This window comes from Haloferax sp. KTX1 (assembly GCF_902410085.1).
GTDB lineage: Archaea > Halobacteriota > Halobacteria > Halobacteriales > Haloferacaceae > Haloferax > Haloferax massiliensis.
Genome location: NZ_CABPRH010000011.1, coordinates 1 through 56,864, shown reverse-complemented (window position 1 = coordinate 56,864; position 56,864 = coordinate 1). Strand labels below are relative to the sequence as shown.

The 56,864-nt window shown below is 64.6% G+C and carries 49 protein-coding genes and 2 pseudogenes (1 of these 51 running past the window's edge); 23 read left to right on the top strand and 28 right to left on the bottom strand.

Features of this window, described 5'->3' with window-relative positions:
• Both FY251_RS16150 and FY251_RS16145 read right to left on the bottom strand, forming a co-directional pair.
• Nucleotides 1-913, bottom strand: the 5' portion of a protein-coding gene (locus tag FY251_RS16150) for a hypothetical protein (RefSeq protein ID WP_148416103.1). It extends 428 nt beyond the left edge of the window; only the first 913 of its 1,341 coding nucleotides appear in the window; it begins with the start codon at nucleotides 911-913; its stop codon lies beyond the left edge, outside the window.
• Between the two features lie 102 nt (nucleotides 914-1,015).
• Complete coding sequence (locus FY251_RS16145; protein WP_004967158.1) at nucleotides 1,016-1,249, bottom strand: DUF2249 domain-containing protein; 234 nt, start codon at nucleotides 1,247-1,249, stop codon at nucleotides 1,016-1,018.
• Nucleotides 1,250-1,493: 244 nt separating this feature from the next.
• Between FY251_RS16145 and FY251_RS16140 the strand changes: the two genes are divergently transcribed.
• From FY251_RS16140 to FY251_RS16130, 3 genes are all read left to right on the top strand, one after another.
• Nucleotides 1,494-2,660: a Cdc6/Cdc18 family protein gene (locus FY251_RS16140; RefSeq protein ID WP_148416102.1), complete on the top strand. Its 1,167-nt coding sequence runs from the start codon at nucleotides 1,494-1,496 to the stop codon at nucleotides 2,658-2,660.
• Nucleotides 2,661-2,714: 54 nt separating this feature from the next.
• Nucleotides 2,715-2,993, top strand: coding sequence for a hypothetical protein (locus FY251_RS16135; protein WP_148416101.1), 279 nt, complete (start codon nucleotides 2,715-2,717; stop codon nucleotides 2,991-2,993).
• Between the two features lie 388 nt (nucleotides 2,994-3,381).
• Nucleotides 3,382-4,251: a class 1 fructose-bisphosphatase gene (locus tag FY251_RS16130; RefSeq protein ID WP_148416100.1), complete on the top strand. Its 870-nt coding sequence runs from the start codon at nucleotides 3,382-3,384 to the stop codon at nucleotides 4,249-4,251.
• An 861-nt stretch (nucleotides 4,252-5,112) separates the two neighbouring features.
• On the opposite strand, the gene FY251_RS16125 is transcribed toward FY251_RS16130, so the two are convergent.
• From FY251_RS16125 to FY251_RS16100, 6 genes are all read right to left on the bottom strand, one after another.
• Nucleotides 5,113-5,346, bottom strand: coding sequence for a hypothetical protein (locus tag FY251_RS16125; protein WP_148416099.1), 234 nt, complete (start codon nucleotides 5,344-5,346; stop codon nucleotides 5,113-5,115).
• 132 nt (nucleotides 5,347-5,478) lie between these two features.
• Entirely contained in the window at nucleotides 5,479-6,585 is a 1,107-nt protein-coding gene (locus tag FY251_RS16120) for an oligopeptide/dipeptide ABC transporter ATP-binding protein (RefSeq protein ID WP_148416098.1), read from the bottom strand.
• Nucleotides 6,582-7,628: an ABC transporter ATP-binding protein gene (locus FY251_RS16115; protein ID WP_148416097.1), complete on the bottom strand. Its 1,047-nt coding sequence runs from the start codon at nucleotides 7,626-7,628 to the stop codon at nucleotides 6,582-6,584. Before FY251_RS16115 ends, FY251_RS16120 begins: the two co-directional genes overlap by 4 nt.
• A 42-nt stretch (nucleotides 7,629-7,670) precedes the next feature.
• A complete protein-coding gene (locus FY251_RS16110; protein WP_148416096.1) occupies nucleotides 7,671-8,732 on the bottom strand; it encodes an ABC transporter permease in 1,062 nt (353 codons plus the stop codon).
• A complete protein-coding gene (locus FY251_RS16105; protein ID WP_148416095.1) occupies nucleotides 8,719-9,723 on the bottom strand; it encodes an ABC transporter permease in 1,005 nt (334 codons plus the stop codon). The genes FY251_RS16110 and FY251_RS16105 overlap by 14 nt, the downstream gene beginning before the upstream one ends.
• Before the next feature lie 21 nt (nucleotides 9,724-9,744).
• A complete protein-coding gene (locus tag FY251_RS16100) occupies nucleotides 9,745-11,343 on the bottom strand; it encodes an ABC transporter substrate-binding protein (protein ID WP_148416094.1) in 1,599 nt (532 codons plus the stop codon).
• A gap of 520 nt (nucleotides 11,344-11,863) precedes the next feature.
• Between FY251_RS16100 and FY251_RS16095 the strand changes: the two genes are divergently transcribed.
• Together FY251_RS16095 and FY251_RS16090 are read left to right on the top strand one after the other, a co-directional pair.
• Nucleotides 11,864-14,014: a glycoside hydrolase family 3 N-terminal domain-containing protein gene (locus tag FY251_RS16095; protein WP_148416183.1), complete on the top strand. Its 2,151-nt coding sequence runs from the start codon at nucleotides 11,864-11,866 to the stop codon at nucleotides 14,012-14,014.
• A 993-nt stretch (nucleotides 14,015-15,007) separates the two neighbouring features.
• Entirely contained in the window at nucleotides 15,008-16,105 is a 1,098-nt protein-coding gene (locus tag FY251_RS16090) for a TrmB family transcriptional regulator (protein WP_148416093.1), read from the top strand.
• 240 nt (nucleotides 16,106-16,345) lie between these two features.
• Here the strand turns inward: FY251_RS16090 and FY251_RS16085 are convergent, their stop codons facing one another.
• The 3 genes from FY251_RS16085 to FY251_RS16075 all read right to left on the bottom strand — a co-directional run bounded on the left by FY251_RS16085 (nucleotide 16,346) and on the right by FY251_RS16075 (nucleotide 20,422).
• On the bottom strand, nucleotides 16,346-17,164 hold the full coding sequence (locus FY251_RS16085; protein WP_148416092.1) for an IclR family transcriptional regulator: 819 nt from the start codon (nucleotides 17,162-17,164) through the stop codon (nucleotides 16,346-16,348).
• Nucleotides 17,165-17,774: 610 nt separating this feature from the next.
• Nucleotides 17,775-19,031, bottom strand: coding sequence for a hydantoinase/carbamoylase family amidase (locus FY251_RS16080; protein WP_148416091.1), 1,257 nt, complete (start codon nucleotides 19,029-19,031; stop codon nucleotides 17,775-17,777).
• A gap of 128 nt (nucleotides 19,032-19,159) precedes the next feature.
• Nucleotides 19,160-20,422 carry an amidohydrolase gene (locus FY251_RS16075; protein WP_148416090.1) on the bottom strand — a complete coding sequence of 421 codons (1,263 nt, stop codon included), beginning with the start codon at nucleotides 20,420-20,422 and terminating at the stop codon, nucleotides 19,160-19,162.
• 185 nt (nucleotides 20,423-20,607) lie between these two features.
• Here FY251_RS16075 and FY251_RS16070 point away from each other — a divergent pair, with 185 nt between their 5' ends.
• The 6 genes from FY251_RS16070 to FY251_RS16045 all read left to right on the top strand — a co-directional run bounded on the left by FY251_RS16070 (nucleotide 20,608) and on the right by FY251_RS16045 (nucleotide 26,782).
• Nucleotides 20,608-22,359, top strand: coding sequence for an ABC transporter substrate-binding protein (locus tag FY251_RS16070; RefSeq protein WP_148416089.1), 1,752 nt, complete (start codon nucleotides 20,608-20,610; stop codon nucleotides 22,357-22,359).
• 75 nt (nucleotides 22,360-22,434) lie between these two features.
• Complete coding sequence (locus FY251_RS16065; RefSeq protein ID WP_148416182.1) at nucleotides 22,435-23,394, top strand: ABC transporter permease; 960 nt, start codon at nucleotides 22,435-22,437, stop codon at nucleotides 23,392-23,394.
• Nucleotide 23,395: 1 nt separating this feature from the next.
• Entirely contained in the window at nucleotides 23,396-24,400 is a 1,005-nt protein-coding gene (locus FY251_RS16060; RefSeq protein WP_148416088.1) for an ABC transporter permease, read from the top strand.
• Entirely contained in the window at nucleotides 24,397-25,473 is a 1,077-nt protein-coding gene (locus FY251_RS16055; protein ID WP_148416087.1) for an ABC transporter ATP-binding protein, read from the top strand. The genes FY251_RS16060 and FY251_RS16055 overlap by 4 nt, the downstream gene beginning before the upstream one ends.
• A complete protein-coding gene (locus FY251_RS16050) occupies nucleotides 25,470-26,576 on the top strand; it encodes an ABC transporter ATP-binding protein (protein WP_148416086.1) in 1,107 nt (368 codons plus the stop codon). The genes FY251_RS16055 and FY251_RS16050 overlap by 4 nt, the downstream gene beginning before the upstream one ends.
• On the top strand, nucleotides 26,573-26,782 hold the full coding sequence (locus tag FY251_RS16045; protein WP_148416085.1) for a hypothetical protein: 210 nt from the start codon (nucleotides 26,573-26,575) through the stop codon (nucleotides 26,780-26,782). Before FY251_RS16050 ends, FY251_RS16045 begins: the two co-directional genes overlap by 4 nt.
• 498 nt (nucleotides 26,783-27,280) lie before the next feature.
• Here FY251_RS16045 and FY251_RS16040 read toward each other — a convergent pair whose 3' ends face one another.
• The 5 genes from FY251_RS16040 to FY251_RS16020 form a co-directional block, all read right to left on the bottom strand.
• Nucleotides 27,281-28,438 (bottom strand): sialidase family protein, encoded by a 1,158-nt coding sequence (locus FY251_RS16040; protein ID WP_148416084.1) that lies wholly within the window; start codon nucleotides 28,436-28,438, stop codon nucleotides 27,281-27,283.
• Nucleotides 28,439-28,500: 62 nt separating this feature from the next.
• The gene (locus FY251_RS16035) at nucleotides 28,501-29,334 is read right to left on the bottom strand and encodes a hypothetical protein (protein WP_255516724.1); all 834 of its coding nucleotides are present in this window, start codon (nucleotides 29,332-29,334) and stop codon (nucleotides 28,501-28,503) included.
• 11 nt (nucleotides 29,335-29,345) lie between these two features.
• Nucleotides 29,346-30,449 (bottom strand): ABC transporter ATP-binding protein, encoded by a 1,104-nt coding sequence (locus FY251_RS16030; protein WP_148416083.1) that lies wholly within the window; start codon nucleotides 30,447-30,449, stop codon nucleotides 29,346-29,348.
• Nucleotides 30,450-30,573: 124 nt separating this feature from the next.
• Complete coding sequence (locus tag FY251_RS16025; RefSeq protein WP_148416082.1) at nucleotides 30,574-31,494, bottom strand: carbohydrate ABC transporter permease; 921 nt, start codon at nucleotides 31,492-31,494, stop codon at nucleotides 30,574-30,576.
• Nucleotides 31,491-32,435: a carbohydrate ABC transporter permease gene (locus FY251_RS16020; protein ID WP_148416081.1), complete on the bottom strand. Its 945-nt coding sequence runs from the start codon at nucleotides 32,433-32,435 to the stop codon at nucleotides 31,491-31,493. Before FY251_RS16020 ends, FY251_RS16025 begins: the two co-directional genes overlap by 4 nt.
• Before the next feature lie 157 nt (nucleotides 32,436-32,592).
• Here FY251_RS16020 and FY251_RS16015 point away from each other — a divergent pair, with 157 nt between their 5' ends.
• Nucleotides 32,593-33,390 (top strand): aldo/keto reductase, encoded by a 798-nt coding sequence (locus FY251_RS16015; protein ID WP_148416080.1) that lies wholly within the window; start codon nucleotides 32,593-32,595, stop codon nucleotides 33,388-33,390.
• Between the two features lie 237 nt (nucleotides 33,391-33,627).
• Here FY251_RS16015 and FY251_RS16010 read toward each other — a convergent pair whose 3' ends face one another.
• Both FY251_RS16010 and FY251_RS16005 read right to left on the bottom strand, forming a co-directional pair.
• The gene (locus FY251_RS16010) at nucleotides 33,628-34,563 is read right to left on the bottom strand and encodes a dihydrodipicolinate synthase family protein (protein WP_148416079.1); all 936 of its coding nucleotides are present in this window, start codon (nucleotides 34,561-34,563) and stop codon (nucleotides 33,628-33,630) included.
• Between the two features lie 133 nt (nucleotides 34,564-34,696).
• Entirely contained in the window at nucleotides 34,697-36,109 is a 1,413-nt protein-coding gene (locus FY251_RS16005; RefSeq protein ID WP_255516723.1) for an ABC transporter substrate-binding protein, read from the bottom strand.
• A 102-nt stretch (nucleotides 36,110-36,211) separates the two neighbouring features.
• On the opposite strand from FY251_RS16005, the gene FY251_RS16000 reads away from it, so the two are divergent.
• A complete protein-coding gene (locus tag FY251_RS16000) occupies nucleotides 36,212-37,450 on the top strand; it encodes a four-carbon acid sugar kinase family protein (protein ID WP_148416078.1) in 1,239 nt (412 codons plus the stop codon).
• Nucleotides 37,450-38,457 carry a 4-hydroxythreonine-4-phosphate dehydrogenase PdxA gene (pdxA, locus tag FY251_RS15995; protein ID WP_148416077.1) on the top strand — a complete coding sequence of 336 codons (1,008 nt, stop codon included), beginning with the start codon at nucleotides 37,450-37,452 and terminating at the stop codon, nucleotides 38,455-38,457. Before FY251_RS16000 ends, pdxA begins: the two co-directional genes overlap by 1 nt.
• Nucleotides 38,458-38,526: 69 nt before the next feature.
• Here the strand turns inward: pdxA and FY251_RS15990 are convergent, their stop codons facing one another.
• The 3 genes from FY251_RS15990 to FY251_RS15980 all read right to left on the bottom strand — a co-directional run bounded on the left by FY251_RS15990 (nucleotide 38,527) and on the right by FY251_RS15980 (nucleotide 42,568).
• Nucleotides 38,527-39,291, bottom strand: coding sequence for an IclR family transcriptional regulator (locus tag FY251_RS15990; protein WP_042666443.1), 765 nt, complete (start codon nucleotides 39,289-39,291; stop codon nucleotides 38,527-38,529).
• A gap of 710 nt (nucleotides 39,292-40,001) precedes the next feature.
• Entirely contained in the window at nucleotides 40,002-41,462 is a 1,461-nt protein-coding gene (locus FY251_RS15985; RefSeq protein ID WP_148416076.1) for an FGGY family carbohydrate kinase, read from the bottom strand.
• A 344-nt stretch (nucleotides 41,463-41,806) separates the two neighbouring features.
• The gene (locus FY251_RS15980; RefSeq protein ID WP_148416075.1) at nucleotides 41,807-42,568 is read right to left on the bottom strand and encodes an IclR family transcriptional regulator; all 762 of its coding nucleotides are present in this window, start codon (nucleotides 42,566-42,568) and stop codon (nucleotides 41,807-41,809) included.
• A gap of 212 nt (nucleotides 42,569-42,780) precedes the next feature.
• On the opposite strand from FY251_RS15980, the gene FY251_RS15975 reads away from it, so the two are divergent.
• The 6 genes from FY251_RS15975 (at nucleotide 42,781) to FY251_RS15950 (ending at nucleotide 47,284) form a co-directional block, all read left to right on the top strand.
• Nucleotides 42,781-43,206 (top strand): secondary thiamine-phosphate synthase enzyme YjbQ, encoded by a 426-nt coding sequence (locus FY251_RS15975; protein ID WP_004967184.1) that lies wholly within the window; start codon nucleotides 42,781-42,783, stop codon nucleotides 43,204-43,206.
• Nucleotides 43,207-43,208: 2 nt separating this feature from the next.
• The gene (locus FY251_RS15970; protein ID WP_148416074.1) at nucleotides 43,209-43,985 is read left to right on the top strand and encodes a class I fructose-bisphosphate aldolase; all 777 of its coding nucleotides are present in this window, start codon (nucleotides 43,209-43,211) and stop codon (nucleotides 43,983-43,985) included.
• Between the two features lie 28 nt (nucleotides 43,986-44,013).
• The gene (locus tag FY251_RS15965; protein WP_148416073.1) at nucleotides 44,014-44,691 is read left to right on the top strand and encodes a triose-phosphate isomerase; all 678 of its coding nucleotides are present in this window, start codon (nucleotides 44,014-44,016) and stop codon (nucleotides 44,689-44,691) included.
• Nucleotides 44,692-44,788: 97 nt separating this feature from the next.
• A complete protein-coding gene (locus tag FY251_RS15960; RefSeq protein WP_089776734.1) occupies nucleotides 44,789-45,085 on the top strand; it encodes a PTS sugar transporter subunit IIB in 297 nt (98 codons plus the stop codon).
• Between the two features lie 179 nt (nucleotides 45,086-45,264).
• Nucleotides 45,265-46,707 (top strand): PTS galactitol transporter subunit IIC, encoded by a 1,443-nt coding sequence (locus FY251_RS15955; RefSeq protein WP_089776735.1) that lies wholly within the window; start codon nucleotides 45,265-45,267, stop codon nucleotides 46,705-46,707.
• Nucleotides 46,708-46,822: 115 nt separating this feature from the next.
• Nucleotides 46,823-47,284: a PTS sugar transporter subunit IIA gene (locus tag FY251_RS15950; protein ID WP_148416072.1), complete on the top strand. Its 462-nt coding sequence runs from the start codon at nucleotides 46,823-46,825 to the stop codon at nucleotides 47,282-47,284.
• Nucleotides 47,285-47,341: 57 nt separating this feature from the next.
• Here FY251_RS15950 and ptsP read toward each other — a convergent pair whose 3' ends face one another.
• Nucleotides 47,342-49,024 carry a phosphoenolpyruvate--protein phosphotransferase gene (gene ptsP, locus FY251_RS15945; RefSeq protein ID WP_148416071.1) on the bottom strand — a complete coding sequence of 561 codons (1,683 nt, stop codon included), beginning with the start codon at nucleotides 49,022-49,024 and terminating at the stop codon, nucleotides 47,342-47,344.
• Nucleotides 49,025-49,152: 128 nt separating this feature from the next.
• Between ptsP and FY251_RS15940 the strand changes: the two genes are divergently transcribed.
• Nucleotides 49,153-49,434 carry an HPr family phosphocarrier protein gene (locus tag FY251_RS15940; protein ID WP_148416070.1) on the top strand — a complete coding sequence of 94 codons (282 nt, stop codon included), beginning with the start codon at nucleotides 49,153-49,155 and terminating at the stop codon, nucleotides 49,432-49,434.
• Between the two features lie 430 nt (nucleotides 49,435-49,864).
• Here the strand turns inward: FY251_RS15940 and FY251_RS15935 are convergent, their stop codons facing one another.
• The 4 genes from FY251_RS15935 to FY251_RS15925 form a co-directional block, all read right to left on the bottom strand.
• Complete coding sequence (locus FY251_RS15935; RefSeq protein WP_148416069.1) at nucleotides 49,865-50,257, bottom strand: hypothetical protein; 393 nt, start codon at nucleotides 50,255-50,257, stop codon at nucleotides 49,865-49,867.
• 71 nt (nucleotides 50,258-50,328) lie between these two features.
• A complete protein-coding gene (locus FY251_RS22640) occupies nucleotides 50,329-50,478 on the bottom strand; it encodes a hypothetical protein (protein ID WP_008575170.1) in 150 nt (49 codons plus the stop codon).
• A gap of 108 nt (nucleotides 50,479-50,586) precedes the next feature.
• Complete coding sequence (locus tag FY251_RS15930; RefSeq protein WP_148416068.1) at nucleotides 50,587-51,795, bottom strand: nitrate/nitrite transporter; 1,209 nt, start codon at nucleotides 51,793-51,795, stop codon at nucleotides 50,587-50,589.
• 84 nt (nucleotides 51,796-51,879) lie between these two features.
• Nucleotides 51,880-52,524, bottom strand: a complete 645-nt coding sequence (locus tag FY251_RS15925) for an SDR family oxidoreductase (RefSeq protein WP_148416067.1) — start codon at nucleotides 52,522-52,524, stop codon at nucleotides 51,880-51,882.
• 194 nt (nucleotides 52,525-52,718) lie between these two features.
• Here FY251_RS15925 and FY251_RS15920 point away from each other — a divergent pair, with 194 nt between their 5' ends.
• On the top strand, nucleotides 52,719-53,732 hold the full coding sequence (locus tag FY251_RS15920; RefSeq protein WP_148416066.1) for an NADP-dependent oxidoreductase: 1,014 nt from the start codon (nucleotides 52,719-52,721) through the stop codon (nucleotides 53,730-53,732).
• Nucleotides 53,733-54,256: 524 nt separating this feature from the next.
• Nucleotides 54,257-54,496 (top strand): annotated as a pseudogene (locus FY251_RS24245) (hypothetical protein); the annotation flags it as partial.
• A 1,034-nt stretch (nucleotides 54,497-55,530) separates the two neighbouring features.
• Here the strand turns inward: FY251_RS24245 and FY251_RS15910 are convergent.
• Both FY251_RS15910 and FY251_RS15905 read right to left on the bottom strand, forming a co-directional pair.
• A complete protein-coding gene (locus FY251_RS15910) occupies nucleotides 55,531-56,529 on the bottom strand; it encodes a formylglycine-generating enzyme family protein (protein WP_148416064.1) in 999 nt (332 codons plus the stop codon).
• A gap of 220 nt (nucleotides 56,530-56,749) precedes the next feature.
• Nucleotides 56,750-56,864: pseudogene (locus FY251_RS15905) on the bottom strand (IS630 family transposase); the annotation flags it as partial.

Sequence of the window (56,864 nt, the reverse complement as noted above, 5' to 3'; positions counted from 1 at the left end):
CGGGGAGCGTCAGGACGGCCCAGCCGGCGAGCGCGACGGCCGCGACGGCGTACCGGGTGAGCATGGGCGTCCAGTCGACCGACGACTCGACGAGGCGGCGCGCGAGAATCGCGGCGACGCCGAGGAGCGAGAGCGCGACGAGCGCGCCGCCGACCCGCGCGAGCGTCGGGTTCGAGACGAGCCGACCGCCGGCGAGCGCGACGACGCCCAGCGGGTAGCCGACCTCCTCGACGCGGCGCAGCCACACGTCGACGCCGCGGAGCTTCGTCTGGGTGAACATCGTCGCGAGTTGGTAGAGCGCGCCGACGACGGTCGTCACGACGACGCCGAAGACGGCGAGCGTGACGTGGGCCGCGCGGACGCTCGCGTGAGTCGCGCCGACGCCGGCGAAAAGCGGGCGCGTGAAGTCGACCGCGAGCAGGAAGCCGAGCGCGGTGGCGACCGCGAGAAAGCCGAGTGCGAGGCCGAAGTGGCGCTCGGTCACGTCGTAGTCGTCGAGTCGGGAGAGCGTGCGCGCGACGTTGTAGGCGAACGTCCAGAAGCCGAGGAGCGCGGCGGCACCAAAAAGCGGGAGCCACGCGAACGCGCCGAGGAGGAAGCACGCCGCGAGACCGCCGACGCCGACGCCGACGGCCCACAGTTGGACGGCCGCGAGCCGACGCGAGTGGAGGTCGACGCCGGACCAGACCGGGACGAACTGCGTCATCGCGCCCATGATGGTGACGCAGACCCACCCCGCGAGCAGGAGGTGGACGTGCGCGAGACGGGCGGTTCCGGCGACGACGCCGGCGGCGAGGCCGACTCGGAGGCCCACCGCGGCAGCGAGGAAGCCGAGCGCGACGACGAAGTGCCGGAGCGGAATCGTCATCGGTGGCTGTCGGGCCGTGTCGATGTCGGCGGGAATGGCGCTCATACGCGGACTAGCGCGGCGCGGAGCCCTACCGGTGACGCCGAACATATTCGCCGAGGATGGAGAACGGAAGGTGTGAACCGAGGTTGGCTGCCGTCCGCGCCGCTACCGCTTCGGGAAGGTGGCCGCGAACTCGTTCGGACCCTGTTTTTCGACCGCGTAGTTGTCGGCGTCGAACGCGTCGACTTCCGCCTGCATCTCGTAGAACAGCGGCTTCGGGTCGTGGTCGTTGAGAATCGTCAGCGACTCGCCGGCGTCGAGGTCGTCGAAGGCGGCGTGAATCTTCGGATGGCGCTCCGCCGGGGGGAGGTCGCGCACGTCGAGGATGGTGTCTGCCATACACGTCGTACCTCGCGGGGGACCACCGAGTCGGTTACCCCGAACACGTTCGCCTCCGGGGCGGCCGCGGCGGGACCGCCCGCAGTCGAGCGCCCGGGAGAGCGATTCGTGAGTGGCGGCCGCGGAGGCGACCGTGTCGCCGCCGAGATGGCCATCGCCGGCGCGTTTCCCGCGGTCGACACGGCGGCGCGCCCGTAAGCAGTCAGAACTCATATATCGCTCATTTCGGAACTACCACTAGGATATGGACATCGAAGCGAGGATTAAACGTCGGCAACGTCGAGACGGGACGCCTCGCCTCCTCGTCGATTACGACTCGCTCTCGCCGGTCGCACACGCCGACGACCCGGTGAACTGCGGGCCGGTGTTGGAGCGACTGCTCGACTACCTCGACCCCGTGTTCGACGGACATCTGCCGCCGAACGCCTACGCCTACGGCCCGAAGGGGTCGGGAAAGTCGGCGGTCGTGACGGCGCTATTCGACCACCTCGTCCGCGCGTCGAGCGTCAGCAACGCCGCCATCCACACGACGACCCGCGTGCAGGCGACGTTCGCGCCGCGGTTCGTCTACGTCGACGCGCGCGAGACGACGAGCGCGTTCGCGTTCTATCACGCCGTACTCGACGCGCTCGTCGACGAGCCGGTGCCGAAGCAGGGCATCAAAACCGAGGCGCTCCGGTCGCGGCTCAAAGCGACGCTCGACGCCCCCCAGACGGGTGCCGTCGTCGCCGTCGACCACCTCGGAGAGCCGGGGACGCTCGACGGCGAGGCGTTCGTCGACCTCTGTGCCGGGCTTCCGAGCAAGGTCAGTTGGCTGGCTATCGGGCGCGCGCCGCCCGACGAGACGGTGCTGACCGACTACACGGCCGACGAGATTCAGTTCGAGTCCTACCAGAGCCAAGTGCTCATCGACGTGCTGATGACGCGGGCGTCGGCGGCCGGGTCGCGGCGGACGCTCGACCACCGCCTCGCCCGCGACATCGCCGAGTGGGCCGACGGCGACGCCCACGACGCGCTCGCGGCGCTGTTCGGCGCGGCCGACGAGGCGGTCCGCAACAGACACCGGAGCATCACGGCCGCCGACGTCGCCGCGGGCATCGCCGCGGTCCCCCACCCCTGCGTCTCGCTCGGCCGCGTGCTCGCCCTCCCGGAGAACCGCCAGCAGGTGCTCCACGAACTCCTCGCGTTGCGCCCCGACCAACAGGAGTCGGTGCGGGCGGCGAGCCAGCACATCGCTAAATCGGTCGACCTCTCGCCGACCACGGTCAAGCGCATCCTGTACGAACTCGCCGAAGACGGCATCACCCGCCGAGTCACGGCGGAGCGCGTCGACCGGAAGGGGCGGCCGCCGAGCCGACTCGAACCGCAGTTCCCGACGGTCGTGTTCGAACGGCTGTTCGCCGTTCAGTAATCCGTTTCCACTTATCGACAAAGAATTTAGTACAACTGGTTGTCACAACTCGGTATGGAGTTGACTAGTAACCGACGGTCCACCGCTGGCCTCCTCGCTCTCTGCTGTGGACTCCTGTCTACGATGGTTGCTGTGGAGGTCGTTGGCGGCTACCTCTCGTTGGAGGGAATGCCGGTCGTGTATGGCCTTCTGGGACTGTCAGCAGTCGGAACTCTCGCGTCGAAGTGGTTCAGCCGAACCGCCTCGTGGAAGTCTGTGCTTCTGTACGGCGCACTAACGTTCGGTAGTTCGATTCTCCTGTTTCTCTATCTGTTCTCTCTGACAGATGCGTGAGTGACCTTGCGCCGGCGCGGTGCATCACTAGACGCCGTCAGTTTCAACCGATGACTGGAAACTCTGTCAGAACGAGTGTGAAACAGACAGACGGTGTATCTCTCACGAGGCCCTCGTTATTCCATCGTACCGACGCTGAACTAACCGCTCAGGAGCGCGTGCGTAGTGAACGTCCACCAACGAAGGCATCAACAGAGTCGGAGTCGAAAACCCGCCGCCAACTCCGTCGTGGGCGCGGTGCAACGCTTACGCGCGGGGACAGAACTATACTTCGCCCACGGGACCAGTAGGTGATGACGACCACCCCGACGCCCGTCCGTGCATCGCCCGTCGGCGCTCCGTCGAACCGCTTCGGCGCGCCCGCGCCTTCGCGGGGTGTATCGACCGCATGACAGACGTATCGAGTCGGGAGGACGACGTGGTCGACGCCGTCGTCGAGACGCTCTGTGCGGCCGCGCCGTCGATTCGGGCGGGCCTGCCCGGCCGGCGCGTCTACGAGGAGGGGACGAACCCGAGCGGCGAGCGCCAGATGGAGGCCGACACGTACGCCGACGAACTGCTGTTGAAGCGGCTTCGTCCCCTCGACGGCGTCGGTGAGTACGCCAGCGAGGAGCGCCCCGACGTCATCGACGTCGGCGAGGGCGTGTCGGTCGCGCTCGACCCGCTCGACGGATCGACGAACCTGAAGCCGAACAACGTGATGGGGACGCTCTACAGCGTCTACGACGAGCCGCTCCCCACGGGCGGCGAGAACCTGCTCGCCGCGGGCTACATCCTCTACGGTCCGGTGACGACGCTCGTGGCCGCCCGCGACGGCGTCGTCAGCGAGTACATCCTCGAATCGGGCGTCAAGCGCCCGCTCCGCGAGGAACTGACGCTGCCCGACGACCCGGCCATCTTCAGCTTCGGCGGCCGCGTCAACCGCTGGTTCGACGAGTTCGAGGCGTTCGCCAGCGAGACCGAACGGACCGAGGGGATGAAGCTCCGCTACGGCGGGTCGATGATCGGCGACGTGAACCAGATTCTCCACTACGGCGGCGTCTTCGCGTACCCCGCACAGACCGACGCCCCGAAGGGGAAACTCCGCCAGCAGTTCGAAGGCTTCCCCATCGGCTACATCATCGAGTGCGCGGGCGGGCGGTCGTCGGACGGCGAGACGTCGCTCCTCTCCGGGACGCCCGAGGGCATCCACGACCGCGTCCCGGTCTACATCGGCAACGACTCGCTCGTCGAGTCGCTGGAAGCGCGACTGGACTGACGGTCCGACTCACGCGGTGACGGAGCGACGGTCCGATACGAGCGTGTCTCACCGACATCCACCGAGCCGAGCAACGCGCTCGATACCGCGTGGGTGACACCCCGTTCCGACTGCGGATAATTTATCACTCTTCCTAATATTCGATTTAAAATTTCATTTAGCAGTCTCAGTCTCAATATCACAACGCCTGCAACTTGACTCGTCAGTCAACTGTCGATGCGATTCGAGGCATACAGTATTGTTTAGTTTAGTAACTTATGTCGCAGCTCGGGTGACTTCCACTCGCGGGAGGACGGACTTGGTCAAAACGGCTCCCACGCGTGTGAAACCGATTCTTCACGAGGTTTTGTTCAACGTGATCGAATCGAGTTGACCGGGGAATTCGGGATAGGGTCCGACACCCACGGTCAACCACGAGGGAATCGTGCGAGAGATCTTGTCTCCGGTGGGAGCGGGGCAGCGTACTCAGAGCGGTCTCACGATGTCCGACTGGTTTGGGGCCAATAATCGACGGGCATATAATTGTAGTATTAAAACACGATTATCACATCAAATCCGAGCATAGTTGGTGAGTCGATCGCCGACCTCGCTGTTATCTCAGGTGAGTCGTCCGCGGTTATCTGACTGATCATTTAATATACTATAGTTATCATAATAGGGTTCTATCCATTTTGTTTACACGTTTAACCGCTTCCGTGGGGCCGAACGGAGACCACCTGGCTGGTGTCTCTAGGGAGCGGTTGGGTGCTTTGCCGGCTCGACTTACTCAGCGGCGGCCGGGTGTCGCGCAGGTAGCGCGCTTCTCGTGAGACCGGCCGTCCGCTCCCCCGCTGAGCGCTCAGCCCCGTCGTCAGTACCGTGTCACTCCTCTACCGAGCGCTTCGTACAGAGCCAAAAGCCGCCGCCAAACCCGACCACCGTGACCGCAACGAGGCCAACGTCGACGAGCGCGATCGCGTACGCGGCGGTTCCCGGTTCGAGATACAACAACGAAAACCCGAGCAGGAGCCCCATCACGATGCCGATTGCGACGAACAGCGGGAACCGGTCGCGCTGGTCGCAGATAACGCCGACAACCGTCTCTATCTGTGCCATACGGTATCGTTTTTCGCACTGATTATCAAGTTCCCGATTCGACCGATACCGGTCAAGTTTCGGTCGAGATGGAACGGCGGGTTCGAACCGGTGACAGGCGGGTGACGCGGCGGCGACGACCAACCACTCACATCAGTCACCCTCCTCCGTCAGCGGGTCGCTATCCCAATAGGAGTGGTTGGGGTCGTCTCTGAAGCAGGCGACGCGATGGCCAGCAGCCTCGCCGGACTGTTGGAGTCGCGGGGCCACCTCCCGGCACGCCTCACGGGCTTCGGGACAGCGCGTGTGGAAACGGCACCCGCTCGGTGGGTTGACCGGGTCTGGGATGTCTATCCTCCGCATCGGCGGCTCACCGGCCTCGCCCGACTGTCGGGACAGGTTCGGCGTCGCCCAGCGGAGGACGTTCGTGTACGGGTGACTGGGGTCGCCGATGAGTTGGTCTGCCGGACCGACTTCGACCAGATTTCCGAGATACATCACACCGATTCGACCGTCTCCGTGTTCCGCGAAGTACCGCGCGTTCGAGAGGTCGTGCGAGACGAACACGAACGAGGTGTCGAACTCCGACTGCAAATCGAGCATCAGGTCCATCATTTCGACCCGTAAGGAGACGTCGAGTGCGCTTATCGCCTCGTCTGCGAGGATCACGTCGGGATTCATCAAGAGGGCGCGACAGAGCGCCACGCGCTGTTTCTCCCCCCCGCTGAGCTGGTGTGGGTACCGGTCCGCGAAGTCCGCTGGAGGGTTCATCCCGACGCGTTCGAGAAGCGCGTGAATCCGCTCGCGGCGTTCGCCGGTCCCGGCCTCCGGGTGAGTGAGCTTGATCGGCTCCGCGAGGATGTTCAGAATCCGCCGGTTTGGGTTGAGCGAGCTCCCAGGGTTCTGATGGATGATCTGGAGCGACGACCGAATCTCGTCGAACGGTATCTCTCCGTCGCCGTCTTTCGCGGCCCAGATGTCCTGTCCTTTGTACGTCACCGTCCCGCCCGTCGGTCGCTGGAGTCCGATGGTCGTCTTCCCGAGTGTGGTCTTTCCACATCCGCTCTCCCCGACGAGTGCGAGGACGTCGTTCTCCTCGATGTCGAGCGAGACGCCGTCGACCGCTTTGACCACGTCTGGCTCCTCGAAGAGGTCGAACAGTCCCTGCTCTGTTTCGAAGTGAACTTCGACGTTTTCGAGTGAGATGAGCGGGTCGTCGCGTTGGTCGAGCTCAGCCGACGGTTCGTCGGCGCGGCTCACGACCCACCACCTCCCGAGACCGGAACGAACTCCTCGGAACGGTCGAAGTGCAGCGCAATCTCGTCTCGCGCGTCTTCCGCGTGGTGACAAGCCACGGCGTGGCCGGCTTCGAGTTGCGTGGACGCCGGGTCTTCAGCTCGGCACTCATCGGTCGCAAGCGGACATCGCGGTGCGAACGAACACCCCTGTGGAACGTTGACGGGTGCTGGACTCTGGCCTTCGATCGGTCGCATCTCTTCGAGCGGTGCTTCGATGTCCGGCGTCGCATTGAGCAACGCTCGCGTGTATGGGTGCCCACTGTTCCCGATGAGTTGCTCGCGGTCGCCGACCTCGATGAGTTGGAAGGCGTACATGACGGCCATCCGGTCGGCGAGTTCGGCGACCAGCGGCAGGTCGTGGGTGATAAACACCATCGTCAGATCGTACTTCTCCTGTAGGTCTTCGAGGAGCGTCAGAATCGAACGCTGCATCAGGAGGTCGAGTGCGGCGGTCGGTTCGTCCATCACCAGCACCTCGGGTTCGAGAACGAGCGACAGGGCGATGAGTGCCCGCTGCTGCATCCCGCCGGAGAGCTCGTGCGGGTACGACGTCAGCACGCGCTCCGGGTCGAGGTACAGGTCAGAGAGGAGTTCGCGGGCGAACTCCATTCCCGACGTGACGTCGGCGTCGTGGGCCTTCAGCGTCTCTCTGAAGTGCCCGCCGATCTTCATCGTCGGGTTGAACGAACTCATCGCGCCCTGAAAGACCATCGACACCTCCTCCCACCGGAACTCTCGAAGTTCGTCGTCGGAGAGTTCGAGCACGTCGACCGTGGTCCCATCGTCGCGGTGGTAGCGTATCTCACCGGACAGTCGTCCGGGGTCGGGAATGGCGTCCAGCATCGAGTCGGCGAACATCGACTTGCCGCTTCCGCTCTCGCCCACGATGCCGAGAATCTCGCCACGTTCGATAGACGTGGTCACGTGGTCCAACACGAACGTCTCGCCGCCGTCGTACGTGACGGCCGCGTCGTTGATCTCGATGATTGGGTCGTCTGTCGTCATAGCTGTCGTAGGGGTCGTCGTTTCGCGCCGTTTGGCAGTCATCTACAGTACCTCCGTCATGCCGGTGTCTTTCTCGTCGGTCGAAGCGGTCGACGCTGACTCCCCCGTCAGACGAGTCCGAACGCGCGGGTTGAACACGCGGTCCATCCCCTGTCCGAGGAGGATGAGTCCGACCGAGAGGCCGATAATCGCGGCCATCGGGACGAGAAGCCAGTGTGCGGCGCCCCACGAGAACAGGGCACCACCATTGTACGCGAAGTTCAGGGTGACGCCCCAGTTCTGGTCGGAGTACGGCAACACGCCGAGGAAGAACAGCCCGATCGACGCGAACACGACGTACCGCGCGGCGAACACGAAGTTGACCGTCACGTACGGCATGATGTTCGGAATCACGTCCTTCAGGATGATTCGCGGCGTGCTCACGCCCATCGTCCGGGAGGCTTCGACGTAGTTGTTCTCCCGAATCGTCAGCACCTGCGAGTGGATCGACCGGCCGAGGCCAGCCCAGTAGTTGATGTTGATGACGATTCCGAGCAGGATCGGATTCTTGGGATTGAACGTAATCGCGAGAATCATCACCAACGGGAGTCCGGGGATGGCCATGACGAAGTCCGATACCGACATCAACGCGCGTCCGACCGAGCCACCCTTGTACCCAGCGACGGTCCCGACGAGGACGGCGATACCGGTCGCCCAGAGCCCACCCGAGGTGACCATCAACAAGATGTCCGGGGTCGAGTGGATGATGAGTGCGGCGAGGTCAGTCCCCGACGCAGTCGTCCCGAGCGGGTACTGCACGTTCTCGAACAGCGTCAGGTACCGAGGGGCCTGACTCGTCGAGGGCTCTCGCCAGAGACCGAAGACGGCCACGAGCGCCAACGCCACGTAGAAACCGATGATGAGCAGTCCGAGTCGGGTTCTGCCGTCCGACCACGCGACGAGCATCGGTTTCAAGACGGTTTCCTCGCAGAACTCTCGAAGTCGCTCCTCACGAGTCACCGTCACCGACGACGAGGCCGACCCCCGCCAGTCGACGCCGGCACCGTCCGTAACCGCTGCGCTGGACACCGATTCGCTGGACTCCGCTCTCTCAGTACGCTTCATCAGAACCTCCGGAACTGATTCGCGGGTCGATCTTGCTGTAGGTCAGGTCGGCGATGTAGACGCCGACGACGAGCGCGACGGTGATGACGAGGAACGTCGCCATCATGAGCGGGTAGTCGTTCGCCTTCAGCGCGGCGAACATGTAGTAGCCGAGTCCGGTGTACGAGAATATCTGCTCCAGAATGACGGTCCCCGACAGGCGGAATCCGAGGAGCAGCAGGAACCCGGTGTACATCGGAAGGATGGCGTTCCTCGCGACGTACCGAGTTGCGATACGACGGTCGGCGAGTCCCCGGAGCCTCGCGACACGGACGTAGTCGTTACCGAGCACCTGGATACTGTTCCCGCGCATGGCCAACGCCTGCCCGCCGATCCCGCCCAGCGTGTACGAGAAGATGGGCAAGAGACTGTGTTCGAGTGCGCTGAGCAAGAACGGGACGCTCAGTTCCTTCTCGACGTTGGTCCCGACCGTTCCCGCCGTCGGCAGCCATCCCCACTGGTACGCGAAGACGTACAGCGAGATGACGGCGACGACGTAGAAGGGGACGGACATGAGGCCGATCGAAAGGCCACTGAACCCCTTGTCGAACCGTGAACCCTCCCAGTAGGCCTGTAACGACCCGAGGAAGATACCGACGGTGAACATGAGAATCGTGGACACCAGGACGACGAACACCGTCCACGGCACCGCTTCGGCGATGACCTGTGCCACCGGTTCGCCCAGCGAAATCGACTCGCCGAAGTTCCCCCGTGCGACGGAACCCATGTAGTCCAGGTACTGCCGCCAAAGCGGCGCGTTGGGGTTGATGTTCTGGAGATTCGAAATCCGAGCGTCGACCTCCGATGCCGGAACGCCCTGCCGAAGCAGTTGCGCGCGCAACTGCGTGAAGGGGCCGCCTGGAAGGAGCCGAATCAGTCCGAACGTGAGCGTCGCGACCGCGAAGACGGTCGCGAACACCCTGGCCGTCCGACGGACGTAGTAGTTACTCATGGTTGCGTTGCTCCACTCCGATTATTTCTCGGCCGTGAGCTGCCCCTGGCGTGGGAGCCACTCGCTTGGCCACTTGATTGCTCGGTCGTCGCTCCCCTCCGCCGGGACGTCCCATTCGTCGGTGGTGAGCCACGACTGTTCGAACTTCGAAACCAGTCCCAGTACTGGGAGGTTCTGGTTGTGGTGCCACGCGACACGTTTGATGAGTCCCTCCGTCGTGGCCCGGTCCTGCGTGGTCGAAATCTCCTGCACCACCGAGAGTGGGTCGATAGTCGTCTCGCCGCCGTCCATCCCGGGGACAGTCTGTTCGCCCTCCGGGAAGTTGTGACCGCCGTCGATGTCCGGGTTAGTGAGCTGCCAGCGGAGCGGGAAGTACGGGAACGACGACCGGGCCCCACCGGGCATCCAGTAGAACGCGCCGATCTTGAAGTCGGATTCGATGTAGCCGCCGAAGAAATCCCCCGTCGGCTTCTGGCTGATTTCGAAGTCGAAGCCGAACGCGTTCAACTGGTCGACGACAGTGTTCGTCGCCGTGGTCCAATCCGTCCAGCCAGCGGGGGTGTAGTACGCCCCACCGAGGGTTCGGCCGCTGCTGTGCGTCCACGTGCCGTCTTCCTTCGAGTAGCCGGCCTCGCGGAGGAGCGCGGCGGCTTTGTCCGTCTGAGACGCCGCCATGCCGTACCCCTCGAACGAGTCGTACGCGTCACCGAGCCACGGTTTCTGGTCGTCCGGGGCGATGCCAGTAACCTTCGGTGCGGGCGCTTTCGTTCGCGGCCCCGCGTTATCAACGACCTGCTGGCGGTTGACGACGTGAGCGACCGCCTGCCGGACGCTTCGCTTACCGAAGTCGGGGTCGTCGTGATTGAACAGGACGCCGTACCCCCACTTCGCAGAGATGGTGACCTCTTCGACGGAGTCGGGGAAGTTGTTGACGATTTTCGGCGGCGCGAAGAGGCTCGTGACGAAGTCGAGTTCGCGGCCCATCAGACCCTGTTGGAGTGCGGTGTTGTCCGCCCGCGAGAGAAGCGAGATGCCCGCGAAGTTGACGTTATCAGCGCCGTAGTATTCGGGGTTCCTCGTGAGTTCCCACGACTGCTTCGACTTCGACGCGACCGAGAAGGGACCGCTCGCGACCACGTCGCCTTCGTATTTGAACTGCTGGAGCGCCTCGGCGTCTTTGTCGAGAAACCGTTCGAAGGTCGGGTGGTACGCGAACAGTCGGAGCGACCCGTTGGCGAGCGTGTGTTTGATGACCTCCGGGTTGGACGGTCGCTTGAGGTTGAGGACGACGGTCTTGTCGTCTTCGCCCCGTTCGACGCTCTCGGTGAAGTCCCAAAGCGACGTGTTCATCTTCTTCATCAGGCGGAACTGGGTCAGGACGTCGCGCGCGGTCACGTCCTCGCCGGTATCCCACAGCAGGTCGTCCCGGAGCGTGAGCGTCACCGTCTGCCCGTCGATGGACCACGAGTCGAGCGCGGCTAACTCGAACTCACCGGTCGAAAAGTTGTAGGCGGCGAACCGTTCGAAGACGAAGTTCCCTGCCCGTGGGTCGTAGTTCTGCGTCGCCTCCGGGTTCAGGTGGAGGTTCGTCGGGACGCCGTTGTTCGTGGCACCGACCATCTTCTTGTCGAGGACAGTCGCCCCACGCGTCTCGGAATCGTCACCGCCGGTCTCGCCTCCGTTGGACCCGGTCGTGTCCCCGTTCGAGCCACCGTCGTCGGTCGTTTCCCCTCCGGTGGAAGCACCACTACACCCCGCGAGGGCTGCGATTCCGGTTGCACCGGTTAGTTCGACGAAACTGCGCCGGCTAATCAAGTCGCTAAAGCGGCCAGTACTGTCTGACATGACGTACTGATAACAAACCACACCCATTGTTAATAAATATTTGGTTGAGTGTAGCAGTTAGCTGCGGTAACGCTTCTCCCAAGCGGGCCACACCGAACACGTCGGAGTCGGAGAACGCGGCACGGTCACGCTCTCGTCGCGAAACACGGCCGCCTGAGCGGCGCTACTCATGCGTTGGCAAATGTATAAGTAGTAGCGGCTTTCTCTTCGCCGTATGCAGTCAGAAAGCAAGCACCCCCCTTACAGAGATGAGACTCTCCCGACCGACAAGCGCATCGAGGACCTTCTCGACCGAATGACGGTCGAAGAGAAAGTCGGGCAACTCGTTGGCACGTGGGCGGGAGAGCTCGACGAGTTCAAATCGGTCGAAACGGTCGAAGACGAGATCGTCGAATCCGGAGTCGGCGCTGTCGCGTCGTTCGGATGGGCCGGGGCGCTCGACTCTCGAATCGACGACGTGGTCGAGACGGTCAACCACCTGCAAGAAGTCGCGCTGTCGAAGACCCGACTCGGCATCCCGCTGTTGTTCAACGTGGATGCTGTCCACGGTCACGCGTACGTCGCCGAAGGGACGGCGTTCCCGAACGGACTCGGGATGGCGGCAACGTGGGACGAAGACTGCGTCGAGAGCGCAGCAGCGGTCACTGCAACCGAAGTCCGAAAATCGGGGGCACAGCAGAACTACTCGCCCACGTGTGACGTTGCCCGGGAGCCGCGGTGGGGTCGCACCTTCGAGACGTTCGGCGAGAGTCCATTCTTGTGCGGGCGGATGGCAGGTGCGATGGTACGTGGATACCAGGGCGACGGTCTCGACGACCCCGACTCCGTGGCGGCAACCGCGAAGCACTTCCCGGCCTATAGCGACCCCGCACGGGGGGAAGATACTGCCCCCGTCGAAGTGTCCTCGTACCTCCTTCGAAACGTCTTCTTACCGTCGTTCGTCGACGCGATCGACGAGGGCGTCGCGTCCGTTATGCCCTGCTACAGCGCGATCGACGGGAAACCCGCACACGGCTCACGCGACTATCTCACGGAGCTCCTCCGAGGGAAGCTCGGATTCGATGGAACCGTCGTCTCCGATTGGAACGGGGTCCGGATGCTCCACGAAGACCACCACGTCGCGAGCGACCACCGCGAGTCGGTCCGGATGACTCGCAACGCTGGACTCGATGTCGCGTCAGTCGATGCGGTCGCGCACGCGGACCATCTCGTGTCGCTCGTCGAAGCGGGGGCGGTCGCAGAGCACGCCCTCGACGAGAGCGTCAGGCGCGTCCTCGACCTCAAATTCCGGCTCGGGCTCTTCGAAGACGCGTTCGTCGATGCGAACGAGGCGCGGGACGTCGTCGGTGCCGATGCCCATCGGGCCGACGCGTTAGCGACCGCGCGGAAGTCGATGACGCTCCTGCAGAACGACGATACGCTCCCCTTGGACCCCGCCGTCGACGTCCTCGTCGCTGGACCGAACGCGGACAACCCCATCCACCAACTCGGTGGTTGGAGTGTCCCCGACGAAGCGGGCACCGACGTCATCTCAATCAAAGACGGAATCGAATCCGTGTGTGATGGAACGGTGACCTACGAGCGGGGGACGACGATAACCGAAGCAGACGGTATCGACGCCGCGGTCGAAGCCGCGAAGGATGCGGACGTCGCGGTGGTCGCCGTCGGAGAAAACTGGTATATCCACGAGTTCGGGCCGACCGCGGAGAGCGGTACCGCTCCCGACGAGTTTCCCAACCGAACCACGCTCGAACTCCCCGATGCGCAGCGCGAACTCATGGCAGCGTTGCACGAGACGGGGACGCCCGTCGTTGGCGTCCTCGTCACCGGTCGACCGCTGGCCGTGGAGTGGATGGCGGAGAATCTTCCCTCGCTGCTGCTGGCGTACTACCCGGGGACGATGGGTGGGCAAGCCGTCGCGGAGACGCTCTTCGGGGCGTGCGACCCCGGCGGGCGGTTACCGATTTCGTTCCCTCGGTCCGCGAGTCACCTTCCGACTCGGTTCAATCACTTCCCGCATCCGACACCGATCGGTCCCGACGAGCATCTCCCGTCGTACGACCCGCTCTTCGAATTCGGTCACGGGCTGAGTTATACTGCGTTCGAGTTCGGCTCGATGACCGTGACGAACGAACGGATTTCGCCCCACGGGACCACGACAGTCGAACTCCCCGTGGAGAACGTCGGGGACCGACGCGGTTCGACCGTCGTGCAGGTGTACGTCACCGACCAGGCCGGAACGCGCGTAACCCCCGTCAGGGAACTCTGTGGATTCGAGCGCGTCTCGCTCGACCCCGGCGTCACGGAGACGGTGTCGGTCCCCATCGATGCGGCATCGCTCGGGCGCGTCGACGAAACTGGGAGGGTGTCGGCGATTCCGGGTGAGTACACCCTTCGCGTCGGCGAGCAAGACGTCACGGTTACCGTCGAACCGAAATCCAACTGACCGACCCCGCCGCGGACTGAGGTCCCCGTTTCGAGCGGGGGTTCGGCGGCGATATTCCTCCCGGCGGCCCTCCGTGGAGAGAGCCCCGCCGATACGTGTCCTCCCGCTCGACGCTACGGCGAGAACAGACACCGGGCCGTCTCCTGTTGAGCCGTCGCCCCGTGTTTCGTGAAGCTCTCACGGACGACCTCCGAGCCGTCGTTCGGTATCCTGCGGGGAGCCATTGTCTGACATTCGGACACATGCAACACACATATCTGATCCATCAGGTCATATCAATTACAGTCTGGGGGAACAAATCAGCGGAGAATATGGTTGTCGAGAATTCTTTCCTCCCCAAAATCGACATTAGAGCGGATGAAAATCGACTTTCTGTTTCAACTAGCCACGTGAGATAAGATATCGGACACGAGCAGATTTTCTGTATAGGACGATGAAAAATAAGTCCGCCGACATCCTAAATACCTGCTGGAGGACTTCTAACGGCGTATCTGAGAGTGACGGCAGAATCGATTCGATTCTCGGTGGGTACACGGAGCCGCGTCACCGGCTTAGCTATCATACTCTAGAGTATTTATGGGGTGGGACCGACGTATCTATTACAAGATTAATACCGTAATGTCCGGCGGTGCTCCCCGTTCGTAGCGTTCCCTCAAGAGAGATCGGGGACAGTCACTCGGCAGTTGACTCGTGGTTCGAGACAGGCATCGTACGTTCGACTGGCCTGGGTGAGTCGCGATCTCGGGAGCGGTGTCTCCGACGGGTCCCGGATGTAGTATATCGCCCACCAACGACGTCCGAGATAGTGGCAGTGATTCAACTATTACTGGGGAATCCGAACAATGAACTGTTCGCGAGCGACGGCAGCGCTTTGGGGGGTCGAAATCCCCCACACGGGCGTCGTGCCACGTACCGGTCGAACGCAAGCGACCCCCCGAATCGGGGGCGGGCATCAGCGAAGTATTCATGGTGAACGATTGTGTGGGTGCGGGTATGGACCGCGAAACGCTGACGAAAGCCCTCGAATACGCGGACCTCACGTCGTACCAAGCCGACGCCTATCTCACACTCCTCGAAATGGGCGTCTCACCTGCTATCGAGGTGGGCCGTGAGAGCGCCGTCCCCGTCTCGCAAGTGTACGACGTTCTCCGGGGCCTCGAATCGAAGGGATACGTCGAAACGATCGAACGAGAGAAACTGTACGTCCAGCCGTGCGACCCGGAGGCGGCGATGGCGGACCTAGAGTCCAGGGGTGAACTCCTCCACGATGCTGCTGAAGCGGTCCGCGAGCGGTACCGAACTCCCGAGCGGATGGACGCCCGAGTCGGCGTCACCAAGCGTGTCGACACAGCGGTCGAGAACGCACAGGACCTCATCGACGACGCGGAAACCGTCGTTGAGGTCGCCGGGTCGTTCGAACAGCTCCAGTCGCTTTCCCCGGCGCTTCGAGAGGCCCGCGACCGAGGTGTCGTCGTCCGTGCGTCCGTCTACATCGACCGGGGTGACGAACCACCCGCAGCGTTCGGCCCGAGTGGGGTGCTCTCAGAGCTTCGCGTGTGTACCATTCCGGGACCGTTCCTCGTCGTCATCGACCGAAACAGGACGTGTTTCGGACCGAACACGCGCTCCGACGAAGACTACGGCGTCCTCGTCTACGACCGTATCCTGCCGTTTGTCTTTCACTGGTTCTTCCTCACCTGCCTGTGGAACCTCTACCCGACCGTCTACCTCGACGCCGAAGACCAGTTCACCTACGTCACTATCGAAGAGTTCATTCGGGATATCGTCCCGCTTTGGGAAAGCGGGTTCGAACTCGGGGTCACTGTCGAAGGTGTCGACCTCGCGGATGGAGGAGAGACGACTGTCGAAGGGAGCGTCGCCGACATCTCGTTCTACGGAGACGAGCGACCGCCGTCGCGATTGGCACTGTCTGACCTGGGTGCGTACAAGAACCTCACGCTCGACACGGGCGATGAAACGGCCGTCGTCGGCGGGTGGGGCGCTGTCTTGGAAGACATGGAGATACGGACGATTACCTTGGAGCGCGTCGACATCGGAGAGACACCGTTCACCCACGAGAGGCGAGACTGACGGTTCAGTTCTCCCCCCTTCGAGCGGCGGACGACGGCTGCGGGACGGCTCTTCGAATCACAACACCGACAGTGTTCAAACACCTGATATTTCCGGTGACGGTACGAGGATTATCCCCGGTGTAACGGTCGGGACGGCGGTCAGAGCGCCGAATCGCCCGACCGAACACCCCCGAAATCGAGAGAGATGCCACAAAAGATTACGGGCATATCTGTGTCATGGCCGTCGGTGGTGGGCGGTTCAGTCGAAGCGTCCGGCGTTGGAACTCCGCGCCGCCATGTTCATGTTCACCTCGATGATGTTGGCCGTGCTCGTGACCATCTCGGGGATGGTGTCGCGGAACTGCTCGCCTTTGATGCGACTCGTCGGCCCCGAGACGCTCAGCGCGCCGAGGACGGTGCCGTTGCGGTCTCGAATCGGCGCGCCGACCGCGCGGAGGCCCTCGATCTCCTCCTCGTCGTTGCAGGCGTATCCCCGCTCCCGAATGGCGTCGAGTTCGTCGAACAGCGCGTCGCGGTCGGTGATGGTCGCGTCGGTCTTCGCCGGCAGGCCGTGTTGGTCGACGATTTCCTCGACCCGACTGCGCGGGAGGAACGCGAGGATGGCCTTCCCGGTCGACGACGCGTGGAGGTTATCCGGGCGCTGAATCTTCGAGCGCTGGTACTGGCTGCCGACCGCGCGCTCGCCGCGCACCTTGAGCAGGCTGATGCGCAGGCCGTGCTGTTCGGTCGAGAGGTGGGCGTACTCGCCGGTCTTCTCCGCGAGCGCCTCGACTTCCTCCTTGCCGACCTGGTAGAGTATCTGCTGGTTGCGCACGTACTCGCCCAGAAGCAGGAACTGGAGGCTGAGATGGTAGCTGTCGCCGTCCTTGGCGACGAGGTTGTTCTTCCGCAGGGTCGCGAGGTGGTTGTACACCGTGGACTTCGAGAGGTCCAGGTAGTCGACTAACTCGGCGACGCGCGCCCCGTTTAACTCTTCGAGCGCCCGGACGACGCTGACCGCCGTGTCCACCGTGCTCAGCGTGCGGGACGGCGCATCGGTGTTGGGGTTCTCGGGCATGCTACGAGAACGTCCATCTGGTGTCATAGCTGTTCCGAATATCTTGCAATCGAAACGGGATGAGGGAAATCGGTGTTGAGACCGGGGCTCGAAGCGGATATCACTCGATAATTGTCCAGCAAACGACGGGCCGTGAGACGACCGGGGCCCGACTTGCGTGAACGAGCGCGCGACCCGTGACACACCCGAAGCGACGCCCGTCGCTCGAACCCCATCGATTGTCAGATACGCGGAATCAGCGTCTCCCCCGGTATCCGGTCGCTCGCCGGCGCTGTTCGCGGCCGCGCCGCACACGTCCCGGAGAGTCGTTGTATTTGATGACAACGCCCGGGACAGAGCGAGTAGCCGCAGGTTTCGCGGGGTAAACTCGATAACTCTCGGGGCGAGGGTTCGACCGGAGCGGCACGGGAAGCCGCGGTTCGCGTTCGAGCGCGCCCCAGACGCGGGTACACGAGCGTCCGCCCGCGACACGGGCTGACTCAGTGTCGCGTGTCACATATCGAGACGGATGCCGCGGTCGCGACGAAACCGCGGTAGAGACGCAAATATGGCCGTGAAATGTGTGAAAACGGAAAACTAGTTCGCAACGAGGCGGGCCGCCGGCCGCGGCTCACGCGCCGGCGAGACGAGCGAGCGTCCCCGCGAGAACCGTCGCCGCGGTCGCACAGTCCTCCCAATCGGTCCATTCGCGGGGGTTGTGCGAGAGGCCGTCCGCCGACGGAGCGAACAGGAGCACGGCATCGGTGACGTCGGCAACATTTGCAGTATCGTGCATCGCCGCGGAGTGCATCCGTTTCGCGTCGATATCTTCGGCCGCGGCGGCGTCGAGGGCGGCGGCGACGCAGTCGTCTGCCATCCGGCTCGGGCGCTGGTCGCGGTAGCGGTCGAAGTTCGTCTCGACCGGGTGGGCGGCTTCGAGTTCGTCGAGCGCGGCGGCGGCCCGCTCGGCGATGGCGTCCATCGCGCGGTAGTCCACGTCGCGGATGTCCATCTGCAGGGCGACCTCCCCGGGGACGATGTTGCGGGCGTTCGGGGCCACGTCGAACTGGCCGACGGTCCCCACGGCGGTCGAACTCCGATTTTGCGCCACGTCGTCGGCCGCGGCTCGAAACTCCACGACGAACTCGCTCGCGGCGACCAGCGCGTCGCGGCGCTCGTCCATCGGCGTCGCGCCGGCGTGGTCGGCCTCGCCGACGATGTCGGCCGCGCAGGTCGTGATGCCGGTGATGGCGTCGACGACGCCGACCGACGCGCCCGCGGACTCCAGCACCGTCCCCTGTTCGATGTGGAGTTCGGCCCACGCGTCCCACGCCGCGGCGTCGACGGTGTCGGTCCCGCGGAAGTCGATGGCGTCGAGGTGCGCGTCGAGAGTCGTACCGTCGGCGTCGCGGAACGCGAGCGCGTCCCCGGCGTCGCGCGTCCCCGTCGCCGCCGACGACCCGAGCAGGCCGTGGGAGAAGCGCGCGCCCTCCTCCTCGGTGAACGAGACGACGTCGATGGGGCGGTCGAGCGCGAGGTCCGCTTGCCGTTCTTGGAGCGTCCGGACCGCTTCGAGCGCCGCGTAGACGCCGAGCGGGCCGTCGAAGATGCCGCCCTCGGGGACCGAATCGAGGTGACTGCCGGCGGCGACGGGGGCCGCGTCGGGGTCGGCCCCCTCGGGAACCCACCGGCCGGCGATGTTGCCCACGGCGTCGACGCGGACCGAGAGGCCGGCGTCGCGCAGTCGCTCGACGAAATATTCGCGGGCGCGGCGGTCGGCGTCGCTCCCGGTCAGGACGGTGCGGCCGCGTCCCGCCGGCGCGTCGATGTCGCCGAAGCGGGCGTTCGCTTCGATGTCCTCGCGGAGTCGTTGCTGGGAGGCCTGCATGCTCGGCTCAACTCACAAACGGCGTCTATTAATTGTGCGTGTTCGTGGCAGGTTCTACGGGGAACTGGCGGCGACGGCGGGCGAGACGCGCGGCTGGTCGGGGTCGAACAGCCGGGTCGAACCGCCGCTTAGAGCGTTCGAATCGTCCGACACACCACGTCGACGCCGATGTCGAGGGCGTCCTCGTCGATGTCGAACCGCGAGGTGTGGTGGCCGAACTCGTTGCTCGCCCCGATGCCGACGTAGGTCGCCTTCCCGCCGTGTTCCTGCACGCGCCGGATGAGGTAGGAGGCGTCTTCGCTCCCCCCGATGTCGAGTCGCGGGACCGTCTCGGTCACGTCGTCGAGGTCGGCCGCCGACGCGAGGACGGCTTCTATCATCTCGTCGTCGGCCGTGAACGTCGCCGTCTTCCCGTACAGCCCCGTCTCGACGGACACGTCGTGCATGCCCGCGGCGTGGTCGAGCACGCGCCGAGCCTTTCCGAGCATGTACTCGTTCAACTCGGCGGTCCCGCCGCGGACCTCGACGCGGAGGCGCGCCTCCTCGGCGATGATGTTCTGGGGGTTGGGCGACTCGAACTTCCCGACGTTGATGCGGGTCGCGCCGTCGGCGTGGCGCGGAATCCCGTAGAGGTTCTGGACCGCAGCCGTCGCCGCGTGCAGCGCGTTGCGCCCCTCGTTGGGCGCGTTGCCCGCGTGGCTCGGCGCGCCCTCGAAGGTCACGTCGAGCTTCGCGTTCGAAAGCGGGTTCTCGTAGGCGGCGATGACGGTCCCCGTGGGGTTGCCGAGGCCGAGGTGGAGCGCGAGGAAGTAGTCGATGTCGGAAAGCAGGTCGGTCTCGCTCATCGGCTTACCGCCGCGGCCGCCCTCCTCCGCCGGCTGGAAGAACAGCCGGAGCGTGCCGTCGAACCCGCCGTCGTCGTCGATGTCGCGGGCGATGCCGAGACCGATGGCGGTGTGGCCGTCGTGACCGCACGCGTGCATCTCGGTGGGGTGCGTGCTCGCGAAGCCGAGCTTCGCGGGGCGGTGTTCCTCGTCGCTCGACTCGGTGCGTTCGAGGGCGTCCATGTCGACGCGGACGCCGACGGTCGGCCCGTCGCCGAACCGCTTCTCGGCGACGAGGCCCGTGACGCCGTCCATCCGGTCGAGGTAGGCCTCGGGTGCGCCTTCTTCGCGTGCTCGCTCGATCGCGGCCGCGACCGCGTCGTCGTCGGGGACCCCGAGGCGCTCGTCTTCGGCGACGGCGTCGGAACCGAGATGGAGCGTGAACTCGCGGTCGTCGAGCGCGGCGGCGATGAGTGCGGTCGTGCGGAACTCCTTCCATCCGGACTCCGGATGGGCGTGAAGGTCCTGTCGTAACTCTCGCAGGGAGAGCGTGCTGGCGTACGCCATGCCCCCGACATTGCAACCACCCCGTTAAACTGTTTGGGAAGCGGTAGCACAACGAACTCGACCGGACTATAGTGGGAGATAGTGCCAAGATTGTGAGAGTTTGGCAAAGCTATAAATAACGGTGTTTCATGAGCTAAGGTATCACGCGTACCGCTACAAGGGTGTGTACGTAGCTCCAGAAAACAATGGCAGACGACAACATTACCGAGATAAACATGGACAGACGGCAATTTATCGCGGCCGCGAGTGCGGTCGGCGCGACGGCGTTCGCGGGCTGCACCGGCGGTGACTCCGGTGGCTCCGGTGGCTCCGACGGGACCGAAACGAGCGGTGGAAGCACCGAGAGCAGTTCGTCGGGCGACTCGGGGGAGACCGTCCGCGTCAACGTCGCGCTCGCCGCGGAGCCGTGGAACTTCGACCCCGCGCTCTGGACGGACACCGCGACCAGCACCATCGGCGGCCTCGTCTACGACGAGGTCATCGAACTGACGCCCGACTCCGAGCTGCAGCCCGGGCTCGTGACTGAGGTTCCCGACCCCGTCGACGGCGGGACCGCGTTCGAGTACACGCTCCGCGAGGGTATCACGTTCCACAACGGCGACGAGGTCACCGTCGAGGACTTCAAGTACTCCGTCGACTGGATTCTCAACCCCGACAACAACTCGCCGGTCAAGAGCCGCCTCCCGTTCGTCGAGGACACCGAAATCGTCGGCGACCGGACGCTCCGGCTCAACCTCTCCCAGCCGTTCGGGACGCTCAACTGGTGGCTCACGCGCGGGCTCGAAGGCATCGTCCCCGAGGGCTCCCGCGGCGACACCGCGGAGGGCAAAGGGCCGAGCGGCCTCGCGACCGACCTCACGCAGGACCCCTCCGGCGCGGGCACCGGCGCGTTCAAATTCGTCGAGTGGAAAAGCGGCAGTCACGTCCTCCTCGAAAAGAACGAGGACTACTGGAAGGACGGCGCGCCCGCCGTCGACGAGTTCAGGTTCGACTTCATCGGCGAGGACTCCACGCGCCTCGCGAACCTCCGTTCGGGCCAGCTCGACCTGACCGACAAGGTCCCCCCGAAGGACTTCGAGAGCCTCAGCGGCCAGCCGGACATCACGACCGAGTCCGTCCCCGGAAACTTCACGCAGGTGCTGTACGTGAACTTGATGGAGTCCGAGGGCAACCCGATGAGCAACCGGCACAACCGCCGCGCGGTGCTGTTCGGCATCGACCGCGAGGAGATTCTCGACGAGGTGTTCTACGGGCAGGGCGCGGTCCAGAAGGGACCGTGGTACCCCGACAGCGACTGGACCTCGCCGAAGCTCAAGGAGATGCAGATGTACGACCCCGAGAAGGCCCAGAAGGAACTCGAACTCGCGGGCAACCCCGACGGCTTCGAGATGGACATCATCGCCACGAAGGGGTCGTGGTTCAAAGACGAGGCCGTCGTCATCCAGAACCAGCTGTCGAAAATCGGCATCGAGGCCAGCGTCACCGCCGTCGACAAGTCCACGCTCCTCAACCAGGTGTACAGCACCGATTCGTGGCACGCCGCGATGGAGGACTGGGCGCAGTCGATTCCGGTCGCCACGTCGTGGCTCGACGCGGGCTACGCCGACAACAACCACAACCACAACAACTGGCACCACCCGTCCGAGGACCTCGAAGACATCTACGCGCCGAGCGGCCCCGCCGCGCCCGAGGACGCCGAGGGCGACTTCTCGAACGGTCACGAGTGGTACGTCTCGAAGCTCCGCGAGGCGCAGGCGTCGACGGACGAACAGGAACAGAAGGAAATCGTCTGGGAACTCGAAGAGTACCTCGTCGAACACGGCATCCAGATCGACATCGCCTACGTGAACAAGCTCGAAGCGTGGCGCAACGCCGTCAACGACTACGAGGTGGGCACGTTCCAGGACAACTACCGCTTCGTCTCGAAGGGTGAGTGAGGAGCCGATGCACACGCGTTCGCGTCGGACTCGTCGACCGCCGGCGGCGACCGTGGAGGTGACTCAGCCGTGAGCATGTCCCGGTTCGTCCTCAAGCGCCTGCTGTTGAGCGTTCCCGTCCTCCTCGGGGTGAGCGTCGTCGTCTTCGCGCTCGTCCACCTCGCCCCGGGCGGGCCGGTGCGGGTGATGCTCGGCCCGCTCAGCAACGAAGAGCTCGTCAGACAGATTCGGCTGGAGATGGGGCTCAACCGCCCGCTGTACGTCCAGTACGGCATGTGGGTGTTCGACGCGCTGCAGGGCGACTTCGGCGTGTCGTGGACGGTCCAACAGGGGACGCCCGTGACCGACATCATCGTCGAGCGCATCCCGCTGACGGTCGAACTCTCGATTCTCAGCATGATCACGGCCGTGCTCATCGCCATCCCGGCGGGCATCATCAGCGCCGTCCGGAAGGACAAGCCCGCGGACCACGCCGCGCGCATCGCCGCGCTGTCGGGCATCTCGATTCCCGACTTCTGGCTGGGCATCATCCTCATCATGATATTCGCGGTGCAGTTTTCGTTCCCGTGGGCGACCGGCGGCTGGACGCCCCCGTGGGTCGACCCGGTGGCGAACCTCCAGCAGTTGTTCCTCCCGGTCATCACGCTCGGGACGGCCTACTCCGCGCTCATCGCCCGGATGATGCGCTCGGAGATGCTGGACACGCTCAGTCAGGACTACGTCAAGACCGCCCGCGCGATGGGCATCGGCGCGCGCGAAATCGTCCTCAAGGACGCCTCGAAGAACGCGCTCATCCCCGTCGTGACCGTCATCGGCGTCGGACTCGGCCAACTGATGAACGGCGCGATTCTGACCGAGACGGTGTTCAACCTCCCCGGCGTCGGGAAGCTCCTGATACTGGCCATCGACCGCCGCGACTACCGCATCATCCAGGCGCTCATCCTGTTCATCGCGAGCGTGTTCGTCTTCGCGAACCTCGCGGTGGACGTGCTGTACGCCTACCTCGACCCCCGCATCAGACACGATGGAAACTAACATGGCAACGACAGACCACACGGACGAGGCGGTGCCGGCCGCGCAGGCCCCCGGCACGCACCACAGTCAGTTCGAGATGTTCTGGAAGGAGTTCCGCCAGAACACCCTCTCGCTCGTGGGGAGCGCGATCATCCTCACGATGCTCCTGACCGCGCTGTTCGCGCCGTTTCTCGCCCCCCACGACCCGACGACGCAGTTCGAGGCACCGGACGGCGAACACAACCCGATGCCGATGGGCACCGAGATGCTCGTCGAGAACGACGCCGGCGAAGTCGTCGGCACGACGACGGCCTACCTCGGCACCGACCACCACGGTCGGGACATCCTCTCGCGCATCATCTACGGATTGCGGACGCTGATGACCGTCTCGCTCGGCGTCGTCGGCTTCGCGATGGCGCTCGGCGTGACCGCCGGCGCGATTGCGGGCTACTACCGCAACACGTGGGTCGACGAGGTCATCATGCGCTTCATGGACATCCTGTTTTCCTTCCCGAGTCTCATCCTCGCCATCGCGGTGCTCGGCGTCCTCGGGGTCGGAAGCACGGAGTACGGCTCCTTTACGCTCCCGAACATCGTGAAGGTCATCGCCGTCATCGGCGTCGTCTACATTCCGAGTTTCGCGCGCGTCATGCGCGGGTCCGTCCTCAAGGAGATGGAAGAGGACTACATCGACGCCGCGAAGTCCCTCGGCGCGAGCGACCGACACATCCTCGTGAAGGACATCGCCGTCAACACCCTGCCGACCGTCGTGGTCCAGGGGACGCTGTACATGGGGACGGCCGTCCTCGCCAGCGCCGCGCTGTCGTTCCTCGGGCTGGGCATCCAGCCGCCGAACGCGAGCCTCGGGCTGATGCTGTCGAACGCCCGCGGCTACCTCTACAGCGGCGAGTGGTGGTACTCGGTGTTCCCCGGGCTCGTCATCGTCGTCACCATCCTCGGGTTCAACCTGCTCGGCGACGGCCTGCGCGACGCGCTCGACCCCCGCAACGACGGAGGCGAGCGATGAGCGCCGAACCCGACGAGCGGCCCGTGCTCGAAATCCGCGACCTCGTCACGCGGTTCTACACCGACGAGGGGACGGTCAAGGCCGTCGACGGCTCGTCGTTCGACCTCTACGAGGGCGAGACGCTGGGCATCGTCGGCGAGTCGGGCTCCGGCAAGTCCGTGACCGCGCTGTCGATGCTCCAACTCGTCGACTCCCCCGGTCGCATCGAGGGGGGGAGCGTCCGCTACCGCGGCGACGACCTGCTCGAAAAAAGCGAGGCCGAGATGCGGTCGATTCGGGGCAACGACATCGCGATGATGTTCCAGGACCCGATGACGAGCCTCAACCCCGTGTTCACCGTCGGCGACCAGATCAGCCGGGTCATCAAGACCCACCAGGACGTGTCGGACGCGGCGGCCCGCGAGCGGACCATCGAACTCATGGCCGACGTGGGCATCCCCGAACCGACCTCGCGCGTGGACAACTACCCCCACCAGTTCTCCGGCGGGATGCGTCAGCGCGCGCTGCTGGCGATGGCTATCTCCTGCGAACCCGACGTGCTCATCGCCGACGAGCCGACGACGGCGCTCGACGTGACCATCGAGACGCAGATATTCAACGTCCTCGACAGACTGCAGGAGAAGTACGGGATGAGCATCATCCTCATCACGCACGACCTCGGCGTCGTCGCCGGGACCTGCGACCGCGTCGCCGTCGCCTACGGCGGCCGCGTCGTCGAGCGCGCCGGCGTGGACGACCTCTTCGAGAACCCGCGGCACCCCTACACCCGCGGCCTCATGCGGTCGATTCCGCGGCTGACCGACGACACCGACCGGCTGACGCCCGTCGAGGGCGACGTGCCGAACCTCACCGACCTGCCGTCGGGCTGTTCGTTCCACCCGCGGTGTCCCCACGCGACCGCCGAGTGCGAGTCGTACGACCCCGAACTGCGGGAGGTCGAACCCGGCCGGGAGGCGGCGTGTCTCCACGCCCGCGGCTACGACCTCTCGCCGTCGGCCATCGAGACCGACCCCGTGGAAGCTGACGGCGGCGGTCCCGCAGCCCCCGCGACCGACGGAGGTGAGTCGCGATGAGCGACGAGCCGCTGTTGTCCGTCTCGGGACTCCACAAGCACTTCACGCAGAACGACGGCTTCATCGACCGCCTGCTCGGGGCCGACGAGACGGTGAAGGCCGTCAACGGCGTCAGCTTCGACATCGAGCGCGGCGAGACGCTCGGCCTCGTCGGCGAGTCGGGCTCCGGCAAGTCGACGACGGCGCGGTCGGTCCTCCGACTGGACGAGCCCACGGAGGGGACGGTCAGCTACGACGGCACGGACCTGACGGCGCTGTCGGACCGGGAGATGACGGAGATGCGAAAGCGCATCCAAATCGTCTTCCAGGACCCCGCGTCGAGTCTCAACCGCCGGAAGACCGTCGGCCAGATAATCAAACAGCCGATGGAGATTCACGGCCTCTACGAGGGCGAACGCGACGCCCGCGTGGACGAACTCATGGAGACCGTCGGCCTGCCGCCGCAGTACTCCAACCGCTACCCCCACGAGTTCTCCGGCGGTCAGCGCCAGCGCGTCGGCATCGCCCGCGCGCTCGCGGTCGACCCCGATTTTATCGTCGCCGACGAGCCCGTCTCCGCGCTCGACGTGTCGATTCAGGCGCAGATTCTCAACCTCCTCGACGACCTGCAGGAGGAGTTCGACCTGACGCTTCTGTTCATCGCTCACGACCTCAGCGTGATTCGCCACGTCTGCGACCGCGTGGCTGTGATGTACCTCGGCGAAATCGTCGAACTCGCCGACGCCGACGAGCTGTTCTCGAACCCCCAACACCCCTACACGCGGGCGCTGTTGGGCGCGATTCCGCAGCCGGTGCCCGAACTCGCGCGGCAGCGACAGGTGCTCGAAGGCGAGGTCCCCTCGCCGCTCGACCCGCCGTCGGGCTGTTCGTTCAACCCGCGGTGTCCCGAGGCGACAGAAGAGTGCGCGTCGGTCGACCCGACGCTCGACGACGTGGCGGGCGCGACCGGCGGCCACAAGGCCGCCTGTATCCACGTCGACGAGTTCGAGACCGGCGCGGGCGTCCCGAGCGCCGCACAGGGCGTCGACGAGCGGTTCAGCATCGAGAACTTCGACGCCGAACCGACGCTCGTCACCGACGGCCGAGGTGACGACGACAGATGAGTATCGCCGTCAAACCGATGCTCCGCATCGTCCTGACGTTCGCCATCGTGTGGTTCTACCGCGGGCTGTTGCCGCCGCTGTCGCCCGTCGCGAGCACCGTCGCGCTGGTCGTCCTCGCGGTGCCGACGTGGGTGGTCGTGAGCCGCCTGCTTTTCAATGCCGGCGGGGCGCTGGCGATGATAGACGACGAGTTCGGCCGCACGTAGCGGGCGGCGGCCTGACCGTGGCGTGCCGACGTCGACCGTTTTCACGAGGGGCCGAGCGGTTCGGTGGTCGTATCCACCCACGTAGCCGGTGTGTGGCTCTACCGGAGCCCGAATCCAATTTCCGGCACCACTAGAATTGTTGTTTTAGAACTATACTATGTCGCTGTGGATACGATTTTACCAGTCCTGAGTAGTCATACGAACTCTCGATGGCAAACAGAAATCTCTATAGAGGACATAGTACTCGAAGTTAGACAGATATTCTCGATAGAACAAAATATGATAAGCTAATCTGTCCGGAAAATTGTCTCCCCAGTCATACCCACAGATAGTCTGCCACCGGTTATGTTGTGATGAACATACAAGAATGATTGCGGGCACGTGCCGTTGAGGAGACGTGAGTCCGTACACTCGGAGCGAATACAGTTCCCGGAGACTCCGGTGTGGAATCCAGCTACGAGTGACGAAAGCGTGGGTACGAGGGTATCTGGTGAGAGGTCACCGGTCAGCCAGTAGTTCCTGCGGGTCGAATCTGGTCGCGGCGATGTGTCTTGGACCCCCGTCGACGGCGACGTCGTCGTCCTGTTTGTTGAAATAGTACGTGGCGAGGATGGTCCCGTCGTCGAGCACGGCCGCCCGCGGGTAGCCGAGGTCGTAGTTCGCGCCGTCGTCACGGAGAATCCATTCGCGGCTCCACGTTGCACCGTCGTCGTGGCTCACGCGGGCGCGGATGCCGTACGGCGGGTGGCGGTAGCCGTAGATACACACGAGGGACCCGTCGTACGCCAGGAGCTTGCTCGGTGCGCCGAGGTCGTTCACGCGCGAGACGAACGACCAGTTGCGCCCGTCGTCGGTCGAGCGGTAGATTTCGGTCCACTCGCAGTCGACTGAGATCTTACACCGAACGGCCGCGACGAGCGACCCGTCGTCGAGCAGCACCGGCGAGGGACACAGCATGCGGTACTTCTCGCTCCCGCCGATCTGCGACAGGAACGACCAGTTCTGTCCCCCGTCGAACGACGCGTACACGATCGGCACGTCGTGGGGGTCGGTGGCCGTTTTTCCCGTCAGCATCAACAGGAGCGTGCCGTCTTCGCGCGTGATGTACGACGGACGGCCCTGTATCCGCTCGAAGTCGAACATCGGGAGGCGCTTCGCGTCGCTCCACGAGTCACCACCGTCGTCGGACAGTTTCACCCAGGGGACCGCGTCCGAGGCGGCCGAATGCGGCGACGACCAACAGGCCATGAGGGTATCCCGGTTCGAGAAGTCGTGGGGTTCGACGTCCGGAATCTCGTTGTAGAGCACCTGTTCGGAGGTCTCGACGTTATCCGAGATGACGCCGTCGTCCGTCCACGTGTCGCCGCCGTCGGTAGTTCGCATCGCACGGATAGCGCCGTAGGTCTCGATGCGCGCGTGGCTCAACTGATTCTGCTTGTTCTCGGTCGGCGAGACGACGCTCCCGTAGCGAACGACTTTGGCGTCGTGGAGGTTTTCCGGCACCGAGTAGTCGCAGTCGTGGTTGATGAACGCGACGACCACGCCGTCGTCGGTCTTCCACATCCCGCCGTTGAACGGCCACGCCGAGAACTCGCCGTCACCGTGGTAGACGACGGTGTGTTCGGCACTCTCGACTCTCTTGGGTGAAGCTAGCATGCGTCTGTTTCACAGAGTTGGGGCGGGGATATTAAAGATACCGCAGGCGGTAGCGAAACGGGTCACGCGCCGACGACTTCGACGAACGAGGCGTCGCAGTCCGCACACCGCATCGTCGTGACGGTTCGCGTCCGACAGCACGTCTCTTCGGTTCGATGCTGAAAATCGGGTTCGCCGCCGCAGGTCGGACAGCGGTCGAGGAACAGTCGAAGTTCGCCGAGGGCGATGCCGCGCGTTCTCGAAGACAGCCCGTGCCAATCCGGGAGCTCGTCCGCCAACGCAACCGCACCGGCCGCGTCGGCGAGGAACGCTTCGCGCGAGGGCCACCGACCGGCGTGCGCCCCGTCGACGGAGACGGCGAAGTCGCCGGCCGATTCGTCGACCGCGAGCGCAGACGGCTCGGCGTCGACGAGCGCGGACGCCGAGAGTGCGGCGTCGACGTCGCCGTCAATCGTGTCGATTGCGTCCGTCCACGCGCGACGAACGGCGTCCGTCAGACAGAAATCGGCCCCGCGGTCGCACGGCACGAGCACGCCGTTTTCGACGAGGACGTTGTCGCGGTCGGCGTTGGTCACGCCGACTGACTCCGAGTGCGAATCGACCGCCGTCTGTTCTGACCCGTGTTCGAAATACGCCATCACCTGCGAGGGAAGATATCGCTGTGTCAGCGTCGGCGTGCCCGGTATCAGATACCCCCGGAGGGCGATGGCCGCGGCCGACGCCGCGAGTGCGACAGCACCCAAGAGCGGCGACCCCACCCACGCGACGACTCCGGCGAGGGCGACGGCGAAGACGGCGTTCACGCCGGTACAGGGGAGACACCGATTGTCACCCGTGTACTCCGGGTTCCTGACTCGGTCGAACACGGTCGAATCGCGGTGACGCAGCCAGTTCATCGGTCACCTCGTCACACGTCCGGGCCGCGAGTCACGACATCGTCGGAGCCGGAATCGAAGAGATGCGTCGCCCGAGCCTCGATAGCGAGGCGGATCACCTCGCCTTTTTCGTAGGAGTTGTCGGCCGGGAGCGTCACCCGGACTTCGCCCTGCGGGCCCTCGATGGTCGCCAGCATCTGCTTTCCGATCCGCTCGATGAGGGTGATTTCGCCTTCGAGGTCGCCGTGGTTCCGGTCGAGCGCGACGTCTTCGGGGCGGACGCCGACCGTGACTTCGTCGCCGACGCCGACCGCCGTGGAATCGACCACCTGAAGCTCGACCTCTCGGCCGTCGACCGACACGACGACCGTCTCTCCGCTCGCGCGGTCGACGGTGCCGTCGAAGAAGTTCATCGACGGGTTGCCGATGAAGTTCGCCACGAACCGGTTCGTCGGCCGCTGGTAGAGTTCGTCCGGCGTCCCGATCTGCTCGATGCCGCCGTCGTTGAACACCGCGATACGGTCGCTCATCGTCATCGCCTCCTCCTGGTCGTGGGTCACGTAGATCGTCGGCTTCTTCACGCGGTCGTGGACGCGCTGAATCTCCTTGCGAATCTCGACTTTGAGCTTCGCGTCGAGGTCGCTCAGTGGCTCGTCCATCAGGAACGCCTCCGGTTCGTGGACGATGGTTCGCGCTAAGGCGGCCCGCTGTTGCTGACCACCGCTGAGTTCGCCGGGGTACTTCTCCAGCAGTTCGCGAATCTGCATGATGTCCGCGGCCTCCTCGGCGTTCTCGTAGCGCTCTTGTTTCGGAACGTTCCGGACTTTCAGCGGGTAGGAGATGTTCTCTTTCACCTTCATGTGCGGGTAGAGCGCGATGTTCTGGAACATCATCGCTAAGTTCCGCTTGTGAGCCGGCTTCCCCGTCATGTCCTCGCCATCGAATCGGATGCTCCCGCTCGTCGGCGTTTCGAGCCCCGCGATACAGCGGAGCGTCGTCGTCTTCCCACACCCGGAGGGACCGACGAACGTGAAGAAATCACCCTCGTCGATGCTGAAGTCGATGCCATCGACGGCCGTGATCGTGCCGGACGGCGAACTGAACTCTTTTCGCAGGGAGCTGACCTCAATAGTCATGATTGACAACCACATACAGATTGAGAGACGTTACCATTATACGTTTCGGTGGCTGCAGTTTCTCGGCCTCGAAACGAGAGGAGAAGAAAGCGAGGTTACGTCGGTGAGGGGGGTCGGCCGAGCGTCACATCTGCCCGCCGACTTCGAAGCCTTCGAGGAGGTACTTCTGGAGCGCGAAGACGAAGATGAACGCCGGGATGACCATCATCACGCTCGCGGCCATCACCTCCCCCCAGAGCGTCTGTTTCTGAATCGTGAACATGTGGATACCGACGGTCAGCGGCCAGTTCTCGCTCGTCGGCATGATGATTCGGGGAATCGTGTACGCGCCCCACGCCGTCGCGTACGAGAAGATGGCGACCGCGATGACGCCGGGTTTCGCCATCGGCAGCGCGATCTCGTAGAACGCGCGGAACGGCGACGCGCCCGCCATCTGGGCGGACTCCTCCAACGAGATGGGGACGTTCTGGAAGAACTTCCACATCAGCCAGATGCCGAACGGAAGCGCGGTCGCCGTGACCGCGAGGATGAGACCGAGGTGGCTGTTGATGAGGCCGATGCGACTCCAGAAGATGAACATCGGAATCGCGAGCAGGATCTGCGGGAACATGTACCCGAAGAGGATGATTCTCGCGAACGTCTTCTTGTGCGGGATGTCGATGCGCGTGAGCCCGTAGCCCGCGAGCGTCGACATCGACGTCGTGACGCCGACGACGCCGACCGAGAGGATCATGCTGTTCGTGAAGTACGTCGGGAAGTTCGTCCCCTCGAACGTGTTGACGAAGTTCTCGACCGAGAGGGCCTGCGGCAACAGCGTCTGCGGAACGTTGTAGATCATGTCGGTCGGCCGCAGCGCCGTGCTGACCATCCAGAAGATCGGGAAGATGACGACGAACAGCAGCAGCACCAACAGGGCGTTCAAAAGCAGGTTCCACCCTCTCGACCGACCCTGGTGCGAGAGGTGCGTCAGCGGGTTCCACGGCTTGTCGACGGTCCGCTGCTTGACGCTCGACCACTTCTGCCCGATGTCGTTGCGAATGCTCATTCTGCACGCACCTCCGCGGACGGTTCGAAGATACGGAAGTACAACACCGCCGCGACCAACAACACGATGAACAACACGGTCGAGACGGCCGCCGCGATACCGAGTCGGCTCGTCCCGAAGGCGACGTTGTACGCGTAGATGGGTGCGGTCGTCGTCGCCCCCCGGGGGCCGCCCTGCGTGAGGACCCAGATGTAGTCGAAGGTGTTGAACATCCACACCGCGCGCAGCAGCAGCACGATGAAGAACACGCCCTTCAGGTTCGGTAAGGTGATGTCCCGGAAGCGCTGGTACGCCGTCGCGCCGGACATCTTCGCGGCTTCGTAGAAGCTCTCCGGGATGGCCTGCAGCCGAGCGAGCACCATCACCGTGACGAAGATGGAGTCCTTCCAACTACTCGTGAGAATCGCCGCGATCATCGCCGAGGTCTGGTTGCCGAAGAACGACACGTATCCCTGGGTGAGACCGATCTGGACGGCGAGTTGGTTGACGATTCCCCACTGCGAGTTGAGCATCCAGAGCGCCATGAAACCGATGACCGCGTTCGGGATGAGATACGGGAGAATCGCGAACGTCCGCGCGATGTTGACGAACTTGAACGACCGGTTGAGCAGCAACGCGAGGGCGGTGCCGAAGACCACCTGAATGACGACCGAACCGCCCGCGTAGACGACCGACCGGCTGAGCGCATCGTAAAACGAATCGCTCGACAAGAGCGTCTCGAAGTTGGCGACGCCGATCCACTGCCACTCGTTCGAGAAGGCGTTGATGCTGAAGAAACTCGCGCCGATGACGCCGACAATCGGAACGAGATTCACGAACGTGAAGAGCAACATCGGCGGGAGAATCGTCAGCGCGGCCAGTACCTTCTTTTTCGAGAGGAACTCGAACACCTCGTCTCGTAGTTCCCGAGCCCGAGAGCCATGCTTGTTGATTGTACTCATGGAACGTGCCAATTCTTCATGAACCAACGGTAAAAATCTTCCCATCACCGCAGTCACCGAGGTAGAAGAGAGGGACGAAAGCGGGCGGAGCGCGACCCTCGATGGCTATCCTCCCCCATAGATTATTGTAGGAGTATCCGAGAACGTACTGACGACCATGGTATTTGGAGAGCCGAGAGTCGGCTTCGGAACGTGGCAGAACACCGACCCGGACGCCTGTGCGGAGAGCGTCCGAACGGCGCTGGAGATGGGCTACCGCCACATCGACACGGCGCAACTGTACGACAACGAGGCCTACGTCGGCGACGGAATCGAACGGGCGGACGTCGACCGCGAGGAGATAACGCTGGGGACGAAGCTCTGGCCGGGCGACCTCGCGTCCGAGCGCGTCCCCGAAGCGGTCTCCGAGAGCCTCGACCGCCTCGGCGTGGACTACGTCGACGTCCTCTACGTGCACTGGCCGGCGAAGGACTACGACGCCGCCGACACGCTCGGCGCGTTTTCCGAACTCCGGGACGAGGGCCTGATTCGGAACGTCGGCGTGAGTAACTTCACCCCCGACCTGCTCGACGAGGCGCGGGCCGCCTGCGACGCCCCAATCGCCGTCAATCAGGTCGAACTGCATCCGCTGCTCCCGCAACCGGACCTCATCGAGTACTGTCGCGGTCACGATATCGACGTCGTCGCCTACTCGCCGCTCGCCCGCGGCAAGGTCTTCGAGATTCCGGAGATAACCGATATCGCCCGCGAGAACGGCCTCAGCGAGGCGCAGGTCGCCATCGCGTGGCTGCTCTCGAAAGACGGGGTCCACCCCATCCCGAAGGCGTCGAGCGAAGACCACATCCGAGGAAACCTCGACGCCGCGGACATCGAACTCGCGTCGGAGGAACTCGCTCGCATCGACGATATCGACCGCGAGCTACGAATCGCCGACCGAGACTGGGTCGACTGGTAACGCCGACCCGAGAGCGGGATTTTACGAACCGTCTGGGAGAGTCACCGGCAGTGACGTGACACACGAGGCGACGAGAACATCGGGTTCCGAACCGGACACGCGTCGGAAACGGTACGTGAGTGATACAGAAGGGAAGCCGGCAGGGGACGCTGGCCGTACGCCGGGTCGTCGCAGGCAGGACGGCACCGGCGTCTGCGTCGCGGTTGGATGGCAGACAGATCCGTACGGGGGACCGCCCTAATCGTCGGCGGGGACCACTTCTCTGGTTCCTCGTTCGTGCATGTGTGCGACGGCCTGCTCGATCGCCGCGCGTTTCTCGTCGCCGTTCGCCACCTCATCGAACGGGTGGAAGAGATGGCCCGCGTCGCGCCCGAGGACGTCGATGGCGGCTTTTTCGCCGGCGGGGAAGTTCGACTCGTAGTCCTCCATCGCGGCGCGGATGAGCGGCACGATAGAGAGGTGAAGCTCGCGGGCGCGGTCGTAGTCGCCGCGCTGCGTGGCCTCCCAGATTTGGACGGAGACGCGCGGGCAGACGCTGCTGATACCCACGATACCGCCGTTGACGCCCAGCGTGTACGTCGGGAACTGCGCGATGCTCATCCCGCCGAGCACGAATCCGTCGTCGCCGATGGCTCGGAGGTAGTGCGTCAAGTTGCCGAGCGTGCTGCTGACCTTGATGCCGGCGACTTCCGGGATGTCCCGGACGAGGTCGCCGACGAGTTCCGCGTCGAGGTCGAGCAACGCCATGACGTCGTAAATGACGATTGGCAGCTCTGAGACGTCCGCAATCGCGCGGTAGTAGTCGCGAATAGAGTCGTTGTCGGCCATGTGCGAGCCGGCGTACCCCGTCGGTGGCATCACCATGAGGAAGTCGGCGCCAGCATCGCGGGCGAGTCCCGCTTTCGTGGTGGCCTCGTGCGTCTGCCGCGCGATGACTCCCGCGACCACGGGAACCGCGCCGTCGACTTCGTCGACCGCGACCTCGTAGAGGTGCTGGAGCTGGTCGTTGCTCATCCGCATTCCTTCGCCGGTGCTTCCGCCGACGACGACGCCGGAAACGCCGGCGTCGAGATGGTAGCGAATCTCGTCTCTGAACGCGTCGTCTTTCAGTTGGCCGTCAGCGTCGAGCGGGGTGATAAGCGGGGGATTTACGCCGTGAAGTTCGTTGGTCATCTGTTGTTGGAATCGTGTTTGAATCGGTGTGTTGTTCGGGATGTAACCTAGTCCGCTGTCGTGGTTACGGGGCCTTCGGCACGTCGAGACGACGGACCCCGGCGTCGGTGTCTGTGATGAGATTCACGCGTCGTTACGGCCCTTTCGCCTGGTTCAGCGACTCGCGGGCGCTCTCGGCGACTTGGTCGACCGCCTCTCCTGGGTCCATGTCCTCGCTGATCACGAGCGAGACGGCGGTCGACCCCGGTCGCGTCGTGAAGATGGAATCGACGTAGGGGTTCGGCGGGCTGGTCTCGTGCGCCGGCGGAATCGCGTCGGTCACGGACTTCCACGCCGCGATATCCTCGTCGGTGTAGGAGTCCGGGAGCTTCTCCCGCATGTCGATCTCCTCTTTTTGTTTCGGGTACAGCGGCGCGTTCTGGATGTTGATGTAGCGCTCGTAGTACTCCGGCTGGAAGATGAACTGGTCGAGGAACGTCTTCGCCATGTCCGTGTTCGACCCCTGGAACGAGCAGATGGACTTGATGACGCCGAAGAACTCCCCGGGGCCGTCGGGGCCCGGAATCGGCTCGGCGCGGATGTGTTGGTGGAAGTCGCGGTCGCGTTCGATCGACTGAATCTTCGGCCGCGCACCGCCGTACGTCGTGTGCGCCGACGACTCGGTGTGAAGCGCGTTGATTCGCTCCTCGCAACCGATGTCCGAGCCGGGACCCGTGTACGGCTGGAGCTGTTTGCGGAATTCGAGCATCTCGATCCAGCGCTCGCGGTTCTCTCCCTGGTCGATAGAGACCACGACCTCGCCGTCGTCGTTCCGAGTCGCCATGTTCGCGCCGTTGCTCCGGAGGAAGCACTGGGCGACGAGTTCGCTACAGTAGTGCGTCGACCACGGGAGCAGCGTCGCGTCGGTCACCTCGTCGGAGTTGCTGGCTTCCTCCATCCAGCCGAGCATGTTCTCCCAGGAGTCCGGCGTCGACTCGGCGACGTCCTCTCGGTACCACTGTAGGTACGGAATCGCGAAGAACGGAATCGTGTAGTGCTCGCCGTCGCGTTCGAGGAACGACCGCTCGTGGGGCATGCCCAGTCGGTCCGTGACCGTCTCGACCAAATCGGTCATCGGCGCGAGCGTCCCCTGGTTCTGGAGTTGCGTCGACTGCGTCACCGACGTCGGGAACAGCTCCGGCGGGTTGCCGGACTGAATGAGCTGAATGATGCGCTCTTGGATGCTCTGGCCCTCTGCGCCGCATTCGAGGGTGACGGACGCGCCCGTCTTGTTTTCGAACTCGGCGAACGCGTCCTCCCAGACGCGCTTGAACACGTCCGAACACTCGTCGGTGACGACGCGCATCTCGCGCCCGCTGTAGTCCGGCCAACCGTTTTCCTGTACCGAACCGGTCGTGCTGCCCTCTGTCGGTGTTGACTCCGAGCCGCCACCGCCGCCGCCGATACACCCCGCTAGCCCGGCGACCGCTGAACCGCCGACGGCTCTCAGGACGTTCCTGCGTCGGGTGACACTCCTCTCGCTGTCTCGGCATTCGTTCGATGCCATGAAATCTGCTTCATGATTGTAATGTAAATACATTTCTAACTATTGTTGACATGTAGCACAGAACGGCCGAACATTCATGGGGGCGGGGCGGAACCAGACGGTATGACCGAGTTGAATGCTGTCGTCATCGCAGACGACATCACCGGAGCGAACGACACCGGGAGCCAATTCGCCAGTCGGGGGTATCGGACGAACGTCGTGTTCGACCCGAGCGCACCGGCGGACTGCGACGTTCTCGTCGTCGACACGGAGACGCGGGAAGCGCCGCCGACGGAGGCGTACGACTCGGTTCGAGCCGTCGTGACGGCACACGACGCGCCCGTCCTGTACAAGAAACTCGACTCGACGCTCCGCGGGAACGTCGCCGACGAGCTGACGGCGCTCCTCGACGCCGCGACGCCGGACCTGCTGTTGCTCGCGCCGGCGTTCCCCGCGAACGGACGGACGACGGAAGGCGGCGTCCAACTGGTCGACGGGAAACCGGTCCTCCGGACGCTCACCGACTCGGAGAACCTCCCCGCGGCGTCATCCGTCGTAGCGTTGCTCTCGTCGATTCCGTACCCCGTCGAAACGGTGCACACGGACGTCGTAGACGCGGGACCGGAGGCCGTCCGGTCGCGACTCATCGAGATACACGGCCACCACACCGAGCCGACCGTCGTCGTCGCCGACGCGATGTCTCAGACGCACCTTCGGTCGCTCGCCGACGCGGCCGACCAACTCACCGCCGGCGTGGCCTACGCGGGGAGCGGCGGACTCGCGGGGGCGCTATCGCTCTCACCCTCGGGCGGGGTCGAGGGGGCGGTACTCGGCGTCGCTGGGAGCGTCAGCGAGACGTCGTTCGAGCAACTCGCCGCAGTCCCGGACGACGCGCTCGTGGCGCTGGACCCCGAGGCGATGCTCGAACGCCCCGAAGAGGCCGCGACTTCCGCGCTCGCCCCGGTTCTCGACGCGCAGCGCACCCACGGGTTCGCCATCGTCACGTCGGCTCCGTCTTCCGATGCCGTGGACGCGGTGAATCGGACAGCGGACGCGCTCGGAATCAGCGAAGACGTCGTCAAAGACCGAATCGCGACGGCGCTGCGCGCGACCGTCCGAAGAGTCCACGAGTCGCGGCCGCTGACCGGGCTGTTCACGACCGGCGGCTCGACGACCATCGCGGTGCTCGACGAACTCGACGCGGCGTCGCTCGACCTGACGGGAATCGAACTCGCGGAGGGGGTTCCGCTCACCAGAGTCCGTGGGGGGCCGGCCGACGAGACGCTGCTCGTGACCAAGGCGGGGTCGTTCGGTGACCCGACGACAATAGTTAATTGCCTCGACTTCATCGGTACGCGGTGATGACGGCAAGAGAGAGACCCCTCGTCGGCGTGACGATGGGAGACCCCGGTGGTATCGGCAGCGAGATAATCGTCAAAGCGGCAGCTCAGGTGACCGACGACGCGGACCTCGTCGTCGTCGGCGACGCAGACGTGGTCCGGCACGCGGTAGCGCAGTGCGGGAGCGACCTGACCGTCGAGGCGGTCGACACCGTCGCTGACGTTCGGGCCGATCCGTCGACGCTGTCCGTGCTCGACCTCGACAACGTCGCGTCACTCGCCCACGGCGAAATCGACGAATCGTACGGTCGGGCGGCGCTCGAATACATCGAACGCGCCATCGAACTCGCCATCGCGGGCGACATCGACGCCATCGCGACGGCCCCGATTCACAAGCAGGCGACGGCGCGGGCCGGGAGCGAATTCGCGGGCCACACCGGCATGCTCGCGGCGTACACCGAGACGGACAACTACTCGATGATGCTCATCGAGGGGGGACTGCGCGTCACGCACGTGAGCACGCACGTCCCGCTCCGCGAGGCCTGCGACCTCGTGACGATGGAGAACGTCCTCGACACCATCACCGTCACCGCGCAGGGGTTACGCGATTTGGGAATCGACGAGCCGACGATCGCCGTCGCCGGCCTGAACCCCCACGCCGGCGAGAGCGGACTCCTCGGAACCGAAGACGACGACGCCATCGAACCGGCGGTCGAACAGGCTTGCGAGGCGGGCATCGACGCCGAAGGCCCCATTCCGCCGGACACCGTCTACGTCAAGGCGGCCGCCGGCGACTACGACTGCGTCGTCTCGATGTACCACGACCAGGGACACATCCCCGTCAAGATGCTCGGCTTCGACAGTACCGACACCGTCAGCGGCGTCAACATGACGGTCGGACTGCCGATTATCAGGACGAGCGTCGACCACGGCACGGCGTTCGACATCGCGGGGCAGGGAATCGCATCCGAGTCCAGCATGGTCGACGCGATTCGAACCGCCGCCCGCGTCGCCGTCGAGCGGGCGTGACGAACGCGGAGAACCCGTCGAGTGGTTTCGGTGTCGTTTCCAACTGGCGTGGAAACATCGCATCGTCGGTTACGCGTGTTCTATCTTGAGTTCGATGATGTTGGTCCCGTTGAGGATCTTGTGTGAGAGCTCCTCTTCAACGCGGTCGTCACGGAGTTTGTTCGACGGGACGGTCACGCTGATCGCGCCGACGGGGTTGCCTTCGATGTCCTGAATCGGCGCGCCGACACAGCTGATGCCGACGTCGCCTTCGTCTCGCTCGATAGCGTACCCGCGTTCCCGCGTGGCGTCGAGTTCCTCGAAGAGCGCCTCGCGCGTGCGAACGGTGTTTTCGGTGACCGCTCGAAGCCCCCACTTGTCGACGATGTCGTTCACCTCGTCGTCGGAGAAACACGAGAGGATGGCCCGCCCGAAGGCCGGTCGATGGAGGTACGAGTGCTTCCCCACGGGCGCGAGGTCGACGGCGGCGTTGTCGCCGCGCGCCATGAATATCACGACGCCGCGACCGTTCTCCTCGATTGCGAGATTGACCAGTTCACCGGTCTCTTTCGCCAGGTCGTGGACGACCTTTCGCCCGTGTCGGTAGACCGGAAGCCGCTCTCTGATCTTGCCCCCGTAGTGGAGGAACTGAAGCGAGAGTCGGTACTTGCTGCCCTCCTTGACGACGTAATCGTTCTCTCGGAGCGTCTGTAGGTGGACGTAGACGGTGCTCGTCGGCAGTCCGGTTCGCTCCGACAGTTCCGTTACCCCCAGCGAGTCCTCCTCCACCAGCGCCTCGACGAGTTCGAGGGTCCGCTCAACCGCCTCAAGCGTTCGTGGTTCGTTGGTTGCCATACGATAACACACTATTTCCACCCTGATTAAATATTTGGGTTTGGGGCATAGGTTAGCGCAGTCACGACTGCTGAATCGAACGCTGGTCGAGAACGTGACCCTGGGCCGGGGTGTCGGCTGTCTCGCCGGCCACCGTTCGGCGGAGGGCTCTGCGTCTCCGCCTCGAAACGGAACCGTTGCACGCGGGGAACCACTTTCTGAACGTCCGCCTCTGTGTGCGACAAGTGGACATCTCCGGCGTCCGCTGCGTTGTAATGCCACGATTACGAGCGGTTTGGGTCGAGGTTTGCGTTTCCACTCCGGGTGAAAGCACTAGACGTGTCGGGTGGACTGCGCGGGGACTCGGTCCGCGATAACCGCGCGAGCGCACGTTTTGAGCGTCGTTGGAGTGGCTCGGCGGCGAGCGGACGACCAGCGGAACCGCAACGCCGGTTGGAACGGTCGCCGCTGGTCGGGGTCGCTGTGCATCACTTTCCATGTGGGTTGGAAACCGTTTCAGGTCGGGCGGTCACGTGCTTCGCTCGGATGCGCGATGGACGGTATAGATTACAGATATACGCTTGTAACACTCCGAGAGTCAGGTCACGAAACGCAGAACGCGCTCGACCGCATCGGCACGCGTGCGACGTGGTCGTCTACGGTTCCCGCGTCCGTGCCATCGACGCGGCCGATTGTCGTCCAGTCGGCGGGCTACGCCGTCGCGGTCGGGGTCACTCCCGTTGATAGAACTCCGCGATGTCCCGCCAGCGATCGAAGTACGTCTCTTTCTGGGTATCGAAGTCCGCGCCGACCGACGGGTCCGGTTCGATAACGTCGCGCTCCCGGAGGAGGTTTTCCGCCGCCGTCTCGACGTCGCTGTAAATCGACGTGATGAGCGCGGGGGCCATGACCGCGCCGGCAGTCGTCCGCGGCTCCATCTCGACGACCGGGCGGTCCCATATCGACGCCCGGAGCGTGTTCCACCAGTCGTAGTTGCCGTCGAGCGTCGGCGTCCCGTCGTTGATGACGAGCACGCGGTCGATGTCGGTGTCGAAGTGCTCTTCGACCAGCGAGATGTAGGTCCACTCGGTCAGGATGATGCCGGTGATGAGCCCGCGCGCCAGTCGACCGTGAACCTCCTCGGTCGACAGGGAGTTGTCGTAGTTGAGTCCGAGGAGCGACCCCGCGACGTCGGCGTCGAAAAACGGGCTTCGGTTGCCCTTGAGGAACATCTCGTAGCCGTGACCGCTCGGGACTTGCCGGGCGAGTTCGAGCCCGCGCTCCGGCGTACAGTTGAGGATGCGGTCGAAGAACCACCGAAGGAGGTTGCCGGTGTCGAACGACGCGCCGGGCAGGTAGCCGTCGATAGGGTGACGGTGGTAGTACAGCGCCGGGTGGGGCGAGACGGACTCCGAGACGTACTTGACGACGCTCGACGCGCCGAAGGTGATGCTGAAGTCCCCCGGTTTGACGCCGCCGTTCGCCAGCACCGAGGCGTTGCCGTCGGTGAGTCCTTGAAAGAGTTTGACGCCGTCGAAGCCGGTCCGCTCGGCCAACTGGCCGTCGGCGACGCCGATGAACGACCCCGGCGGTCGAATCGCCGGAAAGAGCGACCGAGGCAGGTCGAGCGTCTCGAACAGCGACTCGAACCACGTGGGGAGGGGCGTCGTCACGTCGGCGCCGAACTTCAACGCGTTCGTCCAGTCGGTCTCGATATCGCGCCACGGCGTCGACGCGTCGAACCGGAGCCGGTACAACAGCCACGTCGTCGGGCTGAGAATCCACTCGACCGTCTGGAACTTGTCGGGATACTCCGCCCGCAGCTTCAGAATCTTCGGAAGCGGACTGGTCGGAGAAAACGCGATGTTCTGGTTAATCGAGAGGTCGGAGAGGTCGAGGTCCTGGAGCTTCGACGCCTGTTCGGGCGCGGAATCGAAGTACATCTGCGGGGGAAACACCGGCTCGCCGTACTTATCGACGAGCACGGCGGTCCCCGACGTACTCGCGACCGAGCCGATGCCGGTCTGCGGGAGCGCCGGCGCCGCTTCGTGGAGCGCCCGCTCCCACGCGAGCGTCGTCTGCTCGGCGACGGGTGCCTCGCCGCCGGCGAGTCGTTCGCCGTCGGTGCTGTACACGTCGACATGCACGCTCGCGGTACCGAGATGAACGCCGACCAGTTGCGGGCTCTCCATACCACGCCGTCACACAGGATGCAATTAAATCCTTCCGAGGATGGTACCCAACGAGCGCGCGAGGGCGCGGTCCGGCCGATCGACCGCAACGGCGTTCGATTGGTAACGATTGTCACACGGTGGGCCTGGAATCGCGTTCGATTGACAGACGAAGCGAAGACACCGATATTCCACGATAATTAACTAGGTTTGGTGCAGTTAGCGGACAAACGCCAATCTCCGGCGGCCATCATAGTATTCTATATCTGGGAACGCCCGTTCACTTCAGATGAACTGTGTGGACGAAGCCCCGCAGACGGGCAGCGGTCGCCGAGATGTAGATTACAGATATAGGTCCGTAATCCTCAGTGGTTCGCGTGAAGTTCGATGACGTTCGCGGCGCTCTGAACGATATCGGGAACCTCGTCGGTGAAGTGTTCGCTGTTCGTGCGGCTGACGGGTTGTGAGACGCTGATTGCACCGAGCACGGTCCCGTCTTTCGCGATGATGGGCGCACCGACGCACCGGAGCCCTCGGATGAGTTCCTCGTTGTCGACGGCGTAGCCGCGGTCACGGACCGTCGCCAACTGCGCGTCGAGTTCCGCTCTGTCGGTGATGGTCTGGTCGGTCTCCACGGGGAGGCCGTGTTCCTCGACGATCTCGTCGACGCGCTCGGACGGGAGGTGCGCCAGTATCGCCTTTCCGAGGCCGATGGCGTGTAGCGGCCGTCTGAGACCGGGGTAGATGTCCAAATCGACCGCCTGCTCGCCCTGTTCGGAGGCGAGGTAGACGCCCTGTCCGTACTCCTCGACCATCAGGTTCGCCAGCTCGCCGGTCTGGGACGCCAATCGGTGGACCTCGCGCTTCGCCACCTGATACAGCGGGTGGCGGTGCTGTACGTACCCCCCGAACCCGAGCAGGCGGAGGCTGAGTTCGTAATCGGTCCCGTTGCGGACGACGAACTTCTCGGCTTCGAGCGTGCTGAGGTGGTTGTGGACCGTGCTCTTGTTCATCTCAAGTTCTCGGGCGATGAACGTCACGCTGCTCGACCCGTGTTCTCGAAGCGCGTCGAGAATCTGAATCGTCTTCCGACTCGTTTCGACCCGGTGGGGCGCGTTCTCTGTCATGACTGTGTGTCGTCGAGACGGTCCTAAATAGTTTGTTCTATTCAGTAGAACGACTGTTCGGTCCGGAGCGACAGCGGGGCGGACCGGCGACACCGTTTGAACGGCGGGCGTGAAACTGTCAGCGCTGGAAATCGGGGGCAATAGGGTCGCTGTGGCGTATTCGGGGACAGGGCGGCAAAAACTATTTACGCTCACTCTCTGAGCTACGGAGTATGGAGATACAGACAGAGAGCTTCTCCATCGAGAGCCACAGCAGGTTCGAGATTCTGAGCGTCACTCCCGAGGTGGAAGCGACCATCGAGGACCTCGGCGTGACCGATGGACTCGTGTACGTGTCGACGCCGCACACGTCTGCGGCGCTCTCGACCAACGAGTACGAAGAGAAGCTCCTCGACGACATGATTGACAAGTTCAAGGAGATAGCCCCCCCGGACGAGGGCTACTACCACGACCTCGACCACATCACCGCGGGCGAGCAGCCGAACGCCCACGCGCACCTCATCTCCGCGATGATCAAGCGGCCGGTCCTACTCGTCCTCCGCGACGGGGAGCTCGACCTCGGGACCTGGGAGGAGGTCATGTTCTTCGAACTGTGCGGCCCGCGCGAGCGAACGATTACCACGACGATTCTCCAATAGCCATGACGGACCAACCACTCGGACGATCGGTGACTGTCGCTATCGACCACGGCCTCCACTGGGGCTCCCTCGATGGGTTCGAGGACCCCGCGGCGCTCCTCGATACGGTGTTGGACGCCGGCCCCGACGGCATCTTGGCGAGCGTGCCGTTCCTGAAGCGCTTCGAGGACCGAATCGACGCCGCCGACGTCCACACCATCGGCACGCTCGACCTCCTGTACGACTCGACGATGCCGGGCGACATCGAGAACGCCGAAATCCACTCCCAGGTATTCAGCGTCGAGGGCTGCGCCGACGTGGCCGACGCCGCGAAGGTCGCGCTCGTCTTCGGACGGGAGAGTCCCGACGTGCTGAAGGAGAACGCCGAGTTCGTCGCCGCCGCGGCCGAAGACTGCGACGACGCGGGGATTCCGCTCATCGTCGAGCCGACCCTCTGGGGCCAGCGCGCCGACGACGAGTTCGACACCGACTACCTCGTCAACGCCAACCGTCTGGGCTTCGAACTCGGCGCGGACATCCTGAAGACGCCGTACCCCCCGACGGGCTTCGAGCGCATCGTGCACAACGCGCCGGTGCCGACGTACATCGCCGGCGGTCCCGCCGTCGAGACGGACCGAGCGGTACTGGAGATGGTTCACGGTGCCGTCGAAGCCGGCTCGCAGGGCGTGATGTTCGGCCGCAACGTCTGGCAGCGGGACGACCCCGCGGCCATCATCGACGCGCTCTCGGCCATCGTCCACGAGGGCGCGACCATCGAGGAGGCGGAGACGCTGCTATGACTTCCCGAAGCACCGCCCGAACCCGCCCATGAACCTCCCGTACCCCCACTTTCAGGTCAACTTCAAGGTGTATCCGGACACGAGCGGCGAGGACGCGCTGTCGTTCGCGCGGATGCTCGAAACGATAGAGGCGGAGACCGACGCGCGCTTCGTGTTGACGCCGCAACTGCCGGACATCCGGCTGATAACCGAGCACACCGACCTCGCCGTCACCGCGCCCGCGATGGACGCCGTCGAGCCCGGTCGCGGGATGGGGAAAATCCTCCCGGAGACCGTCGCAGACGCGGGGGCCGACGGCGTCGTCATCAACCACGCGGAGAACCGCGACACGCTGTCCGACCTCGTGTGGAAAATCGAGCGCTGTCGCGACCTCGACCTCGACTCGGTCGTCTGCGTCGACAGCATCGAGATGGGCCGCGCAGTCGCCGAGTTCGACCCCGACTCGATGATATACGAGATGCCCGAAGACATCTCGTCGGACCGCGCGATCACGCAGACCCACCCCGACCGCGTTCGCGACTTCGTGGCGATGGTCGAGACGGAGAACCCGCGCACTCGCGTCCTCGTCGGCGGCGGCATCTCGACCGCCGAAGACGTCCGCCTCGCCTTCGAACAGGGCGGTCACGCGACCGGTGCCGCGTCGGCCGTGTCGCTCGCGTCGGACCCGGAGTCACTCCTCCGCGACATCGCGGCGAGTTTCCCCTGAGACGACCGCCAACGGCGGGACGCGCCGCTCGGCGACTGCGGCGCGGCGGACCGGCGCAATCTTTTTAGTGATCATCGATGATGTGCAATACACGTCAATGACAACCAAGAATATCCTCGTAGTGTGTGGCACATCGGTCGCGACGTCGACGGTCGTCAAGGAAGCGCTGAAAGAGAAGCTCCCGGAGCGCGGCCTCGACATCGGAACCATCGCCAAGGCGAAGGCGACGGAGGCCCCCGGCAAGGTCTCTTCGGGGAACTTCGACCTCATCGTCACCACGACGCAACTCAACGAAGACAAGTTCGACATCCCGGTCATCCACACGACGGCGTTCATGACCGGCATCGGCCAAGACGAGGTCCTCGACGACATCGCCGCGGCGCTCGAAGACTGACGGGTTGGCGAGTCGACGATGACGCCGATTTTTCACGAACGATAGCAATATTTATGTGGGAACGCCCTCATCCTGAGACAGGGTTGTGAGTCAATAACATGGCAGTACCAGACGTATTCTTACAGAGTGGTGTAAGCTCCCTGTTGAATTCCATCAACAGCGTGATCCAGTCGTTGGGCGTGAGCGTCCTCCTTCCGATAATCATCTTCCTCATCGCGCTCGCGTTCCGGGTGGACGTGTTGAAGGCGGCGCGTTCGTCCATCCTCATCGGTATCGGCTTCATCGGAATCAATCTCGTCATCGGGCTGTTCAGCGAGAACATCAGCCCGCTGGCCCAACAGATGGTCGAGGTGACCGGCATCACGCTTCCGGCGGTCGACGTCGGCTGGCCCGCCGCCGCCGCCATCGCCTTCGGTATCGCGGAACTCGGCGTCTGGATGATTCCGCTGTTCGTCGTGATGAACCTCGTCCTCTTCGCAATCGGGTTCACCTACACGCTCAACGTGGACATCTGGAACTACTGGCACTTCGCCTTCATCGGCGGACTGGTCTACATGAGCACGAACAACTGGCTGTACTCGGTTGCAGTCGGGCTGACGCTGGGGCTGTTCGTCCTCGTGGCCGCGGACTGGACGCAACCGGCCGTCGAAGAGACGTTCGATACGCCCGGCATCTCCATCCCGCACGGGACCTCGGCGCCGTACGCCGTCGCCGCGATTCCGATTCACTGGGCGGTCGACAAGACGCCCCTCGGAAACATCGAAGCCGACCCCGACGCGATTCAAGACCGGTTCGGCATCCTCGGCGAACCCATCTTCGTGGGCCTCGCTATCGGGCTCGTCATCGGTATCGCCGCCTACAGTAACGCGCTCTTCGTCGCCGAGAGCTGGTACGCCATCCTCACCGCCGGCATCTCGTTCGCCGCTGTGATGCACATCCTCCCGATGATGGTCGGTATCCTCATGGAGGGGCTGACGCCGCTTTCGGAGTCGATTCGGAACTACATGACCTCGCGGTTCGAAGACCGCGACATGGCGATCGGCCTCGACTCGGCCATCCTCATCGGCCACGAGTCGGTCATCGCGTCCAGCCTGCTCATCGTCCCCATCGCCATCGTGATGTCGATCATCCTCCCCGGCAACGACGTGCTGTGGGGCATCGACCTGGCGACGTTCCCGTTCTTCTTCGCGCTGATGGTCCCAATCATGAACGGCAACATCGTGAAGATGGTCGTCACGGGCACCATCCTGCTGATTCCGCTGCACTACATCTCCTCCGCGGTGGCTCCGCTCCTGACGCAGGCGGCTGGGAGCGCGGGCTTCGACCTCGGTGGTCGCGGGCTCATCACGTCGCCCGTCGCTGACGCGGGGTCGCCCGCGACGGGCATCCTGGCGCTCATCCCGGCGCCGGTCGCCCTCGCGGTCGGGCTCGTCATCGTCCTCGGTATCTGGGTCGCCCTCCGGATGTGGCCCCAGCGGATGTACATGGTCGCCGGCGCGTCCGAAGAGAAGGCGCGGGAGACCGTCGAGCGTCGTCACACCGGCAAGGGCGGCGGCCTCCTTCCCAACAAACTCGGCTCGACCGTCGACACGGCGGGCGCGGAGAATCGCTCCGACGACTGACCGGACAGTTCCCCGTTGGCGTCCGCGGCCCGACCGCGACGAGCCACCGTGCTTCGCCGAACCGTCGGCGAACCGGTACCAACACTTTTCTCGGAGACCCGCGTACGATGCATCGATGCGAACCGAAAGCCTCGAACTGACTGGCGAGACGGACGAAGCGGTCCTCACGGAACTCGGCGCGTACGCCTACGACCACGGTTGGGCCGACGAGGGCTACGCGGACGCCCTCTTGGCACGCGAAGCCGACTACCCGACGGGGCTCGACATCCCGACGATGGGCTTCGGCATCGCCATCCCCCACGCCGACCCCGACCACGTCTCCGAACAGGCCGTGCTCCTCGGACTGCCGCCCGCGGGCGAGTCGGTCGCCTTCCGAAGCATGGACAACCCCGACGAGCGCGTCGACGCCGAAGTCGTCGTGTTGCTCCTGGTGACGGATACCGAGGGCTACTCGTCGTTCCTCTCGAACCTCGCCAAACTCTTTCAGGCCGAGGAGTTCGCCGAGCTGACGAAGCGCCGCGACGCCGACGGCCTGCTCGACCTCGTCGTCGAGCGCTGCGTCGATTTCGACGGCTGAAAAGAACACGCTTCGGGCGGCCGGTTCTCCCCGGACGAGCGACCGGTCGTCGGTCGCTCAGTCGATGAGCGCTCGCGCGTCCTCACGGGTCTCGGCGCTGAGGGCCGCCTCGGCGAGCGCCGCCGCCGACTCGTCGTCGACGTCCCGGACGCCCGCCTTCACGTCGGGAATCGTCACCGCGCTCATACTCAGTTCGTCGAGACCGAGTCCGACGAGCAGTTCGGTGAGGTCCGGGTCGCCGGCCATCTCGCCGCACATGCCGACCCAGGCGTCGCCCTCGTGGGCGGCCTCGACCGTCCGCGCGATGGCGCGGAGGACCGGCGGGTGAAGCGGGTCGTGTAACGAGGCGACGCGGTCGTCGTCGCGGGCCGCGGCCATCACGTACTGGGTGAGGTCGTTCGTCCCGATACTGAGGAAGTCGAGGCGCTCGGCGAATTCGCGGGCGAGAAAGACCGACGCTGGCGTCTCGACCATCGCGCCGAGCTCGGGAACCTCGTAGTCGATACCCTCGTCGTCGAGTTCCGCGGCGATTGCGCTCACGTCGTCGAGCAACGCGTCGAGCTCAGTCACCGTCGACACCAGCGGGAACATCACGGCGAGTTGCGCCGGACCGGCGGCCGCGCGCAGAATCGCGCGGACGTGTTCCTCGAACAGTTCGGGCCGCTCACCCGGTGCGAACCGGACGCCGCGAACGCCGAGAAACGGGTTGTCGCCGGGGGCAGAGTCGACGTACGGAATCGGCTTGTCGCCCCCGATATCGAGCGTTCGGACGACCACGCGCGACCCGGCGAACGCCTCGCACACCTCGTGGAGCGCCTCGTACTGCTCGTCTTCGTCCGGCGGCGTCTCCCGGTCGAGAAAGAGGAACTCCGTTCGAAAGAGCCCGACGCCGTCCGCACCGCGTTCGGCGGCCGCCACCGCTTCCCGCGGCGTTCCGACGTTCGCGGCGACTTCGACGTGCCGGCCGTCGACCGTCGTGACGGGGTCGTGCCGAACCGTCGCACCGCTCGATTCTCGCGCCGCGGCGACGGCGTCGTCGTCCGGGTCGACAGTCACGTCGCCCGTGGTGCCGTCGACGACGAGACGCGTGCCGTCGGTGAGGTCGAGCGCGTCGGGGGCGACGCCGACCACCGCCGGAATCGCCAGCGACCGAGCCATGATGGCGGCGTGAGACGTGCGTCCTCCCTCGACCGTGACGAACCCGGCGACCGCGTCGGGGTCTAACTGTGCGGTGTCGCTCGGGGTGAGTCGCTCCGCGACGAGCACGGTTCCCTCGGGGAGCTCCGAGAGGTCGACCCGGTCGCGGTCGAGCAGAATACGGAGCACCCGGTCGCGGACGTCACGGAGGTCGTCCGCGCGCTCGGCGAACATCCCGTCTGCCCCCTCGAACGTGGCGATTGGGTCCTCGAACGCCCGCGAGACGGCTCGCTCGGCGGTGACGCCGCCTTCGCTGACCGCGGCTTCGACGCCCTCGGTGATCTGCGGGTCGTCGAGGAACTGCTGGTGCGCGTCGAATATCTCCGCCTCTGCGGTGCCGACGCGCTCGGCCGTCCGAGACCGCTCGCGGGCGAGTTCGTCCGCGGCTGTCTCCCGTGCCGCCTCGAACCGCCGAAGCTCAGCTTCGGGGTCGGCCGCCGACCGCTCGCTCTCGTCGAGGTCGACCGTCGAATCGTACTGGACGACCGTGCCGACACCGCGTAACGGCGTCACGCCGACGCCCGAGATTCGGCAGTCGCTCATCGGTCCCTCGTAGCTACCGCTGGATACGCTGCGCTTGCGAACATGGCACGCGACTAGTCCACGTCCGCCGGCAAAAACGCTCGCCAAGCGGAAAGGCCTTAGTACCGGCGTGGGAAATGGTGGCACGGATGGCAGCGAAATCAGCGACAGTAGTCGTAGCGCACGAGACCGGTCTCCACGCACGCCCCGCGTCGATGTTCGTCCAGACGGCGTCGAAGTTCGAGACGGACATCTCCGTGCGGAAGGCGGGCGGGGAGACGGAAGTAGACGCGAAAAGCAGCATCGCCGTTCTCTCGCTCGGCGTCGGCCCGGACGAGGAAATCGTCATCACCGCCGACGGCAGCGACGGCGAGCAGGCCGTCGAGCGACTCGTCGAACTCGTCGAGAACGACTTCGACCTCGATCAGTAGACAACCGAACTCGCCACCGACCGCGGCGTTCGCGACCGACGGCCGGAGTGACGACGACGGCTGAGCATCGTCGCACGGGCCGTCCATTCAAGACAGTATTTTGAGTATTCAACAGTAGTAACAACGAAAAGATATGTCGAAGTAGAAGATGAGAGATAGCTACAAATAGCACGTCACATGCGCTGCTAGCTCGTTTTGGATATGTTCGACTGGCAGTTCGAGCCGAGAACGCGAGCGACGTATTTGAGACGCCATCTCGTCGAATTGACGCCTCAATGGCGAATGATACGCCGATTCGAGATTTCGACCGGACAGTCCACATTAAATGTTGCATATTAGTTTAGACATACATGGGTGTTTGAGTGTTCTGTTGGTAGGTGGGGGTTGAGACCCGTGGTGAGTCGGCGGGGCCGTGGGTCCGTCCCGGGAGTCACGAGAAGGTGATTTCGTCGCCCTCGAAGTACACCTGGTGGGTGTCGGTGTCCTCAGCAGTTCCGTCGACATCAAGTTCTGTCGTGGCCGACGGTCCATCAGTCACGGCGACCGAGACGGCGTACGTTCCGTCGGTGTCGAACACGTTGTCGATCGACGCGTTCGGACGACCGTGACCCTCGACGACGGGCACGTCGAGACGCGTGGAGACCAGCGTCTCGCCGGTGGCGTCGGTGACAGTCGTCTCGACAGTGATTGGGGCGTCGTTCTGATTAACGAGCACGAGGTCGGGCGCACCGGCGGATGACGTGCCGAAGCCGGCACATCCCGCGAGCCCGACAATCGTGGCGAGGCCGCAGTAGTGGAGGAGTGTTCGGCGGGGAACGGACATACCGGCCGGTCGGCCGGGTCGATAAAATGCGTTGTGCCCGATATCCGCCGGTCAACGCGTGGTCGTCGTCCCTAGTGGAACGCTCTCCACAGCAGACCGAGGAGGATGAACGGCGCGAACGGTATCATGAGCACCGCGATTCCAGCGACGATGAGCGTCCCCATGAGTCCCATCTGGGTGTTCGAGTAGTCGGTTCGAACGGGGTTGACTGCGCGGGCCATACGTAGTCGTCGGTGTGCCACATACATAAAGTGACTGAATAGTTAATATATAAATAGGCGAGCGAATCGAGCGCGTTGAGACGGGTGAGAACAGCGCGGTTCGAGGGCTTACGCCCGAGTCGGCTCCGGCGCTCGAAGCGCCAAGAGCACGCCGACGACGGCGACGCCGCCCGCGGCGAAGAACGCCGGCGCGTAGCCCGCGTAGTCGATGATAGCACCGGCGGCGATGGGTGCGGCGAACGCGCCGAGGAGGCCGATGCTCGTCAGGAGCGAGACGGCCGTGGTTCGCACCGAGGGAGCGACGAGTTCGGCGATGTACGAGAAGATGAGTCCCGTCACGAGCTGGATGGCGAAGCCGACGACGACGACCGCGCCGACGACGAGGCCGAGCCGCGAGACGAACGCGAACGCGACGACCGCGGGCGTGGCGACGGCGAACGACGAGACGATGACGCGGCGGCGGCGACCGCCGAACGCGCGGTCGGTCACCACGCCGCTCGTCGACCGCGCGACCGCCCCGATGGCGGGGAACAGCGCGGTCAGGAGGCCGCTCGCGGCCAGCGAAATCGAGAACTCGCTGGCGAGGAAGCTCGGCAGCCACGTGTTGACGAACAGGTACAGCGAGTAGGCGAGAAAACAGAGCGCGCAGACGGTCCAGACCGCCCGGCTGCCGAACAGTTCGCGGAGCGCCGCCCCGTCGGGGGACGGCGCGTCGACACCGGGGACGCGGCGGCGCGTCGCGGCCGCGAAGAACGCGACCCCGACGACCGCGACCCCGGCGTACAGCGGGAGAATCGCGGGCCACCCGGCGACGTTGGCGATGAGCGGGCTCCCGAACTGTCCGAGGGCGAATCCGACGGGCGCGCTCGCGGTGAACACGCCGACCGCGGTCGCGCGCTGTCGCGGGGGGACGGCGCTGCCGACGACGTTCGCGCCCGCGTTCCAGAACGTGACGTACGCGAGGCCGCCGAGCACCCGCGAGGCGAGGAGCCAGCCGTACGCGCCGGCGGTGGCCGCGTACCAGCCCCAGCCGCCGGCGACGACGAGCGCGACGGTCGCCAGTCCGACCACGCGGCGCACGGAGAATCGGTCGAGGACGACGCCGACGGGGACGCTCGTGACGACCGCCGTCGCGTACATGATGCTCACGAGCCAGCCCGCCGCGCTCGAACTCAGTCCGAGCGAGTCCTGAATGGCCGGAAAGACGCTCGCCGGGGCGATTTCGTAGGCCGCGGCCGCCGTCGAAAGCAGGAAGAACCCGACGACTATCCCCAGCGTCTCGCGTCGCGTGCCCGTCGTGTCGTCATTCGTACTCACGGTTTCGTTAGCTGCTCGGCGAGGGGGTATGAAACCGCCTGATATCGGTCCGGTCCCGCGGTGGCCGCGGGCGCGTCACCGACTTCAATCGTCGCCCCGAAGCGCCCGCTCGATGGGCGTCTCGCCGCCGGTGAGCGTCATCGTCTCGCCGACCGTCCGGTCGACGTCCAGACAGGCGACGACCGTCTGTGCGACGTCGGCCCGCGGTATCTCGGCCGCGTCGCCGTCGAGACCCTCGACGGTCAGCGAGACGGAGCCGGACCCGTCCGCGTCGGTGAGCGCCGTGGGGCGGAGAATCGTCGCGTCGAGCGACGACTGTTCGAGGTGGTCGTCGGCGCAGCGCTTGGCGACCAGATACGGGCGCAGCGCCTCCGGGCCCGAAAGCGGGTCGCCCGCGCCGACGGAGCTAATCATCACGAAGCGGTCGATGCCCGCCTCGACACAGGCGTCGACCGCCCGCCGAGCGCCCCAGAGGTCGACCATGAGCGTCTTGTCCGCGCCGGTCGACCCGCCGGAGCCGGCGGTGAACACGACCGCTTCGGCCCCGTCGAGCGCCGCGTCGAAGTCGCCTTCGAGGTCGCCCAGTCGCGGCTCGCCGCCGCGGTCGCGGACCGCCTCGAACTGCGACTCGTCGCGGACGACGCCGATGGGGTCGTGGCCGGCGTCCGCGAGTCGCGGGAGGAGTTCGCGTCCGATACCGCCGTTCGCGCCGATGACTGCGACCTGCATCGTTCGCCGTCTCGTAGTCGGCGCGGCGCAATAGGGGCTTGGTTCGGCGAAGGTGTAGCGGTCGTTCGTCGAAGGTGGCGAGGGTGGGCCGCGCGACGGGAGCGCCGTCCGGCCGACGCCCGACGCCAGTCTGTCGAACCGGACGGTGCTGCTGGAACCGACACCGTCCTTGGTCCGCGGGTCCGTGTTCGGGTATGCGCGATTCGAACCGCGAGTGGATTCTCGCCGAGCGACCCGAGGGAGAGCCGGACACGGACAGCTTCGAACTCCGCGAGGGGGACCTGCCGGAGCCGCGACACGGGGAACTCCTCGTGCGCGTGCGATACCTCTCCGTCGACCCGTACATGCGCGGCCGGATGCGAGACGCGGAGTCGTACGCCGAGCCGTGGTCGGTCGGCGAGCCGATGCAGGGAGCAGTCGTCGGCGAGGTCGTCGAAAGCGAGAGCGACGCCTACGACGCCGGCGACGTCGTGACCGGCAACGGGGCGTGGGCGGACTACAGCATCCTCGACGCCAGCGAGGTCGCGCCCGTCGACCCGTCCGTCGCTGACCTCCCCGCCTATCTGGGCGTGCTCGGAATGCCCGGCCGAACGGCGTACTTCGGCCTGCTCGACGTGGGCGACCCCTCGCCCGGCGAGACGGTCGTGGTGTCCGGGGCCGCCGGCGCGGTCGGCTCCGTCGTCGGCCAGATTGCGAAGTTCAACGGCTGTCGCGTCGTCGGCTTCGCCGGCTCCGACGAGAAGGTCGCGTGGCTCACAGACGACCTCGGCTTCGACGCCGCAATCAACTACAAGGCGGTCGACGACTACCGGGCGGCGCTCGACGACGCCGCCCCCGACGGCGTCGACGTCTACTTCGACAACGTCGGCGGCCCCATCACCGACGCGGTGTTCACGAAGCTGAACCTCGACGCCCGCGTCGCGGTCTGCGGACAGATCGCCCACTACAACGACGAGGGCGTGCCGACCGGCCCGCGGAAGCTCCCGCAGCTCATCGCGCCGCGCGCGAAGGTCCAAGGGCTTCTCATCGGCGACTACGCCACCCGGTTCGAGCAGGCGAGCGAACGGCTCGGGTCGTGGGTCGCCTCGGGTGACCTCGAACACCGCGAGACCGTCGTCGACGGGTTGGAGAACGCGCCCGACGCGTTCCTCGGCCTGTTCTCCGGCGACAACATCGGCAAGCAGGTCGTCGGCGTGTCCGAACCCTAGCTCGGCTTCGACGCCGGGCGTCGTCGGGTCGACACCCTAAAACTGAGACCGATACCGAACGCACACCGAGCGGCCGCACCGGGTCGGAATCGACACCAGCGTCGGTCACCACCGCGGAACCGAAGTGATCGTATTAATTTAGGCCGCCCTAAAAACACGTGCCAAGTGATGACAAGAGTCGTGAGAGACCGACGCGACGAGAGTACGTGAAGTACGGCGGTGCGGTCATCGGTGGGGGGTTATTCGCCGGCTGTTCACAACGCGATTCGGCCGCGACGCAGACAGATGCCGCACCGGCGACCGAGACCGCGACACCGACGGCGACTGAGACGGCCACGCCAGAAGACACGTCGTACACGGTGACGATGGCTCCCGCCGGCGACGTCGAGTTCGACGCCGTCCCGGAGACGTGGATGGCGTACTACAGCAACTACGGCGACATGGGAATCGCCCTCGGCAAACTCGATTCGCTGCAGGCGCTCGTCTACAGAGAAAACAAGGCGACTGCTTCGGGGCTTGACCCCGAGGCAGTTCATCCGCAGGGGACCCGGTGGCAGGGACCGCTCATGAACCTGTTCCAGACCGAGATGACGGCCAAACAGCTGTATCCCGACCAGTTCGGCGCGTGGCCGACCGACGAGGACGGCGACGACTACCCGGAGTTCGGAGACGACGAGCAGTTGTTCGACCACGGACGAGTCGAAGAGATTGTCACAGACGGCGAACCCGTCACAGCCTGTCGGCGCTCTCTTCCCCACCAATAGTATAGCTTGACGTGTGCAAGAAACACATCTACGTCTCATCAGTGTTCGTGATTTATAAACGAAATCGTCAGAGAAAGTTCGAATGAAAATACTGAGGGAGATAATTTCGAATATTTTGACGCCAACGATCATCAATATGATCCGATCCACCGGAAACATATCACCCATACGCTCGGTGAATGTCCAAATGAGTTTATATTTCAAGACTTTCCTGGAAGATATTCTGTTTTCATACACTTTTTCTTGATAGGAGTCACGAAGTGGGGAACGTCGCACACGTTATTGTTCTATATCCACATCATTATCTTGCGCACAGTTCTGGCGGGCGAGAGACAGTCCACTGGTGACCGACACTCACAGAAGGATGGAAAGAGCCGTGAACACCCCGTGCTCACCTTCACGTACGACTCGCTCGACGTGTCCGCGGAGACCATCGCGGACGGGGACGATGGCGCTCACCGCCGACGACCTCTCGGTCGTCAACCCGGACGGCCCCGGACGCTCGAACCCGGTTCGTACGAACTGTTCGTCGGCGATTTGAATTACACATCTAAGTCCGTAATCCACTCGGAGTCAACGTCTGCAGACGTCTTCGGCACCGAGTGAGCACGCTGACGGCTCGATCAGAGAGATGTTAGTAATACTCGAATCACACCACGGAACCGCGACTCGAACGCGAACGACACGCGCGATATCTCCGGACGAGGAAAGCCGTCCGCCCGAACAATCGGTCGGAGAGGCCTGTACGGTGTCGCAGCCGAGTAACCCGGACGAGCGACCCCCGTCGGTAATACTGATCAGACTAGCAATCGGTTTATGCGGATTTCCCGGGATTGAACGTTGACAGCCTCCCCGCCCCGAAGGGCGGGTTTTAGCCTTGAGTTTTCCATAAGGACGACAATCGCCAAGGCCGACGTCGAGACGGTAGTCGACGAACTCACGCCCGAAGAGAAGGTCCAACTCGTCCACGGTGCGGTCGACTCCCTCGGCAGCGGCACGGGACCGTGACGGCGGTGTCACGCCCGTCGCCGGGGTTACTCGACGTCGGCCGCACATCGAAAGCCCATGTTCCCCGTCGAGCTGTCCGGTGTGTTCTTCGACCGTGCGGCGACTCGGTATCGGTTACACCACGAGCGATGGCAGAGATACGACCCCCCGCGCATCACCCGGTTGTCACCGTCGTCGGGACCGGTCGGGTCGCGGGGGTCGTAGTCGTCGGTCGTGTGGAAGTCCGGGCTAAACCAGTCGGCACACCACTCCCAGACGTTTCCCGAGACGTTGTACAGTCCGTGCCCGTTCGGGGAAAACTCGTTGACGGGGGCCGTCTGGAGGGAGCCGTCGTCCTCGGTGTTGGTCTCGGGGAACTCACCCTGCCAGATATTGCAGCGGTGCTCGCCGTCCGGCTTGAGTTCGTCGCCCCACGGGAACCGCTTTCCTTCGAGGCCGCCGCGCGCGGCGTACTCCCACTCGGCCTCCGTAGGCAGGCGCTTTCCCGCCCACTCGGCGTACGCGACCGCGTCGTTCCAGGAGACCTGTGTCACCGGGTGCGTAAGCCGCGACTCCAGCACGCTCGAACTCGGCCCCTCCGGACGCAACCAGTTCGCACCCTGAACTGCGACCCACCACGGCGCGGCCGGAACGCTCTGTACGACCGCGTCGTCGTCCTCCGGAGCGACGAAGTCCCCGAAGACGAACGACCACCCGAACCGCTCCGCCTCCGTCGTGTAGCCGGTATCTTGCACGAACTGCAGGAACTCCGCGTTCGTGACCGCGTACTTGTCGATGGCGAACGGTGAGACGGTGACCTCGCGGGGGGGCCCCTCGCCGTCTTCGGGGAAGCCGGCATCCGAATCCGTCCCCATCACGAACGTCCCACCGTCCAACTTGACCATCCGCGTCAGCCCCTGGGTTGCGGCCGTCGAGTCGCTGGTGACAGTCGGCCGCGAGACGTCCGGCCCAGAGCCGTGAGATGTCGCCTCCTCGTCGATATCGGCCCTGGAGCCGGAACAACACGGCGAACCTCGGTCAGTCATACCCCGAGATACACGCGCGAACAGTAAAAGCGTACGCGATGGAACGGAACGAGCGACGGGAGTCGACGGAGTCGGGCGAGACTGGATGGCCGAACCCGTCTGCCATGATCGACTCTCGCGCGGCGGACCGAGCGCAGCAGCATGCCCGCGATACCATGCCAATAGATGAACGGGCGGTGATAGCTGTCCGACGATAACATCGGTCTGACTATAGTAGGCACTAGAAGTAGTTACTCACTTTAGGAACAGAGAGTTTGTCGAGAGCGGTGTCGATCGCTGTTGTTAGCTCATCGAGCGAGTCAAAGAAGCGGTTGCTAAGAGCCTTTTGCAGCTGT

Excerpts from the sequence above, each read along its gene's own strand:
- FY251_RS16080 (WP_148416091.1), bottom strand. The coding sequence starts at position 19,031 with ATGCAGGCCTCCCAGCAACGACTCCGCGAGGACATCGAAGCGAACGCC.
- FY251_RS16050 (WP_148416086.1), top strand. The coding sequence starts at position 25,470 with ATGAGCGACGAGCCGCTGTTGTCCGTCTCGGGACTCCACAAGCACTTC.
- FY251_RS15910 (WP_148416064.1), bottom strand. The coding sequence starts at position 56,529 with ATGACTGACCGAGGTTCGCCGTGTTGTTCCGGCTCCAGGGCCGATATC.
- FY251_RS15960 (WP_089776734.1), top strand. The coding sequence starts at position 44,789 with ATGACAACCAAGAATATCCTCGTAGTGTGTGGCACATCGGTCGCGACG.
- FY251_RS16000 (WP_148416078.1), top strand. The coding sequence starts at position 36,212 with ATGACCGAGTTGAATGCTGTCGTCATCGCAGACGACATCACCGGAGCG.
- FY251_RS15935 (WP_148416069.1), bottom strand. The coding sequence starts at position 50,257 with ATGTCCGTTCCCCGCCGAACACTCCTCCACTACTGCGGCCTCGCCACG.
- FY251_RS16025 (WP_148416082.1), bottom strand. The coding sequence starts at position 31,494 with ATGAGCATTCGCAACGACATCGGGCAGAAGTGGTCGAGCGTCAAGCAG.
- FY251_RS16070 (WP_148416089.1), top strand. The coding sequence starts at position 20,608 with ATGGCAGACGACAACATTACCGAGATAAACATGGACAGACGGCAATTT.
- FY251_RS15975 (WP_004967184.1), top strand. The coding sequence starts at position 42,781 with ATGGAGATACAGACAGAGAGCTTCTCCATCGAGAGCCACAGCAGGTTC.
- FY251_RS16105 (WP_148416095.1), bottom strand. The coding sequence starts at position 9,723 with ATGAGTAACTACTACGTCCGTCGGACGGCCAGGGTGTTCGCGACCGTC.
- FY251_RS16045 (WP_148416085.1), top strand. The coding sequence starts at position 26,573 with ATGAGTATCGCCGTCAAACCGATGCTCCGCATCGTCCTGACGTTCGCC.
- FY251_RS16115 (WP_148416097.1), bottom strand. The coding sequence starts at position 7,628 with ATGACGACAGACGACCCAATCATCGAGATCAACGACGCGGCCGTCACG.
- FY251_RS16140 (WP_148416102.1), top strand. The coding sequence starts at position 1,494 with ATGGACATCGAAGCGAGGATTAAACGTCGGCAACGTCGAGACGGGACG.
- FY251_RS15980 (WP_148416075.1), bottom strand. The coding sequence starts at position 42,568 with ATGACAGAGAACGCGCCCCACCGGGTCGAAACGAGTCGGAAGACGATT.
- FY251_RS15940 (WP_148416070.1), top strand. The coding sequence starts at position 49,153 with ATGGCAGCGAAATCAGCGACAGTAGTCGTAGCGCACGAGACCGGTCTC.
- FY251_RS15970 (WP_148416074.1), top strand. The coding sequence starts at position 43,209 with ATGACGGACCAACCACTCGGACGATCGGTGACTGTCGCTATCGACCAC.
- FY251_RS15965 (WP_148416073.1), top strand. The coding sequence starts at position 44,014 with ATGAACCTCCCGTACCCCCACTTTCAGGTCAACTTCAAGGTGTATCCG.
- FY251_RS16055 (WP_148416087.1), top strand. The coding sequence starts at position 24,397 with ATGAGCGCCGAACCCGACGAGCGGCCCGTGCTCGAAATCCGCGACCTC.
- FY251_RS15985 (WP_148416076.1), bottom strand. The coding sequence starts at position 41,462 with ATGGAGAGCCCGCAACTGGTCGGCGTTCATCTCGGTACCGCGAGCGTG.
- FY251_RS16010 (WP_148416079.1), bottom strand. The coding sequence starts at position 34,563 with ATGACCAACGAACTTCACGGCGTAAATCCCCCGCTTATCACCCCGCTC.
- FY251_RS16030 (WP_148416083.1), bottom strand. The coding sequence starts at position 30,449 with ATGACTATTGAGGTCAGCTCCCTGCGAAAAGAGTTCAGTTCGCCGTCC.
- FY251_RS16135 (WP_148416101.1), top strand. The coding sequence starts at position 2,715 with ATGGAGTTGACTAGTAACCGACGGTCCACCGCTGGCCTCCTCGCTCTC.
- FY251_RS15920 (WP_148416066.1), top strand. The coding sequence starts at position 52,719 with ATGCGCGATTCGAACCGCGAGTGGATTCTCGCCGAGCGACCCGAGGGA.
- FY251_RS22640 (WP_008575170.1), bottom strand. The coding sequence starts at position 50,478 with ATGGCCCGCGCAGTCAACCCCGTTCGAACCGACTACTCGAACACCCAG.
- FY251_RS16090 (WP_148416093.1), top strand. The coding sequence starts at position 15,008 with ATGGACCGCGAAACGCTGACGAAAGCCCTCGAATACGCGGACCTCACG.
- FY251_RS16005 (WP_255516723.1), bottom strand. The coding sequence starts at position 36,109 with ATGGCATCGAACGAATGCCGAGACAGCGAGAGGAGTGTCACCCGACGC.
- FY251_RS16100 (WP_148416094.1), bottom strand. The coding sequence starts at position 11,343 with ATGGTCGGTGCCACGAACAACGGCGTCCCGACGAACCTCCACCTGAAC.
- FY251_RS16110 (WP_148416096.1), bottom strand. The coding sequence starts at position 8,732 with ATGAAGCGTACTGAGAGAGCGGAGTCCAGCGAATCGGTGTCCAGCGCA.
- FY251_RS16145 (WP_004967158.1), bottom strand. The coding sequence starts at position 1,249 with ATGGCAGACACCATCCTCGACGTGCGCGACCTCCCCCCGGCGGAGCGC.
- FY251_RS16040 (WP_148416084.1), bottom strand. The coding sequence starts at position 28,438 with ATGCTAGCTTCACCCAAGAGAGTCGAGAGTGCCGAACACACCGTCGTC.
- FY251_RS16075 (WP_148416090.1), bottom strand. The coding sequence starts at position 20,422 with ATGGCGTACGCCAGCACGCTCTCCCTGCGAGAGTTACGACAGGACCTT.
- FY251_RS16060 (WP_148416088.1), top strand. The coding sequence starts at position 23,396 with ATGGCAACGACAGACCACACGGACGAGGCGGTGCCGGCCGCGCAGGCC.
- FY251_RS16065 (WP_148416182.1), top strand. The coding sequence starts at position 22,435 with ATGTCCCGGTTCGTCCTCAAGCGCCTGCTGTTGAGCGTTCCCGTCCTC.
- FY251_RS16130 (WP_148416100.1), top strand. The coding sequence starts at position 3,382 with ATGACAGACGTATCGAGTCGGGAGGACGACGTGGTCGACGCCGTCGTC.
- ptsP (WP_148416071.1), bottom strand. The coding sequence starts at position 49,024 with ATGAGCGACTGCCGAATCTCGGGCGTCGGCGTGACGCCGTTACGCGGT.
- FY251_RS16095 (WP_148416183.1), top strand. The coding sequence starts at position 11,864 with ATGACGGTCGAAGAGAAAGTCGGGCAACTCGTTGGCACGTGGGCGGGA.
- FY251_RS16035 (WP_255516724.1), bottom strand. The coding sequence starts at position 29,334 with ATGAACTGGCTGCGTCACCGCGATTCGACCGTGTTCGACCGAGTCAGG.
- FY251_RS15925 (WP_148416067.1), bottom strand. The coding sequence starts at position 52,524 with ATGCAGGTCGCAGTCATCGGCGCGAACGGCGGTATCGGACGCGAACTC.
- FY251_RS16085 (WP_148416092.1), bottom strand. The coding sequence starts at position 17,164 with ATGCCCGAGAACCCCAACACCGATGCGCCGTCCCGCACGCTGAGCACG.
- FY251_RS16125 (WP_148416099.1), bottom strand. The coding sequence starts at position 5,346 with ATGGCACAGATAGAGACGGTTGTCGGCGTTATCTGCGACCAGCGCGAC.
- pdxA (WP_148416077.1), top strand. The coding sequence starts at position 37,450 with ATGACGGCAAGAGAGAGACCCCTCGTCGGCGTGACGATGGGAGACCCC.
- FY251_RS15950 (WP_148416072.1), top strand. The coding sequence starts at position 46,823 with ATGCGAACCGAAAGCCTCGAACTGACTGGCGAGACGGACGAAGCGGTC.
- FY251_RS16015 (WP_148416080.1), top strand. The coding sequence starts at position 32,593 with ATGGTATTTGGAGAGCCGAGAGTCGGCTTCGGAACGTGGCAGAACACC.
- FY251_RS15990 (WP_042666443.1), bottom strand. The coding sequence starts at position 39,291 with ATGGCAACCAACGAACCACGAACGCTTGAGGCGGTTGAGCGGACCCTC.
- FY251_RS16020 (WP_148416081.1), bottom strand. The coding sequence starts at position 32,435 with ATGAGTACAATCAACAAGCATGGCTCTCGGGCTCGGGAACTACGAGAC.